This is a genomic window from Pseudomonas sp. GW823-FHT03E05 (assembly GCF_058796855.1).
The window spans coordinates 799454-857124 of sequence record NZ_JBXAJB010000002.1; the positions used below are offsets into that span (position 1 = coordinate 799454).

A 57671-nucleotide genomic window follows, 5' to 3' on the forward strand; every position below is an offset into this window, starting at 1 on the left:
CAACAGCCACTACCTGCAAGCCAAGAAAGACAAGAAGCACCACCTCATCGATCTCATCAAATAGAAGAGCCTGCCTCCCCCGGAGCCCGCGGGCCGGGGGACGGCTGCCCGTCATCCGCCAACGCATTATTAAGGACAATAATCATGAGACATTTCGGGCCCATCAGCGGCATCGCCACGTTCAAGGACACCTACGTCGCCACCGCCGGCTACGACAACCAGGTGATCCTCTGGGATGCCAGGACCCGGACCCCGATCCAGCGGGTCCTTCACGATCACCTGGCCAACCAGTGCGCATTCAACGCCGCCGGCACGCTGCTGGTAAGCGCCAGCAGCGACTACACCGCGCGGGTCTGGGAAGTGCCGTCCCTGCGCCTGAAGACCGTGCTCATCGGCCATGACGACGACATCGAGATGGCCGCCTTCTCCCCGCACGGCCAGACCATCGCCACCTGCTCCCGGGACCACAGCATCCGCCTGTTCAACCTCAGCGGCCAGACCCTGCGGATCCTCCACGGCCACACCGCCGACGTGATCTCGGTGTGCTGGTCGGCCGACGGCCAGACCCTGGTGTCGAGCAGCGATGACGGTTCGATCCGGCGCTGGGATGCCAATACCGGGCAACAGCTGGAAACCATCGACCTGGGCGGCGTGGAAACCGACACCGTGGCCCTGTCCCGCGAGGGCATCATTTTCGCCGGCGACGACGAAGGCAAGATCTCCATCATCAGCCCCCGCGGCACCCTGCTGCAGCCCGCCCACAGCGCCGGGATCAAGCGCATCATCTGGGACGACAGCCAGCGCCTGCTGATCAGCCTCAGCTACGACCGCTCGGTCATGCTCTGGCACCTCAAGCAGGACGGCACCCTGGTCAAGACCGCGGAAACCTCCCTGCCGAGCATCATCTGGCCACGCAGTTGCGCGCTGCTGGGCAGCCATCGCATCGCCTTCGTCACCTTCGGCTCACGCTATGCCACCTGGGATTTCGCCACCCAGACCTGGGACCTCAGCGGCATCGAACCGGCGGTCAGCCTCAACGCCGTGGCGGTGGTCGGCGAAGACGTCTACAGCATCGGCGACGCCGGCATCCTGCACATCAACGGCCAACCCAGCATCAAGGCCGGCAGCCTGTGCAACTTCCTCCTGCCCTTTGGCGACAGTGTGTTGACCGGCGGCCAGATGGGCACGGTGTTCGACGCCCGCACCGGCGCCACCCTGTACCAGCACCGCTCGCCCCTGAACTGCGGCACCACCTTCATCAAGGACGGTGCCTTGCACGCAGCTATCGGCACCTACACCGGCGAAGCGCTGATCTTCTGCCTGGACCAGCAGCAGCCGCGCTTCGTCACCCAGGTGCGCATGCATGAGAACGCCATCAAAGGCATCGCCGCCGATGAAACCTACATTTTCAGCGTGTGCGCCACCGCAGCCGCGGCCTTCTTCCGGATTGCCGACTTCGGCCTGGAAACCTACCTGGACAAGGCCCACGAGCGGATCTCCAACGGCTGCACGCAGATCCAGGGCGGCTTCGCCAGCATCGGTCGCGACCTGAAACTGCGCCTGTGGCGCGATGGCGCCAGCGAGGTGTTCGACACGCCCCACAGCCACTCGATCAAGTGCATCGCCATCTCCCGCGACCGCTCGATGATCGCCACCGGCAGCTACGGCGGCACCGTGGCCGTCTTCGATCTGAAAAAGCGCGTCTGGGCCAGTGTGGAGAAACCCACCGCCAGCGGCATTTCCTGCCTGATCCATGACGCCAGCGGCGAAGGTTTCCTGGCCAGCGCCTACGACGGCCGGATCTACCCGATCACGCCCCCGGCCGCTGTCCAGTCGGCGCGCCCATGACCTACTTCAGCGAAGTCGACTTCCAGCACATGCAGCACGCCCTGTCCCTGGCAGAACGGGGCAGCCACTCCACCTGGCCCAATCCGCGGGTGGGTTGCGTGATCGCCCATGGCTCACAAGTGGTCGGCGAAGGCTGGCATCGGCGGGCCGGCGGGCCCCACGCCGAGGTGTTCGCCCTGCGCCAGGCCGGTGGCCTGGCGCGGGGGGCCACCGCCTACGTGACCATGGAACCCTGCAGCCATGTCGGACGCACCGGTGCCTGCCATCAGGCCCTGATCGATAGCGGCGTGCACAGCGTGGTGGTGGCCCATCAGGACCCGTTCGAACAGGTCAACGGCCAGGGCATCGCCCAACTGCGCAACGCCGGAATCGAGGTGCGGGTCGGCCTGCTGGAATCGGCGGCCCAGGAGTTGAACCGGGGCTTTCTGTCCACAGTGCGGCGCCAGCGGCCCTGGGTGCAACTGAAAATGGGCATGAGCCTGGACGGGCGCACGGCCCTGGACAATGGGCGCTCGAAGTGGATCACCAGCACCCGGGCCCGGGCCGACGTGCAGTATTGGCGGGCCCGCAGCTCGGCGATCCTCACCGGCAGCGGTACCGTCCTGGCGGACGACCCACTGCTCACGGTACGCCAGCTGTCCTCCCCGGAGGCCCTGGCGCCAGTACGTGTGGTGCTCGACAGCCAGGGCCGGGTGCCCGCCACGGCGCGGGTGTTCAACGACCAGGCGCCGAGCCTGCACGTGGTGCACCGGGAGTGCCCGCTGGCCAGCAGCGACAGCGAGCAGGTCATGGCGCTGCCCGGGGACGACCAGGGCCTGCACCTTGAGCAGTTGCTGCACAACCTCAGCCAGCGCGGCCTGCACGACCTGCTGGTGGAAGCCGGCCCGACACTGGCCGGCAACCTGCTCAAGGCGCATCTGGTGGATGAGTTGCTGTTGTACGTGGCTCCGCGCCTGCTGGGGGATCTGGCCCGGCCGCTGGTGCACCTGCCGTGCTTCGACCGCCTGGAGGAGGCCCTGGACTTTGCCCTGTATGACGTCAGCCAGCTGGGGCCGGACCTGCGTCTGCGCCTGCGGCCGGCTCAGCCGCCGAGCGCGCTATGAGCGACCACCTGCTTGACCTGCTCACGCAACCAGACATGGGCCGGTTCATTGTCGAAACGCTGATGCCAGATCTGCACGAAGGGAAACGGCGGAATCGGCAACGGCGGTCGCAGCTGGATCAGGTCCTGGTTAAGCAGCGCTTCGTCCAGGGTGCGAGTGGCCACCGTGAGAATCAGGTCGGTGTTGTGAATCATGCTGGGGGCAGTGCGCCAATGGGGCACGCTCACGGCTATCCGCCGCTGCAGCCCTTCGTCGCGCAGCAGGCTGTCCACCTCGCCGTTGGCGCTGCCATCCATCGACACCAGGATGTGTGGCCGGGCCAGGTAGCTGTCCAGGTCCAGCGTGCCGTCGGCCGGCAACGTGCGTCGGTCGAGGAGGCAGGAGAAGGTTTCCTCGAACAGTACCTCGGTGGAAATGTCGCCGGACAGGTTGGGAAACACCCCCAGGGCCAGGTCGATCTTGCCCTGGGAAACCTGCTCGAACATTCCGTGCCGGGTGTCCTGGGTCACCACCAAGGTGGTGTTCGGCGCATCGCGGCGCAAACGCACCATCAGGTTGGGCAGCACCAGCGCGGCGCCGTAGTCGGACATCGCCAGGGTGAAGATGCGCTGGGAACTGGCCGGGTCGAAGTCGATGGACTTGCCGAACAGGGTTTCGATCTGGCCGAGGATTTCCCGCAGCGGCTGCTGGATGTTCTGGGCCAGGGAACTGAGCACCAGTTCGCTGCCCCGGCGAATCAGGATCGGGTCATCCAGCAACCCGCGCAACTTGCTCAACGAGTGGCTGATGGCCGGCTGGCTCAAGTGCAGGCGCAAGGCCGTGCGGGTGACATGTTTTTCTGTCAGCAGGGCATCAAGCACCACCAGCAGGTTCAAATCGATATTGCGCAGTAAGACCGTGACCATCCTGTCATTTCCAACTCAGGGAGCAAGGTCCCAAAAGGAGCAACACATGCTGCAACTCAAACGAATTATTGAAACAGCCCTTTATGTGAACGATCTCGACATCGCGAAAGAATTCTACGCAAAAACCTTCCAGCTGGAAGTCATGGTCGAGAGTGATGTCCTCGTGGCGCTGAACATCGGCGGCCAGAATACCCTGTTGCTCTTCAAGCGGGGCGCCTCGCTGCACACCAAATACCTCAGCGGCGGCGAGATCCCGCCCCACGATGCCAGCGGGCGGATCCATGTGTGCTTTGCCATCGACAAACAGGACCTGCCCGGCTGGAAGGAACGCCTGGCCCGCTCCGGCATTCCCCTGGAAGGTCGTACCGAATGGCCCAAGGGCGGCTCCAGCATCTATTTCCGCGACCCGGATGAAAACCTCGTCGAGCTGCTCACCCCCGGTTGCTGGCCGATCTACTGAAACTGCAACTGACGTCAAGGAGTGAATGTCATGGTGTCCGTCGGTGTAACCAAGCCCCCCTCCCTGCGCGCATGGCTGGCGCTGATCGCGGCGCTGCTGACCGTCGGCCTGCTGGCCGGGTGGCTGTGGCACGGGGCCCGGCCCGGCCCACAGGCCTATGCACAGGCACCGGTCAAGGTCGCCGTGGCCACGGCCAGTACCCTGCCCTTCCCGAACTACCTGGAAGCCATCGGCGAACTGGAGGCGATCCAGCAAGTCAGCGTGCCGGCGGAAATCGGCGGGCGCATCGTCAACCTGCCGATCCAGTCAGGGCAGCGGGTCGAACGCGGCCAGGTCCTGGTCCAGCTCAACGACGCGCCCCAGCGCGGCAACCTGGTGCGCCTGCAAGGGGAAATGGAAAACGCCCGGATCCGCCTCGAACGCTCGCGGCGCCTGGTGTCGGTCAACGCCACCTCCAGGGAAGCCTTCGACAATGCCCAGACCGAGCTGTCCACCGCCAAGGGCGCCTTGCAGGCGCTGACCGCGGAAATCGAGCAGCGCACCATTCGCGCGCCCTTTGCCGGCACCCTGGGCATTCGCAAGGTGCACCTGGGGCAATACGTGAACCCCGGGGACGTACTGATCAACCTGATTGGCGACAAGGGCCTGTACGTCAACTTCAGCGTGCCCGAGCAGGCGCTGGCCCAGGTCACGCCAGGGGCGACCCTGGAAGTGCTTCTCGACGCCCTGCCCGGGCAGGTGCTCAGCGCCAAAGTGAGCGCTGTCGATCCGTTTCTCGATCGCACCCGCACCCTGAGCATCCAGGCGCGCCTGCAAGACCCGCCAGCCAGCGCCCTGCCCCATATGTTCGCTCGTGTGCGGCTGGCCCAGCCGCTGCCCAGCGGCACCTTGAGCGTGCCGGAAACCGCGGTGACCTATAACGCCTACGGCGAAGAGTTGTTCGTGGTCCAGCCGGCCAAGGATGCCCAGGGCGCGCCGACGGTGCAGCGGGTATCGGTGAAAACCGGCGCGCGGCATGCCGGCCGGGTGGTGATCGACAGCGGCCTGGCGCCGGGCGCGCAAGTGGTGACGTCCGGGCAGATCAAGCTCAGTGACGGCGCCCCGATCGAACCGCAGCAGCACAGCGTGCTCAGCGATGCCGGCGGCAGTGCGACGACCCTGGCCGCAGGAGAAGAGCCGTGAAGTTCACCGATCTGTTTGTCCGCCGCCCGGTGCTGGCGCTGGTGGTCAGCCTGCTGATCCTGCTGGCGGGGCTCAAGGCCTACAGCAACCTGCCGGTGCGCCAGTACCCGTTGCTGGAAAGCTCGGTGATCAGCGTCACCACCGACTACCCCGGGGCGCCGGCTGAGCTGATGCAGGGCTTTGTCACCCAGCCGATCAACCAGTCCCTGGCCTCGGTGGAAGGGGTGGACTACGTCAGCTCGTCCTCGGTCCAGGGGCGCAGCCTGATCACCCTGCGCATGGCCCTCAACCAGGATTCGTCGAAGACCCTGAGCGAGGTGATCGCCAAGGTCAACCAGGTCAAGTACCGCCTTCCCGAGCAGGCCTACGACCCGGTGATCGAGCGTTCCGCCGGGGACGCCACCGCCGTGGCCTATGTCGGTTTCGCCAGCCGCTCGCTGTCCGCCTCGGCGCTGAGCGACTACCTCAGCCGGGTGGTACAGCCGCTGTTTTCCAGCATCGAGGGCGTGGCCAAGGTCGAGACCTTCGGCGGCCAGCGCCTGGCCATGCGCCTGTGGCTGGACCCGCAGCGCATGGCCGGCCACGGCGTCAGCGCGGCCCAGGTGGAACAGGCGATCCGCGCCAACAACTTCCAGGCCGCCCCCGGGCAGATCAAGGGCCAGTACGTGATCTCGTCGATCCAGGTCAACACCGACCTGAGCAACCTCGACGAGTTTCGCGACATGGTCATCAGCAACCGTGGCGACCACCTCCTGCGCCTGCGGGACATCGCCCGGGTCGAGCTGGGCTCGGCGTCCTATGAAACCAGTGCGCTGATGGACGGCAAGCCGGCGGTGCACCTGGGCCTGTATGCCACGCCCAAGGGCAACCCGCTGCTGATCGTCGCCGACATCAAGCGCCTGCTGCCGGAGATCCAGAAGACCCTGCCGCCGGGAGTGGAGGTGGCCCTGGCGTTCGAGACCGCCCACTTCATCCAGGCCTCGATCATCGAGGTTATCGAAACCCTGATCGAAGCCATCCTGATCGTGGTGGCGATCATCTACCTGTGCCTGGGCTCGGCCCGCAGCGTGCTGATCCCGGTGGTCAGCATTCCGCTGTCGATGGTCGGCGCACTGGCGCTGATGCACCTGTTCGGCTTCAGCATCAACCTCCTGACTCTGCTGGCCATGGTCCTGGCCATCGGCCTGGTGGTGGACGATGCCATCGTGGTCATGGAGAACATCCACCGCCACCTCAAGGAGGGTCGCACGCCGTTGCAGGCGGCCTTTGTCGGGGCGCGGGAAATCGCCTCGCCGGTGATCGCCATGACCATCACCCTGGCTGCGGTGTACATGCCCATCGGCCTGATGAGCGGGCTGACCGGCGCGCTGTTCAAGGAGTTCGCCCTGACCCTGGCCGGCGCGGTGCTGATCTCCGGGGTAGTGGCCCTGACCCTGACCCCGGTGATGTGCGCCAAGCTGCTGCCGGCGGGGCAGCAGGAAGGCCGCATGAGCCGCTGGGCCGAGCAGTTCTTCCACTGGCTGGCACGTCTCTACCAGCACGGCCTGGTGCGTTCCCTGCGCTGGCGCGGCGCGGTCCTGGCGTTTGCCGCCCTGGTGCTGCTCAGCCTGCCGTGGCTCTACGGCCACGCCAGCAAGGAGCTGGCGCCCAACGAAGACCAGGGCAACCTGCTGCTGGCGATCAAGTCGCCGCAGCACGCCAACCTGGACTATGTCGAGCGCTATGCCTACCAGCTGGACGCGATCCTCCAGGGCCTGCCGGAAACCGTCAGCACCTGGATCATCAATGGCAGCGACGGCGTGGCCGCCAGTTTCGCCGGGGTCAACTTCAGCGAGTGGTCGCAACGCCAGCGCAGCGCGGCCAGCATCCAGCAGCAGTTGCAGCAGGAGGTCGATGCGGTCGAGGGCAACTCGATCTTCGTCTTCCAGTTGCCGCCGCTGCCGGCCTCCACCGGCGGCCTGCCGGTGCAACTGGTGATCCGCAGCACCGAGGACTACCGCTCGCTGTTCCAGGCCATGGAGGAGATCAAGCAGCAGGCCCGGGCCAGCGGCCTGTTCGCGGTGGTGGACAGCGACCTGGAGTTCAACAACCCGGTGACCGAGGTGCGCATCGATCGCAGCAAGGCCAACAGCCTGGGCATCCGCATGCAGGACATCGGCACCACCCTGGCGGTGCTGATCGGCGAGAACTACACCAACCGCTTCGCCCTGCAAGGCCGCTCCTACGACGTGATTCCCCAGAGCGCCGCAGCCCAGCGCCTGACGCCCCAGGCCCTCAACGGCTTCTACGTGGAGACCGACAGCGGCACCCAGGTGCCGTTGTCCACCGTGGTCAGCCTGCATGACAGCATCCAGCCCAACAAGCTCAAGCAGTTCAACCAGCAGAATGCCGCGACCTTCCAGGGCATCCCCGCCCCGGGGGTCAGCCTGGGCCAGGCGGTGGCCTTCCTGCAGCAGCAAAGCCAGGCCCTGCCCGCCAGTTTCAGCCATGACTGGCAGGCCGATTCGCGGCAGTTCATCCACGAAGGCAATGCCCTGCTGCTGACTTTCCTGTTCGCCCTCATCGTGATCTACATGGTGCTGGCCGCGCAGTACGAAAGCCTGAGCGACCCGCTGATCATCCTGATCACCGTGCCGCTGTCGATCTGTGGCGCGCTGATTCCCCTGGCGCTGGGGCTGGCGACCATCAATATCTACACGCAGATCGGCCTGGTGACCCTGATCGGCCTCATCAGCAAGCACGGCATCCTGATGGTGGAGTTCGCCAATGAACTGCGCGCCGCCCTGGGCTGCACTGCGGCCCAGGCGATTATCCGCGCGGCACGGATCCGCCTGCGGCCGATCCTCATGACCACCGCCGCCATGGTGGTGGGGCTGGTGCCGCTGCTGTTTTCTTCCGGCGCCGGCGCCAGCAGCCGTTTCGGCCTGGGGCTGGTGATCGTCATCGGCATGCTGGTGGGCACCCTGTTCACCCTGTTCGTGCTGCCGTCGATCTACAGCCTGATGGCACGCGCCCACAGTCGCTCCAGCGAGCTGGAGGAACTGCAGCAACTGGCCTGAGCCTGCGCCAGAAGTGCAACGGGCGGCCCAAGGGCCGCCCGTTGTGTTCCAGGGTGAGGTTACAAGTGGCTTTCGGCGTATTCCGCCAGGATCGAGCGCGGCACCCCTTGCAGGGTGATGTGCACGCCGTTGGGGAAGTCCTTGAAACGTTCGGTGAGGTAGGTCAGGCCAGAACTGGTGGCCGACAGGTAGGGGGTATCGATCTGTGCCAGGTTGCCCAGGCACACCACTTTGGAACCGGCGCCGGCACGGGTGATGATGGTCTTCATCTGGTGCGGGGTGAGGTTCTGGCATTCGTCGATCAGGATCAGGCTCTGCTGGAAGCTGCGGCCGCGGATGTAGTTCAGGGATTTGAACTGCAACGGCACCTTGCTGAGGATGTAGTCGACGCTGCCGTGGGTGTTCTCGTCATCCATGTGCAGGGCTTCGAGGTTGTCGGTGATGGCGCCCAGCCAAGGTTCCATCTTCTCCGCCTCGGTGCCGGGCAGGAAGCCGATCTCCTGGTCCAGCCCCTGCACGCTGCGGGTGGCGATGATGCGCCGGTAGCGCTTGCTGACCATGGTCTGCTCGATAGCGGCGGCCAGGGCCAGGATGGTCTTGCCCGAGCCCGCGGCGCCGGACAGGTTGACCAGGTGGATATCCGGATCGAGCAGCGCGTACAGCGCCAGGCCCTGGTAGATGTCCCGCGGTTTCAGGCCCCAGGCTTCCTGGTGCAACAGGGGTTCCTGATGCAGGTCGAGGATCAGCAGCACATCGGCGCGGATTTCCTTGATCCAGCCGACAAAGCCCTGTTCGTCGATGATGAATTCATTGATGTGCACCGCCGGCAGGTTGTCGATCAACTGCACCTGGTGCCAGGTACGGCCATGGTCCTGGCGGGTTTCCACCTTGCTTACGCGGTCCCAGAACGAGCCGCTCATGTTGTGGAAACCATTGGGCAGCAGGGAAACATCGTCCACCAGTTGGTCGGTGCTGTAGTCCTCGGCGGCGATCCCGCAGGCCCGCGCCTTGAGGCGCATGTTGATGTCTTTGGTCACCAGCACCACGGGCAGGTCCTTGTTGCGCGCGTGCAGGTCGATCAGCTGGTTGATGATGATGTTGTCGTTGAGGTTGTCCGGCAACAGGCTGGTGGGCTCGTTGCGCTTGCTCATGAGGATCGACAGCAAGCCCTTGGGCCCGCTCTTGCCACGCTGGATCGGTACGCCCAGCTCGACGTCCTCGGGTGAGGCTTCACCCAGGGTCTTGTCGATCAGGCGGATGGCCTGGCGGCATTCGGCGGCCACGCTGTGATGCCCGCTCTTGAGCTTGTCCAGCTCTTCGAGGACGGTCATGGGGATGGCGACGTGGTGTTCTTCGAAATTCAGTAAGGCGTTTGGATCGTGAATCAATACATTGGTATCGAGTACATAAAGGATTGGCTGGTTGGAAGAAGAGCTACGTCCGTGGTCATCCATACTCGGTCACCTTATGTGGGAGCCAGTCGACGCAATACCATGGGGTATCGCGCCTCGAAGGGCCACCGAATTCACCCGCGGGGGTTCAGGTGACCTGCACACACAAGGAGTCTTGGGAGACGCCACCTGTGTCGCAGGTTTCGGCGGTCTGAGTTCGTAATACTCCAAAAACCGTGACAGGAAAAAGCACTTTGACGCTTTTTTGATGTTTATTTTGCAGAGTGACGAATAGCCCTTGGCGAGTGGCCCGGGCACCGTTAAAGTCGGAAGTCCGCCTGCCTCGAAATCCCGCTATTTTTCCCCTCTTCAGCCGCCATTTCTCCCTGTTTGCGCAGGCTGTTTCGTTTCAGCGAAATGCATCCTGGCAGTCTTCCCAACCGATGCCGCTCTGCGCGGTCTGGGCCAGCAACCAGGGCAGGCTGCTCTTGACCCCATCCTGCTTGGCATTGAAGGCGATCACCCCGCGTCGCCACAGCAGCATCAAGGTCAACACTCTTTGCCCGCTGTCCTCGGCCTTGAGCTTGCCGGCGCCGTCCTGGGCGTCGATGTCCCATAGCGCCACCTGCATGCCCTGGGCATTGAAGAAGCCCTGGGCGTCGGCGCGACGCTGGCCATAGGGCGGGCGGAACAGCGGTACGTAGTTTTCCGGCAGCTTGCTTTTCACCAGGTCGGCGCTGCGCTGGATCGAGTACTGCCAGTCCTGCCAATGGCTGTGGGAACGGAATTCCCACCCCTGGACCCCAACGCACTGCCGGGAATACAGGGATTGCAGGCTGGCCACCGAAGCCTTGTCGAGACGGTTCTGGATATCGTTGCCAAGAACGAAGAAGGTGCCGCTGAGGTTGGCCTTGCGCAGGTAGTTGGTGAGCCAGGGCGTGTTGTCCGGCGCCAGGTTGGCGGCGCTGTCGAAGGTCAGCAGAAACAGCCGGTCATTGAGCTCGTCGCCATTGCGCTCGTAGTCGCCAAAGCGCAGCACTTCGCTGCTGGTCTGCGGTGACAGCGCGGCCTTGCGCAGCAATTCGTCCAGGTACTGCTCGTGGAAGGTCCGGCTCGGCTCGCCCCAGCGCGCGTAGTAGGAGTCCTGCGCCAGATGGAACTTGCCGGCCTGCTTGCGCAACTGCTGCATGTTTTCCACCAGGTAACAGAAGGACGCGTCCTGGTCGCAGCTCTGCTGGGCGAAGTTGTAGTTATCCAGCAGGCGCTGCCACAGATGTTCGCGCAGCTCAGAGATCGCCTCCATGTTGATCATCCGCAGGCCCAGGCGCTGCTTCATCGAGGCCTCGTCCCAGGCTTCGCTGATCAGCAAGGCGCGAGCGAAGGAGAGGATCTCGGCCCGCGAGGCGACGTCGAACAGGGTCGGATTGTCGAGCCTTTCCGGCCAGGTGCTGCGGTCCAGGGTCGCCACATCATTGGGCGCTGCCAGCACGCTGAAACTCAGAAGCCAGGCCGAGAAGAGAAACGCGATACGCAAAAGGGATGCCTCCAGAACAAAACCCGCGCCGCACTATAGCCGATCTGTGCCAGGAATCAGGGCCCCTTCGCCGGCAAGCCGGCTCCTACAGGCTCGTGCGGGAGCCGGCTTGCCGGCGAACCGCGATCAGCGGTCATGACTATCGCCATCATAGGTGGAGTCCGGGCGCCCGAGCCCCTAGAATCCCCCGACGCCAAAAGGAGACGACCCCATGCTGATGGTGATTTCACCCGCCAAGACCCTCGATTACGAAACACCGCCGGTTACCCAGCGCTTCACCCAGCCGCAATACCTCGACCACTCCCAGGAACTGATCCAGCAACTGCGGGAACTGACCCCGGCGCAGATCAGCGAGCTGATGCACGTATCCGACAAGATCGGCGGGCTCAACGCCGCGCGCTTCGGTAGCTGGACCCCGGCCTTCACTCCAGACAACGCCAAGCAGGCGCTGCTGGCGTTCAAGGGCGACGTCTATACCGGGCTCAACGCCGAAACCCTCAGCGAGGCGGATTTCGACTACGCCCAGCAGCACCTGCGCATGCTTTCCGGCCTGTACGGCCTGCTGCGCCCCCTGGACCTGATGCAGCCCTATCGCCTGGAAATGGGCACCAAGCTGGCCAACGCCCGGGGCAAGGACCTGTACGCCTTCTGGGGCACCCGTATCAGCGAATGGCTGAACGAGGCCCTGGCCGAGCAAGGTGACGACCTGCTGCTGAACCTGGCTTCCAACGAGTACTTCTCGGCGGTCAAGCGCACGGCCCTGAACGCGCGGATCATCAATACCGAGTTCAAGGACCTGAAGAACGGCCAGTACAAGATCATCAGTTTCTATGCCAAGAAAGCCCGTGGCCTGATGAGCCGCTTCGTCATCCAGGAGCGCATCAACGACCCCGCTCAGCTCAAGCAATTCGACGTCCAGGGCTACCGCTTCAGCGCGGAGCAGTCCAAAGCCGACAACCTGGTATTCCTGCGCGACCACGCACCGGAATAAAGCGTTCCCCTGCCGCGCTCGCTTCCAACCGGCGAGCGCGCCAGAATGTGATCATCCGCACATTCCCCGCCTTTAATAAGCCAATTTTCTGGCGCCATAGAACTTTCAGCGTTTTGCCTAACTTTTATTTCACTCGACAGCCCTGATTTTTTTCAGTAGTGGCACCACTTTTTTTATTCGGTAGTGGCACAAAAATATCCCCTCGCTTCAACTCCCCATAACTAAAGGCTCAAACCGTTAGTGCTATCAGTTTGAGAGCAGTGCCATCTTTCTCAATATTTCAAGAAATTTCGAAAAACAGGATGAGCGGGCAGGAACTATGCCTTCAGACACCGCTCATACCACCGGTAACGATTCTCAACGAGGTTGTAGGAGATGACTTACACGTACTCATGAGGAACTAATCAAGTTGCAACATTGATTTGACCAACGAGTCACAAACTTGAACTAAAGGGTAAACAAACGGAGATAAGGCACCTCAACTATCCCCTAACGAGCCAAGGAACAGCTGGCCTTCAAGGCCCCCGAAAACAACTGGAGAGCCCGTACTACGTGGCATCCAGCCATCCACAGGAACGCGGATGGTTTTTCTCGAGGGACCTGCAGCAGGAGCCGCCGGCAACATTCAAGGGCAAGTCAAAACAACATGGATCGGTTGCGCACAACTTGAGTGCATTTATTTAGTCACTCGGAACTTAGTCTGCCTGCACACGGTACTACAGCGTACTTCGCTGGACTTCCGAGTGCGCAACAACAGCTGGCAAACATTAACTCCGGCCATCTAATGGCGTGAATAACACAGAGGTAAATGCGATGCGCATCAGCATATTTGGTTTGGGTTACGTCGGTGCAGTATGTGCCGGTTGCCTGTCCGCACGGGGCCATGAAGTGGTTGGCGTAGATATCTCCAAAGACAAGATCGACCTGATCAACGCCGGCAAGTCGCCGATCGTCGAACCGGGCCTGGGCGAACTTCTGGCGCAAGGAATCCAGACCGCTCGTCTGCGTGGCACCACCAACTTCGCCGAGGCCATTCGCGATACCGACCTGTCGATGATCTGCGTCGGTACCCCGAGCAAGAAGAACGGCGACCTGGAACTGGACTACATCGAATCGGTGTGCCGCGAGATCGGTTTCGTCCTGCGCGACAAGGCCACCCGCCACACCATCGTGGTGCGCAGCACCGTGCTGCCGGGCACCGTGAAGAACGTGGTGATCCCGATCCTCGAAGACTGCTCGGGCAAGAAGGCCGGGGTGGATTTCGGCGTCGCGGTGAACCCCGAGTTCCTGCGTGAAAGCACCGCGATCAAGGACTACGACTTCCCGCCCATGACCGTGATCGGCCAGTTCGACCAGGCCTCCGGTGATGTGCTGCAAGCGCTGTACGAAGAGCTCGATGCACCGATCATCCGCAAGGACATCGAAGTCGCCGAGATGATCAAGTACACCTGCAACGTCTGGCACGCCACCAAGGTCACCTTTGCCAACGAGATCGGCAACATCGCCAAGGCGGTGGGCGTGGACGGCCGTGAAGTGATGGACGTGGTCTGCCAGGACAAGACCCTCAACCTGTCCCAGTACTACATGCGCCCGGGCTTCGCCTTCGGCGGCTCGTGCCTGCCCAAGGACGTGCGCGCCCTGACCTACCGCGCCGGCTCCCTGGACATTGAGGCGCCCCTGCTCAACTCGCTGATGCGCAGCAATGAATCCCAGGTGCAGAACGCCTTCGACATCGTTTCCAGCCATGACAAGCGCAAGGTCGCCCTGCTGGGCCTGAGCTTCAAGGCCGGCACCGACGACCTGCGCGAGAGCCCGCTGGTGGAACTGGCGGAAATGCTCATCGGCAAGGGCTTCGACCTGAGCATCTACGACAGCAACGTCGAGTACGCCCGGGTTCACGGCGCCAACAAGGACTACATCGAGTCGAAGATCCCCCACGTTTCGTCCCTGCTCAACTCGGACTTCGACGCGGTAATCGGCAACTCCGACGTGATCATTCTCGGCAACCGCGACGAGAAGTTCCGCGCCCTGGCCGAAGACGTGCCCCACGGCAAGCAGGTCATCGACCTGGTGGGCTTCATGTCCAAGGCTACCTGCAGCAAAGGCCGTACCGAAGGGATCTGCTGGTAAGGGTTCGCCAGCCAGCCGGCTCCTACCCCATCCCCGTAGGAGCTGGCTGGCCAGCGATCTGGCCCTCCCAGATCTCCATGCCTGCCTTAACCCCCCTCGGGCCACCCCACAGGCTCGCCCGAGACCTTGATGGACGCAGATTATGCACAGGCTAAAGCACGGCCTGCTTCAGGCCGCCGGTTGGCTGTTCTACTTGAGTTTGCTGATGGGCATGGCCTTGTTGCTGCCCGCCTCGACCTTCGACTCACAGTCCAAGGACTTCATTTTCCTGATTGGCGCCGTGGGCATCTGGCGCTACTCGATGGGTGCCACGCACTTCGTGCGCGGCATGCTGTTTCTCTACGTGGTCTACCCGCACCTGCGGCGCAAGGTGCGCAAGCTCGGCAGCGCGGCGGACCCGTCCCATGTGTACCTGATGGTCACCAGCTTCCGGATCGACGCGCTGACCACCGCCCAGGTCTACGGCTCGGTCATCCGTGAAGCCATCGACTGCGGCTTCCCCACCACCGTGGTCTGCTCGATCGTGGAAATGTCCGACGAGCTGTTGGTGAAAAGCCTGTGGGCGCGGATGAACCCGCCGGAGCGGGTCAAGCTGGACTTCGTGCGCATCCCCGGCACCGGCAAGCGTGATGGCCTGGCCTTCGGCTTTCGTGCCATCTCCCGCCACCTGCCGGACAGCCGCGCCGTGGTAGCGGTGATCGACGGTGACACCGTGCTCGGCGAAGGCGTGGTACGCAAGACCGTGCCCTGGTTCCAGCTGTTCGGCAATGTCGGCGGCCTGACCACCAACGAATTCTGCGAAGTGCGCGGCGGCTACATCATGAGCGAATGGCACAAGCTGCGCTTCGCCCAGCGCCACATCAACATGTGCTCCATGGCCCTGTCCAAGCGCGTGCTGACCATGACCGGGCGCATGTCGGTGTTTCGCGCCACCGTGGTCACCGACCCGGACTTCATCGCCGACGTGGAAAGCGACTCCCTGCAGCACTGGCGCCTGGGCCGCTTCAAGTTCCTTACCGGCGACGACAAGTCCAGCTGGTTCAGCCTGATGCGCCTGGGCTACGACACCTTCTACGTACCTGACGCGGCAATCAACACCGTGGAGCACCCGCCGGAGAAGAGCTTCATCAAGGCCAGCCGCAAGCTGATGTTCCGCTGGTACGGCAACAACCTGCGGCAGAACTCCCGGGCCCTCGGCCTGGGCATGAAACGCCTGGGGCTGTTCACCAGCGTGGTGCTGTTCGACCAGCGCGTGTCGATGTGGACCTCGCTGCTGGGCCTGACCGTGGCGATCATCGCCAGCTTCAAGTACGGCACCGCCTTCATCCTGGCCTACCTGCTGTGGATCGGCATTACCCGCCTGATCCTGACCCTGCTGCTGTCCTGCTCGGGGCACCGCATCGGCCCGGCCTACCCCTTGATTCTCTATTACAACCAGATCGTCGGCGCGCTGGTGAAGATCTACGTGTTCTTCCGCCTCGACCAGCAATCCTGGACCCGCCAGGACACCAAGCTGACCCGCGACCTGGCCAGTTTTCAACGTTGGTTCAACACCTGGTCGTCTCGGACCATGACCTTCTCGGCCGGCAGCGTGTTCGTCGCTGTCCTGCTGCTGATGGTCTGAACCGCCTTGCCTGAATTAACTAGGAAATCGACTCTATGAACACCGCCGTGAACGTCAATGTAGTGCATGAATCCGAAGCCCAACGCCAGCACGCCCGGGTCAAGATCCCGGCCAAGCTGCGCTTCTTCGGAACCGAGGCCAAGCCTCTTGAAGTGCGGGTCCACGACCTCTCCGCCGGCGGCCTGAGCTTCAACGCCGGGCAGCAGATGCTGACCGTGGGCGAAGTGCACAAGGGCCGCCTGCAATTTGTCATCGACAACCTCGGCCTGGCCATGGACGTCGAGCTGCAGGTCCGCTCCTTCGATCGCCAGAGCGGCCGGGTCGGTTGCCAGTTCCAGAACCTTGAACCCCAGGACATCTCCACCCTGCGCCACCTGATCACCTCGCACCTGGCCGGCGACATCGTCAGCATGGGCGACGTGCTCGCCACCCTGCAGCGGGACAACTTCACCAAGGCGCGCAAGAACAAGGACAGCGGCAGCGGCATGACTCCGCTGGGGCGCCTGCGGGCGGTGACCTTCAGCGCCGGGATCTTCATCGTCGGCCTTGCCGCCTTCGGTTTCATCCTCAAGTCGGTGTACGGCATGTACTTCGTCAGCCACGCCGAGGCCGGCCTGGTCAACGTTCCGGGGATGAACGTCACCATGCCGCGCGACGGCACCGTGCAGAGCCTGGTGCAGACCGATGGCAGCGTCGCCAAAGGCGCGCCCCTGGCCAGCTTCAGCACCAGCATGCTGGACGTGCTCAAGGGCCACCTGGACGAGAACCAGCTGCAACCGGCCAAGGTCGAGGAACTGTTCGGCAAGCAGATGACCGGCACCCTGACCTCCCCCTGCGACTGCACCGTGGCCCAGCAACTGGTGGCCGACGGGCAGTACGCCAGCAAGGGCGACGTGATCTTCCAGCTGGTGCCGCGCAATAGCCTGGCCAATGTCGAGGCGCGGTTCTCCTACCGCCAGTTCGGCGACGTGCGCCCGGGCACCAAGGTCAACTTCCAGATCGCCGGCGAGGATGAAGTGCGCACCGGCACCATCGTCAGCAGCGCCAGCCTCAACAGCAACGACCTGTCCTCCGACATCCGCGTACAGATCAAGCCCGACGCGCCCCTGAGCAGCGCCTTCGCCGGCCGCCCGGTGGAAGTCAGCAGCGACCGCGGCCCGTCGATGAACTGGCTGATCGACAAAGCCATGGCTGCGGGTCTGTAACCATGAGAGTGCCTACCCAGCTCCCTGTAGCCGCTGCCGCAGGCTGCGCCCGGCCGCGCAGCGGACGCCATCCGGCCGACTCGATGCTCCCCGACAACCAGCACGAGCGCTTCGCGCTCGATCGCAGCCTGCGGCAGCGGCTACAGGGTTCGGTGTTGCCTTTGGTCGCGGCGCTGGCCCTGGCCGGTTGCGCCGGCCTGCCGGACCAGCGCCTGGCCAACGAGGCCCTGAAGCGCGGCGACACCGCCCTGGCCCAGCAGAACTACCGCCAACTGGCAGACCTGGGCTACAGCGAAGCGCAAGTGGGCCTGGCCGACATTCAGGTGGAAAGCCGCGACCCGGCGCAGATCAAGCAGGCCGAGGCCACCTACCGCGCCGCGGCCGACACCTCGCCCCGTGCCCAGGCGCGCCTGGGGCGCCTGCTGGTGGCCAAGCCCGGCTCCAGCGAGGCCGAGCAGCACGAAGCCGAAGGCCTGCTGAAGAAAGCCTTTGCCAATGGCGAAGGCAACACCCTGATCCCCCTGGCGATGCTGTACCTGCAATACCCCCACAGCTTCCCCAACGTCGACGCCCAGCAGCAGATCAGCCAATGGCGCGCCGCCGGCTATCCGGAAGCCGGTCTGGCCCAGGTCCTGCTGTACCGCACCCAGGGCACCTACGACCAGCACCTGGACCAGGTGGAAAGCATCTGCAAGGCCGCCCTCGACAGCACCGACATCTGCTACGTCGAGCTGGCCACCGTCTACCAGAAACGCGGCCAGCCAGAACAGCAGGCCGAGCTGATCAAGCGACTGCAGGCCGGCTACAGCCGTGGCAGCGTCAGTGCCCAGCGGGTCGACAGCGTGGCCCGGGTACTGGGCGATGCCAGTCTTGGCAAGCCGGACGAAAAGACCGCCCAGGCCCTGCTGGAGCAGGTCGCCCCCGGCTACCCGGCCTCCTGGGTCAGCCTGGCGCAACTGCTCTACGACTTCCCCGAGCTGGGTGACGTCGACAAGATGATGGAATACCTGGAGAACGGCCGCGCCGCCGACCAGCCCCGGGCCGAACTGCTGCTGGGCAAGCTCTACTACGAAGGCAAGTGGGTGCCGGCGGACGCCAAGGTGGCCGAGGCGCACTTCCAGAAAGCCGTGGGCCGCGAAGTCGCCGCCGACTACTACCTGGGGCAGATCTACCGCCGTGGCTACCTGGGCCAGGTGTACCCGCAAAAAGCCCTGGACCACCTGCTGACGGCTGCCCGCAACGGCCAGAACAGCGCCGACTTCGCCATTGCCCAGCTGTTTTCCCAGGGCCGCGGCACCGCGCCCAACCCGGTCAACGCCTACGTCTTCAGCCAGTTGGCCAAGGCCCAGGACACCCCACAGGCCAACGAACTGGCCCAGCAGCTGGATCAACAACTGCCCCCCGGCCAGCGCGCCGAAGCCCAGCGCCTGCTGCAACAGGAGCAGGCGGCGCGCGGTGCCCTGACCCAGAACACGCTGCAACTGCACGCGCTGCAGGAAGAAGACGGCGAGGAATCCCTATGAAGTCCATCCCATTCAACACCGCCCCTGTAGCCGCTACCGCAGGCTGCGACCAAGCGCGAAGCGCTCGCCACGCCTGCCCTCGCGAATCGCGGCCGCTGCGCGAACGGGCACACCCCGCCGCCACAACCACAGGCAAGCGCTTGTGCCTGTCGAAACTGGGCATGGCCCTGGGTTTTGCCATGATCTGGTCCAACCCGACCCTGGCGGCCATCACCGACACCAAGAACTTCGGCCTGGAAGTGAAGATCACCGGCCAGTCCGAGGACGATCGCGACCTGGGCACCCAGGGCGGTGGCGACGTCAACGGCATCGGCCTCGACCTGCGGCCCTGGGTCTATGGCGAAAGCGGCAACTGGAGCGCCTACGCCATGGGCCAGGCAGTGACCGCAAGCGACGTGATCGAAACCGACACCCTGCAACAGTCCGGCGACGACGCCAGCCAGCAGTCCAGCAACGATGACCGCAAGACCAAGAAGAACTACCTGGCCATGCGCGAGTTCTGGGTCGGCTACAGCGGCTTCACCGCCTACCCTGGCGAGCAGTTGAAGTTCGGCCGCCAGCGCCTGCGCAACGATGACGGGCAATGGCGCGACACCAACATCGAGGCGCTGAACTGGACCTTCGACACCACCCTGCTGCGGGCCAACCTGGGGGCCGCCGAGCGCTTCAGTGAATACCGCACCGACCTCAAGGAGCTGGCGCCCAAGGACAAGGACCGCCTGCACCTGTACGCCGACGCCGCCTACCAGTGGACGCCCGGCCAGTGGGTGGGCATCCGCGCCCACCATACCCAAGACGACGGCAAGCTCGACTATGCCCAGCCCGGCGTGGCCAGCGACCCGCTGGACAAGAAGGAAAACGGCGACCTGACCTGGCTCGGCCTGGAAGCCAACAGCGACGCCTTTAACTGGCGCAACACCAATACCGTCAACTACTGGGCCAGCCTCACCGGCATGCGCGGCGACCGCGATACGGTCAACCCGCTGAACGCCGATGGCAGCCGCCCGACCCAAGCCAAGCGCGGGGACAACCTCAACGGCTGGGCCACCGACCTGGGCGTGCGCCTGCGCCTTGACCCGAACTGGCAAGTGGGCGCGGCCTATGCCCGGGCCAGCGCCGAGTACGAACAGAACGGCCTGCAAAGCAACCGCTCCAACTACACCGGTACTCGCTCCCGGGTGCACCGCTTCGGCGAAGCCTTCCGGGGCGAAATGAACAACACCCAGAGCGCCACCCTGTTCGGTTCCTGGCAACTGCGCGAGGACTACGACGCCAGCCTGGTCTACCACAAGTTCTGGCGTGTGGACGGCAACAAACCGGTGGGCAGCAACGGCATCAACGCAGTGGACAACAACTACGACGACACCACCGGCGCCCTGCTCAGCAGCACCTCGCTGCCGCTCATGGATGGCAAGAAGGACCTCGGCCAGGAGATGGACCTGGTGGTCACCAAGTACTTCAAGCAAGGCCTGTTGCCCGCGGCCCTGAGCCAGTCGATCGATGAACCTTCGGCCCTGGTGCGTTTGCGCGGTGGCGTGTTCAAGCCCGGCGACGCCTACGGCAAAGAGGTCGACTCCTACATGCACCGCGCCTTTATCGACGTGATCTGGCGCTTCTGATGCAAGCCGCTAAAGGAGTGCCCGACATGCCTACTCAAACTCTCCAGAGCCCGTTGTCCAGAGGCTCCCTGAGCCTCCTGGCCGGCGCCCTGCTGCTGGCCAGCAGCAGCGCCTTCGCCACTGCCGAGACGGCCAAGGCGCCGATCATCGCCAAGGAGCTGCAACAGGCCAAGACCTACACCGTCAGCAGTGCTCCCACCGAGCCCCTGGCCCTGGCCAAGCCGACCCTGCCCGACCTCTCCGGCTACACCGCCGAGGCGGCCGCGGCGAAGATCGTGCGCAGCAAGCCGGGCAAGATCAGCGTGCGCCGGATGATGCAGGAAGACGCCCTGAAGGACTTTATCGGCGGTGACAACAAGATGGCCGAATGGGTGGTGCGCCAGCACGGCATACCCCAGGCGATCTTCATCGACGACGGCTACGTCAACCTCAAGGAACTGGTGGGCAAGCTGCCCAAGCAGTACATCAGCGAAACCGCGCCCGGGGTCTACCTCGCCCGCCTGCCCATCGTCGTCGGCCGCCACGGCATCCTGGAAATCGACAAACAGACCCAGGAGCTGCGCCTGTCCCAGGAAAGCGGCTCGTTCCTGGTCAACGATGGCCAGCTGTTCGTGCGTGACACCAAGGTCACGGGCTGGCGCGAAAAGGACAACGGCCCGGCGACCTTCCGCTCGCCCAAGGAATTCCGCCCGTTCCTGCTGGCCTGGGGCGGCACCGAGACTTACATCGTCAACAGCACGATGGCCAGCTTCGGCTACGCCAACTCCAAGTCCTACGGGGTGAGTATTTCCCAGTACACGCCGAACATGGCCAAGGTGCTCAAGCGCCCCGAGCCCACCGGCTGGATCGTCGGCTCGACGTTCTCGGACATGTGGTACGGCTTCTACTGCTACGAGACCCGGGACTTCGTGCTCAAGGGCAACACCTACAAGGACAACATCGTCTACGGCATCGACCCCCACGACCGTTCCCATGGCCTGATCATTGCCGACAACACCGTCCACGGCACCAAGAAGAAGCACGGCATCATCATTTCCCGGGAAGTGAACGACAGCTTCATCTTCAACAACCGCAGCTACGACAACCACCTCTCCGGGCTGGTGATCGACCGTAACAGCGTCAACAACCTGATCGCCTACAACGAGATCTACCGCAACCACACCGACGGCATCACCCTCTACGAGAGTGCCGACAACCTGATCTACGGCAACAAGGTGATCAGCAACCGCCGCCACGGCATCCGCATTCGCAACAGCGTGAACATCCGCCTGTACGAAAACATCGCCATGGCCAACGGCCTGACCGGGGTCTACGGCCACATCAAGGACCTTTCCGACACCGACCGCGACATCAAGCTCGACCCGTTCGACGCCCAGGTCTCGCTGATCGTGGTCGGCGGCGAGCTGGCCGCCAACGGCAGCGGGCCGATGTCCATCGACTCCCCCTTGAGCGTGGAGCTGTACCGGGTCTCCATGCTGGCGCCGACCAAAAGCAGCGGCATCAGCTTCTCCGGGGTCCTGGGCGACCGCCAGGATGAAATTCTCGACCTGCTGGTGCGCCAGCAGAAAGCCGTGTTGATCGACCCCGTCGAACGCCAGACCGAATTGCGGGATTGAGGATGACTTTCATGCACCCACACTGGATCAAACTCCTGGGCCTGTCGGCCCTGACCGCGGGGATTCTCGCCGCCAGCGCCGGCGCCCGTGCCGACGAAACCAGCGCCACGAGCGCCGCGCCGAACTTCAAGGCCGAGCCGTGCTGCAACCTGTGCCCGGCCGCCCACGACGCAAAGAACTACGTGACCCGCTACCAGCAGAACTTCACCACCCTGGTGCAAGCCCAGGGCGACTGGCTGTTCCGTACCCAGGAAGATTTGCGCACCGAGTTCAACACCACTCCCGAAGGCTACCGCCGCCTCAAGCAGTTGCACGAAGCCTTCAAGAGCAAGGGCGTGGAACTGGTGGTGGTCTATCAGCCGACCCGCGGCCTGGTGAACCGCAACAAGCTCAACCCGGCGGAGAAAGCCCGTTTCGACTATGACAAGGCGCTGAGCAACTACAAGGCCATGCTCGGGCGCTTCGCGCAGATGGGCTACGTGGTGCCGGACCTCTCGCCGCTGACCAACGAACAACTGCCCGATACCCTGCCGGCCCACGACTTCTACTTCCGCGGCGACCAGCACTGGACCCCTTATGGCGCCCAGCGCACGGCGAAGATCGTCGCCGACAAGGTCAAGCAGTTGCCGGCCTTTGCCGACATTCCACGGCGTGAATTCGAAACCCACAAGTCCGGGCGCATGGGCAAGACCGGCACCCTGCACAACATGGCCGGCCAGTTGTGCGGCACCAGCTACGCCATCCAGTACATGGACCAGTTCACCACCGAGCCCAAGGGCGAGGCTGGCGACGGCGACCTGTTCGGCGACTCCGGCAACCCGCAGATCACCCTCGTGGGCACCAGCCACAGTGGCAAGAACTACAACTTCGCCGGCTTCCTGGAAGAGGCCATCGGTGCCGACATCCTCAACGTCGCCTTCCCCGGCGGCGGCCTGGAAGGCTCGATGCTGCAGTACCTGGGCAGCGACGAGTTCCAGAAGAGCCCGCCGAAGATCCTCATCTGGGAATTCTCGCCGTTGTACCGCCTGGACCAGGAAACCATCTACCGGCAGATGATGGCCCTGTTGGACAACGGCTGCGAGGGCAAGGACGCGCAGATGACCGGCAGCACCACCCTCAAGCCCGGCAAGAACGAATTGCTGGTCAACAGCAAGAACATGGACCTGCGCAACAGCGGTCATCAGGTCGACATCCGCTTCGCCGACACCTCGGTGAAAACCCTGCAAGCCACCCTCTGGTACATGAACGGGCGCCACGAGGACATCAAGATCGAAAAACCGGAAACGTCCGACACCGACGGGCGCTTCGCCTTCGAACTGCGCACCGACGAAGACTGGGCCTCGCAGAACCTGCTGGCGGTCGAGATCCAGGGCCCGGAAGCGGGCACTGCGGGGCAGAAGGTCGAAGCGAAAATTTGCAAACGCAACGTATTCCCGAGCGCCGAGCAACGCACCGCGCAGATCGGGCAATGAGGTTACCTATGCAAAGCACAGACTTGAAACGCTTGTTGATACCCAGCCTGCTGGGGCTGGCCATCGTCACCGGCAGCGCCCAGGCCGCCGCGCCGCTGCGCCCGCCCCAGGGCTATTACGCCCCGGTGGACAAGTTCAAGAGCGGCGACAACAGCGAGGGCTGCGACGCCATGCCGGCGCCCTACACCGGCGCCCTGCAGTTTCGCAGCAAGTACGAAGGCTCGGACAAGGCCCGGGCGACCCTCAACGTGCAGTCCGAACAGGCCTTTCGTGACACCACCGCGGACATCACCAAGATCGAGCGCGGTACCAGCAAGCGGGTCATGCAGTTCATGCGCGACGGCCGCCCTGAACAGCTGGACTGCACCCTCGCCTGGCTCAGCGCCTGGGCCCAGGCCGATGCGCTGATGTCCAAGGACTTCAACCACACCGGCAAGTCCATGCGCAAATGGGCCCTGGGCAGCATGGCCTCGGCCTACCTGCGGCTGAAGTTCTCCGACTCCCACCCCCTGGCCACCCACCAGGAACAGGCACAGAAGATCGAGGCCTGGTTCAGCAAGATGGCCGACCAGGTGGTCAGCGACTGGGACAACCTGCCCCTGGACAAGACCAACAACCACTCCTACTGGGCCGCCTGGTCGGTGATGGCCACCGCCGTGGCCACCAACCGCCGCGACCTGTTCGACTGGGCGGTCAAGGAATACAAGGTCGGCGCCAACCAGGTCGATGCCGACGGCTTCTTGCCCAACGAACTCAAGCGCCAGCAGCGGGCCCTGGCCTACCACAACTACGCCCTGCCGCCGCTGGCAATGATCGCCAGCTTCGCCCAGGTCAACGGCGTCGACCTGCGCCAGGAGAACAACAGCGCCCTCAAGCGCCTGGGCGAGCGGGTGCTGGCCGGGGTCAAGAACCCGGACACCTTCGAGAAGAAAAACGGCAAGCAGCAGGACATGACCGACCTCAAGGTCGACTCGAAATTCGCCTGGCTGGAACCCTACTGCAGCCTCTACACCTGCGCCCCGGAGACATTGGAGCGCAAGCACAAGATGCAGCCGTTCAAGACTTTCCGCCTGGGTGGCGACCTGACCAAGGTCTACGACCCGGCCCATGAAAAGGGCAGCACAAACCCGTAGCACCTGAACCTGTAGCCGCTGCCGAGGTACGAGGCTGCGACGCGGTCCGCAGGACCGCCCCCAGGGGCCGCTTCGCAGCCCATCGCAGCCTCGTGCCTCGGCAGCGGCTACAGAGAGCGTCATGAATGCAGTACGCCTCCCACGTTTTTTCAGTGGGGGGTTTGGGGGGGCTCCGGCCTCTGACTATTGGTTAAACATGGAGAGATCGGGATGGTTTTCTCATCCAATGTGTTCCTGTTCCTGTTCCTGCCGATCTTTCTCGGCTTGTACTACTTGAGCGGGCAACGCTATCGCAACTTGCTGCTGCTGATCGCCAGCTATGTGTTCTATGCCTGGTGGCGCGTGGACTTCCTGGCGCTGTTCGCCGGGGTCACCCTGTGGAACTACTGGATCGGCCTGAAAGTCGGCGCCGCCGGTGTCAGGACCAAACCCGCCCAGCGCTGGCTGCTGCTGGGGGTGGCGGTGGACCTGTGCATCCTCGGCTACTTCAAGTACGCCAACTTCGGCGTCGACAGCATCAACGCCATCATGACCTCCATGGGGCTTGAGCCGTTCATCCTGACCCACGTGCTGCTGCCGATCGGCATCTCGTTCTACATCTTCGAGTCCATCAGCTACATCATCGACGTCTACCGCGGCGACACCCCGGCCACCCGCAACCTGATCGACTTCGCGGCGTTCGTGGCGATCTTCCCGCACCTGATCGCCGGCCCCGTGCTGCGCTTTCGTGACCTGGCGGACCAGTTCAACAACCGCACCCACACCCTGGACAAGTTCTCCGAAGGCTGCACGCGGTTCATGCAGGGCTTCATCAAGAAAGTGTTCATCGCCGACACCCTGGCGGTGGTCGCCGACCACTGCTTCGCCCTGCACAACCCCACCACGGGCGATGCCTGGCTCGGCGCCCTGGCCTACACCGCGCAGCTGTACTTCGACTTCTCCGGCTACAGCGACATGGCCATCGGCCTGGGCTTGATGATGGGTTTTCGCTTCATGGAAAACTTCAAGCAGCCCTACATCAGCCAGTCGATCACCGAGTTCTGGCGGCGCTGGCACATCAGCCTCTCTACCTGGCTGCGCGACTACCTGTACATCACCCTGGGCGGCAACCGCAAAGGCACCCTGATCACCTACCGCAACCTGTTCCTGACCATGCTCCTGGGCGGCCTGTGGCACGGCGCCAACTTCACCTACATCGTCTGGGGCGCCTGGCACGGCATGTGGCTGGCCATCGAAAAGGCCCTGGGCATCAATACCACGCCGCGCAGCCTGAACCCGGTGCGCTGGGCCCTGACCTTCCTGCTGGTGGTGATGGGCTGGGTGATCTTCCGCGCCGAGAACCTGCACGTAGCAGGCCGCATGTACGGCGCGATGTTCAGCTTTGGCGACTGGTCGCTGTCGGAACTCAACCGCGCCAGCCTCACCGGCCTGCAAGTGGCGACCCTGATCCTGGCCTACGCCACCCTGGCGTTCTTCGGCCTGCGTGACCTGTACCGCAACCCGGCGCCGGTCAAGGCCAAGCCCGAGGTCACTACCGCCGCCGACGGCCCGGCCAGCGCCCAGCCCGGCCTGATCAAGGCGGTGCCCGGGGACAACCCCGGCAGCATTCACCAGCCGGGCTACATCGTCGGCACCGAGGCCCAGGTACAGCCGGCCTACTGGACTGCCGACTGGTCGCGCTACGCCATGCGCGCCCTGGTGCTGCTGCTGTTCATTGCCTCGATTCTCAAACTCTCGGCGCAAAGCTTCTCGCCGTTCCTTTACTTCCAGTTCTGAGGGATCTGCCCATGACCCGCTCATTACGTGTGTTCTACATCGCCCTGTTCCTGCTGACCCTGCTGGTGCTGGGGGTGTGGTCGGCGCGCAGCTTCTTCGGTTTCAGTACCAACAACGACGCCACCGTGCTCAACGGGCGCTGGGCCAAGGCGGTGGAAACCCACTACGACGACCAGTTCCCGATCAAGCGCCTGGGCACCAACCTCTGGGCCGCCCTGGACTTCAAGCTGTTCAACGAAGGGCGCCCGGGGGTGGTGCTGGGCCGTGACCAGTGGCTGTACAGCGATGAAGAGTTCAACCCCGTGGTCAACGAGGAGCTCAATCTGCAGGGCAACTACGCCCTGGTGGAAGGCGTGCGCCAGACCCTCAAGGAGCACGGGGTGAAACTGGTGATGGCGATCGTTCCGGCCAAGGTGCGCCTGTACCCGGAACACATGGACGAAGTGCGCCCGGCGCGCATCCACGCCAACCTCTACCAGGACTTCCACGCCCGGGTCGCTGCCGACAAGATCCTTGCCCCCGACCTGCTTGGCCCCCTGCAACAGGCCAAGCAACAGGGCCAGCAAGTGTTCCTGCGCACCGACACCCACTGGACCCCCGCCGGCGCCGAGATCGTCGCCCGGCAACTGGCCCTGACCATCGCCGCCAAGACCCCGCTCAGCGGTCAGCCACAGCGCTTCGTCACCGAGACCGAAGAGACCGTGGAACACAAGGGCGACCTGCGCCGCTTCCTGCCCCTGGACCCGCTGTTCGAAAACCTGATGCCGGCCGAAGAGCCCCTGCAAAAGCGCGTGACCCGGGCCAGCGATGAACAGCCGGCCGCCGACGACGCGCTGTTCGCCGACCGCGAAGTGCCGGTGACCCTGGTGGGCACCAGCTACAGCGCCAACCCCAGCTGGAACTTCGTCGGCGCCCTGAAACAGGCCCTGCACAGCGACGTGCTGAGCTACGCCGAAGACGGCCACGGCCCGATCCTGCCGATGCTCAGCTACCTGAAAAGCGACGACTTCAAGAACAACCCGCCCCAGGTGCTGATCTGGGAATTCCCTGAACGCTATCTGCCTGTGAACAACGAAATCGGCGACGCCGACCCGCAGTGGGTCGCAGAGCTCAAGCAAGCCGGTGCTCGCCAACAGAACGTAGCTGCACTCAACAAATCCGAGACGCCCGACCGGGCGCAAAACTGAAAAGAGGTAACACTCATGACTTTCACTACTACTCCTCGTCGTCTCGCTGCCAAATCCCTGAAAGCTGCCGTATTGGCCGCGGGCCTGGGCTTGCTATCAGCTCCGGTATTCGCCGGTGGCGATGCCGCCCTGTACGGCCCCACCGCGCCCAAGGGCTCGACCTTCGTGCGCCTGTACAACGCCAGCAACAGCGAAGTCAGCGCCACGGTGGGCAGCACCAACGTCAATGACGTCGCGCCCCTGGCCAGCAGCGACTTCAGCTTCATGCCCGGCGGCGACTACACCGCCAAGGTGGGCAGCCAGAGCGTGCCGGTGAAACTGGCCGCCGATCACTATTACACCCTGGTCAACAACGCCAGCGGCCAGCCGCAACTGATCGAAGAACCGCCGTTCAAGAACAAGCAGAAATCCCTGGTGCGGGTGCAGAACCTCAGCGACCAGGCCTTGACCCTGAAGACCGCCGACGGCAAGACCGATGTGGTCAAGGCCGTGGCCGCCAAGGGCCGCGGCGAGCGCGAAATCAACCCGGTGAAGGTCAGCTTCGCCCTGTATGACGGCGAGAAAAAGGTCAGCGACCTCAAGCCCGTGGCCCTGGAGCGCGGCGAAGCAGCGGTGCTCTACGTCACCGGCAACGGCAGCAACCTGTCGCCGGTCTGGGTCAAGCGCCCGGTTTCCACCCGCTAATGAATTTCCGGAAGGCTGCTCCCCGCCTCTCGTAGGAGCTGGCTTGCCAGCGAAGGCGTCCTCACGGGCCCCTTCGCCGGCAAGCCGGCTCCTACAGAAGGTGGGCAGCGCATCCGGTCACGCAACAAAAACAAGAGTGAAACGACAGAACGCAGTAGCTCTAACCCATACGATGTTTGAAGGAGTAACAACATGATTCCGGTGATCTTGTCAGGTGGTAGCGGCTCACGTCTTTGGCCGCTTTCGCGCAAGCAATTCCCCAAGCAGTTCCTCGCCCTGACCGGCGAACACACTTTGTTCCAGCAGACCCTGGAGCGCCTGGTGTTCGAAGGCATGGATACCCCCATCGTGGTCTGCAACAAGGACCACCGCTTTATCGTCAACGAGCAACTGGCGGCGCGTAAGCTCGAATCCCAACGCATCCTCATGGAGCCCTTCGGCCGCAACACCGCCCCGGCCGTGGCCCTGACCGCGATGATGCTGGTCAACGAAGGCCGCGACGAGCTGATGCTGGTACTGCCCGCCGACCACGTCCTGGACGACCAGAAAGCCCTGCAACGCGCCCTGGCCCTGGCCACCGTGGCCGCCGAGCGTGGCGAAATGGTGCTGTTCGGGGTCCCGGCAACCAAGCCGGAAACCGGCTACGGCTACATCAAGTCCACCAACGATGCGCTGCTCCCGGAGGGGGTCAGCCGGGTATCGCACTTCGTCGAAAAACCCGACGAAAAACGCGCCACCGAGTTTGTCCAGGCCGGCGGCTATTTCTGGAACAGCGGCATGTTCCTGTTCCGCGCCAGCCGCTTCCTCGAAGAGCTGAAGAAACACGACCCGGACATCTACGACACCTGCCTCTTGACCCTGGAGCGCAGCCAGCAGGACCCGGACACCGTGACCATCGACGAAGCCACCTTCGCCTGCTGCCCGGACAACTCCATCGACTACGCGGTGATGGAGAAGACCCAGCGCGCCTGCGTGGTGCCCCTGACCGCTGGCTGGAGCGATGTCGGCTGCTGGTCGTCGCTGTGGGACGTGCATGAAAAAGACGCCAACGGCAACGTCAGCAAGGGCGATGTGGTGATCCAGGACAGCCGCAACTGCATGATCCACGGCAACGGCAAGCTGGTGTCGGTGATCGGCCTTGAAAACATCGTCGTGGTGGAAACCAAGGACGCCATGATGATCGCCCACAAGGACAAGGTCCAAGGGGTGAAACAGATGGTCAACACCCTCAACGAACAGGGCCGCAGCGAGACCCAGAACCACTGCGAGGTCTACCGTCCGTGGGGCTCCTACGACTCGGTGGACATGGGCGGGCGTTTCCAGGTCAAGCACATCTCGGTCAAGCCGGGGGCCTGCCTGTCGCTACAGATGCACCACCACCGCGCCGAACACTGGATCGTGGTCAGCGGCACCGCCGAAGTCACCTGTGACGAGAACGTGTTCCTGCTCACCGAGAACCAGTCCACCTACATCCCGATTGCCTCGGTGCACCGCCTGCGCAACCCGGGCAAGATCCCGCTGGAGATCATCGAAGTGCAATCGGGCAGCTACCTGGGCGAAGACGATATCGAGCGGTTTGAAGATATCTACGGCCGCTCCACCCCGGTGGAACGTGGCGTCTCGGTGAAGACCATCGCCCAGTAACAGCGACAGGCTTCAAGCGGCAAGCTGCGAGCAAAGGCAGAGCGCCGTTATCAGCGAGTCCTTTCAACCCCCTTCCAGGCGCCTGCGTCCCCTATCCGCAGGCGGTTGGACAGGGGGATTTTTTTTGTAGCCGCTGCCGCAGGCTGCGAAAAGGGCCGAAGGACCTTCAGCGGTCTTGAGCCCCCTGCGTCCGCTGCGCGGTCGTTCGCAGCCTGCGGCAGCGGCTACAAGAAGCTGACCTGTGTATCGTTGCTAGATCCATTTCAGCCCTGGTCGCGGCGCTAAAGATTGGCATGAACATCTTCAAGCGTTTCAAAGATCTCCTGCCCATCGGCCTGCAGAATACCCAGTTCGGCAAACAGCGTTTTCCAATTGCCCAGCGCCTCCAGCGTCTGGTCGATGTAGTCATCCGGTTTGAGAAACTTGTAGTCCGCACACAAGCGCCTTATTGCCTTGCGGGACGGACGCCCCTGGCCGTCGAACGCGGTGGTGTGCTCGCCCATGCCGGTGGAGAAGGTCAGGTCATAGGCGGGTGCGAGAACCCACTGCCCCTCCAGGCCGCCCTGCCCCTCTTCGTAGAGAAAAGCGAAGTTCTTCGCGTGATCGTCGTAGTTGTGCGCCAGGCCGTTGAACACCATGAGCCGGGCCATTTTCTCCACTTCCTTGGCACTCTTGGTCAGCGCAAAGGTCAGGCGCAGCAAGTCCTTGTAGTCCAGGCCTGGAACTCTGAAGTCCGCATGCAGAATCCCGGCAGCGGTCATCATGTGGACTTTCTCGTTGTGCTGGCGATCAAAGCGCCGGGAGGCAAAGAAGCGCTCGTTCCATCCCTGCTCCGAGGGCACGGTGATCAGCTCGCAATGGGCCATATCGACCCCGGCGGCACGGGCCATGCGGGCGTAGGCATATTCAATCGCGCCCATGGACCAGGGTTCCTGCAGGGCCCTGAATTTCACGATCCAGTGCGCGTAGCCCTCCGGCAAGGGTTCAAAGGCCGAAACCACATGGGACAGGTCCGGCGAAAGGGCAACGGCTGCCTTGGGCCTGGCGCCACCTGGCGAGCCACCGGCAATCCGCAGTGCCTTCAGGACTTCAACCGTTTCCCCCACCTGGACCTGGACCGAAGCCTGGTACAGCAGTGAAAGGCTGATGGGTTCGCGCTCCACTTTTTCCGCCATGGGGTAGTACTCCAAGGCGCCCATCCCACGGTTGCCAATGTAGGCAAGCCGATCGAGTTGAGTCAGGCCATTGGCGACCCGCGCCCCATACTCCGCCGTGAAAAAACGCTTCATCAGCAGCAAGCCCCAACCATCGGGAAGGGAATCGGCGAAGGCTCCATGAATGCCCAGGAACACTTGGCTATCGGGTTGCTGCGGCTTCTCGTCGAAGGTCAGTTGCGGCGACAGATTGAAGCCCCGGCTCAACCAGTCCCTGGCGTAGGTGAAGTAGCAGCCCTGGCGATTCCAGCTCAGCACCCCCACCTGCCGCCCATGCATGAAGACGCCCAATTCCTCGATCGGCTGGTATTTCCTCGTGCCTCGTCCAGTCATCGGGTGCCCCTCTGGCGTTTTGAGTTTTGCAGCTCAAACAGCGTGTTTGGCGCAGGTGGCTTGAACAACTTGAGCAACGGATCGAGTTCATCCAAAGCCGCCGCAATCAGCACCATCGACTCAAGGGAGATGGCCCCCTGCAGCTCGAAACGCTTGATGGTCGAGGCAGGCACCCCGGATTTTTCGGCCAGGGTTTTGCGCGACAGGTTTTTTGACAACCTGAGGGCCTGTGCGTTTTTTCCGATCTGCGCCGTGATCTCGGACGGGGTGTACATGAAACGAGTAAGGGACATGACGCTGCGTCTGCCTCCGGCCTGTTGATTACTTCGTCAAACTATGGACAACATATGATCCATTATAGTTAAAAAATGCCAATAACAGACCTTATATTGCCCACAATAATTTTGCGTCCAGAACATTGGGCTAAAACACGCCCTGGACACCCTCCATCGCCAACCCCACCTACGCTTAGGTAGGATGTCCCCTCCTTTTCCCCGAGGCTCGCGTCATGTTCATCGGCGTTCTGCTGGTCATCACCTGGCTGGTCCTGCTTCTGCGCTACCCCGCCAAAGCCCTTCCCGTGTCCCTGGCTGCCGCTTTCGGCCTAGCCCTGGTGGCCTGCTGGGTGGTCTGGCTGGACAACCGCGAAGCCCAGCAACTGGCGCGCCTGGAGTTGCGCCTGAGCTACGCGCCGGAGCACTGCCCCGCCGACCGTCCATTGCAGGTCAAGCTGAACAACGGCAACAAGGTGCCCCTGGTGGAATTGCGCTGGCGGGTCGCCGCCTATGCCCCGGGGGATACGGTCAACCTCGCCGACAACCAGTACAGTGCCCCGCGCTACCGTGGCCCCGGCGAGTTGCAGGCCGGCGCCAACTGGCAGGACTGCTTGCCCCTGCCGCCGCTGCGCCCCGGCTATCGCCCGCAAACCCTGGAGTTTCGCGCCGAGCGTTTACAGGGTAGTTTCTCCGACTGATTCACCCCCTCCCTCACCCAGCACAAGGACCGCGCCATGCCCGTAGCGTTGATCACCGGTTGTTCCAGCGGCATCGGCCGCGCCCTGGCGGACACCTTCAAGGGCGCCGGTTTCACCGTGCTCGCCACCGCCCGCAAGGCCGAGGACGTCTCTGCCCTGCAAGCGGCCGGTTTCAAGGCCGTGCAACTGGACGTCAATGACGGCCCGGCCCTGGGCGCCCTGGGCGAGGAGATCAACCAGCAGTACGGCGGCCTCGATGTGCTGATCAACAACGCCGGCTACGGCGCCATGGGCCCGCTGCTGGACGGCGGCGTGGAAGCGATGCAACGCCAGTTCGAAACCAATGTGTTCTCGGTGGTCGGGGTGACTCGGGCGATGTTCCCGGTGCTGCGCCGCAGCCGCGGCCTGGTGGTGAACATCGGCAGTGTGTCCGGGGTGCTGGTGACGCCTTTTGCCGGTGCCTACTGCGCCTCGAAAGCCGCAGTGCACGCCTTGAGCGATGCCCTGCGCATGGAACTGTCGCCGTTCGGCATCCGCGTCATGGAAGTGCAGCCCGGGGCCATTGCTTCGAGCTTCGCCAAGAATGCCGGGCATGAAGCCGAACAGCTGCTCAACGAACAATCGCCCTGGTGGCCGCTGCGCGAGGGCATCCGCTCCCGGGCCAAGGCCTCCCAGGACAAGCCGACCCCGGCCAGCGAATTTGCCGCCGGCTTGCTCAAGGCCGTGCAGCAGGACAATCCGCCACGCCTGGTACGGCTGGGCAATGGCAGCCGCGCCCTGCCGCTGCTGGCCAACCTGCTGCCCAAGGGTCTGCTGGAGAAGGGACTGATGAAGCGCTTCGGCCTGAGCGCCAGGCTCTGATCCCCACGCACGCAAGCCATCCAGGGTGTACCGCGTGCCTCCCGTAGGAGCCGGCTTGCCGGCGAAGAGGCCCGCGAGCCGAGTGCAAATCTTGCGACCACCTTCGCTGGCAAGCCCGCTCCTACCGCGGTGGCGCAGTGCACCTTTGTTCATTCGCCAATCAAGGATCTGCCCCATTGAAATATCGTAGTGCGCTGACGTTGACCCTGTTCGCCTTGCTGCTGGGCTGCCATGCCTCGTCACCGGACGAAAAACTCAATGCCACCCTGCCGGAGCTGAGCCTGGAACAGATCCTGCCCAAGGTCGAGGCCAACCCGTACTGCTCGCCGGAGATGGACAGCGAACGGCTGGTCGGCCTCGGCATCCGCCTGATGAATGAGGACGAGGTGCTGCATGGCGCAAGCCGTACCTTGCTGGCGAGCAAGGCCATACAAATGGCCCGCGGCTGCCTGATCATGGCCGCCCCCCGCGATACCATGAGCCTGTGCATCCTGGGCGGGATTGTCGGCTCCAGGCAGAAGGACTATGACAAAAGCGAAGCCTTCAACTACATCGCCTACGCCGCCCAGCACAATGAATCCTGCGCGGAAGCGGGCCTGTACGACATCTACAACCTTGGCAAGTTGGACCAGCCGGCGAACAAGGCATTGGCCATGGCCTGGCTGGAACGCGCCGCTCGGCACGGCGACGAGGACTCGCAACAAGAGATGCTGCGCAGCAGCGAACAGGACAATTTCCCGCTGGCCTACGCCTGGGCCCGAACCCTCGATGACGCCCAAAGGCTCGAAGCGCTGAAACGCAAGATGAGCCCTCAGCAGATGGCCGAAGGCGAGCAGCACTACACCCGGCTGCTCAGCCAGCTCCCCTCCAAACAGGATCTTGAGCAGGCGCTGCGCCAGAACGTCATCCTCCTGGGCACAGGGGATATCTACTACGACTACCCGGAGGTGTTCGCGGGCATGTCCGCTGAGCAACAGCATGCTTTCGTCGCCCAGCTGGTGGACATGCAGGACCGCTACCCGAAGTTCCACACCCGCGGCCAGCTGGTGGCCTACGCCTTGATTTCCCGCCTGGTGCAAAGCACCGGGCCGGCCGTGGACCTGTGGCAAGACCCGGCGCTGCAGGCCGTGCTGGAGGACGATGACCTGAGCGTGGAAGACAGCGTGGCCAAGGCCAAAACCCTCCTGGCCAAGCGCACGCCATAACTGGAGCGGCAGGCGCAACTGCTTTTGCAGCCGCAGCCAGACAGCTGCTGCGGTTTCGGTTGTGCGTCCTCTCAAACCCAGTAGAATCCGCGGTCTTGAGCGCCCGCGCTCAAGCAGCATGGAATCGCTGGCGCCGACACCCAAGCACGGAACTGCTCACGCTCCCCTCCTCTGCCGTCCCTGCCTGATTTCATGCGCGTCTTTTTTCATTCGCCGATCAGGGAATATCCATTGAAATTGTTCAACGCGCTGCCACTGGCATTGGCTGTCTTGCTGGCGGCTTGCGCCTCCACGCCTGCGCAAAACACCGAACCGAAACGCCCCGAACTCAATGACACCCTGCCCAAGCTGACGCTGGACAGCGTCTTGCCCAAGGTCAGCGCCAACGAGTACTGCAACCCGGCCATGGATGCGGATGTGCTGTACGGCGCCGGTTACAAGCTGAACGAGATCGAGGACTACAAGAACGCCAAGAGCTGCTTCGCCATGGCCGCGCCGCACTACACCCGGGCCTTCTGCTATCTGTCCACCACCACCGATCAGGAAACGGACAAGCCCAAGGCTGAGCGCGACCGCGAGTCCTTCAACTACATCGCCTACTCGGCGTCACAGAACGATTGGTGCGCCGAGTACGGCATGTACGCCACCTACTGGTTCGGCGACAAGGACATTCCCAAGGACCGGGACCTGGCCCTGCGCTGGCTGGAACGCTCGGCACTGCACGGCAACCCGGAACCGCAGCAGAGCCTGGCCGACGCCGCCGAAGAGTCCGGCGACCTGGTGAAGGCCTACGCCTGGCTGAAGGTCATCGACAACACCGAGGACACCAGCCAGCTGGATGCCCTTAAAGGCAAGATGAGCCCAGAGCAACTGGCCGCAGGCGAACAGCACTTTGGCGAGCTGAAGGCGCGGGTGACCAGCAAGCAGGTGATGTACGACGAGGCGCGGGATGAAGAAGTGGCGATTTTCTCGGCCGAGATCCATTTCGATCTCCCCGACCTGTTCAAGGGCATGACCACGGCCGAGCGCCAGGCCTTCGTCAAGGCGGCCATCGCCAAGGCCCGGGACAGCGGCCAGTTCAAGCTGCATTACGCAGTGACCCAGTACATCATCGTCTCGCGCCGGGCCCAGCAGCGTTACCCCGGTGTCGACGTGCTGCAGAACCCGAAGCTGGTGGCCACCATCAACAACGTCAACGACGGCCTGGAAGCTGCGGCGAAGAAGTCCCAGGCGATCATGGACAAAAGCTACAAATAACCGCCCCCTGTAGGAGCCGGCTTGCCGGCGAAGAGGCCCGCGAGCCTTGCATCGCCCCTGCCGACGCCTTCGCTGGCAAGCCAGCTCCTACAGCCAATGCCTCCCTCGTAGGAGCCGGCTTGCCGGCGAAGAGGCCCGCGAGCCTTGCATCGCCCATGCCGGCGCTTTCGCTGGCAAGCCAGCTCCTACAACCAATGCCTCCCTCGTAGGAGCCGGCTTGCCGGCGAAGAGGCCCGCGAGCCTTGCATCGCCCCTGCCGACGCCTTCGCTGGCAAGCCAGCGCCTACAAAGGCTCGGGGTTGACGATGACGGTGCAGGTGATGCCGGCCGCCAGCAGGACGCCTTCGGGCACTTCATCGATGTGGATGCGCACCGGCACGCGCTGGGCCAGGCGCACCCAGTTGAAGGTCGGGTTGACGTCGGCGATCAGTTCGCGGCTTTCCGGGTTGTCGCGGTCGTAGATGCCCCGGGAAATGCTTTCCACATGGCCCTTGAGCACTTCGCCGCTCATCAGTTGCATGTCGGCCTTATCCCCGACGCGCACGTGGGGCAGCTTGGTTTCCTCGAAGAAGCCGTAGACCCAGAACGAGTTCATGTCGACCACCGCCATCTTCGCCTCGCCGATGCGTGCGTAGTCGCCACGGTGCACGTTGAGGTTGGTGACATAGCCATCCACCGCCGCCCGCACCTGGGTGCGTGCAAGGTTGAGTTGCGCCGCTTCCAGCTGGGCCTGGGCGTGCTGGTAGTCGGCCAGGGCCGAGTCGGCGATGTTGCCGGCGTCGTCGCGGTTTTCCTTGGAGATCACCAGGTTGTCCATGTCGGCGCGGCGCCGGGCGTTGACCTTGCGCATCTCCCAGGTGGCCTTCTTCGACGCCACCAGCGCTTGCGCCTGCTTGACCGCGATCTGGTAGTGCTCGGGGTCGATCTGCATCAGCAGATCGCCCTTGCGCACCAGCTGGTTGTCCTTGACCGGCACGTCCACCACTTCGCCGGTGACATCGGCGGCGACGTTGATGATGTCCGCGCGCACCCGGCCGTCACGGGTCCAGGGGGTGTACATGTAGTGCTCCCACAGGGTACGGCCGATCCACAGGGCCAGGGCCAGCACGAGCAGGGTGGCGAGCAGGCTGAAAAACTTTTTCATTGCGGGGGTCTCAACGGTAGACAGTGAGCGCCATGGCGCCGAACAGACAGCAGAACAGGCTCAGGCGCAGCAGCGCCGGGTGCCAGAAGAAGCGATACAGGTCATAGCCGGAAATGAACCGGTCCAGGGCCCAGGCCAGGGCCGCGGCGATGAAGAACATCAGGGTCATGGTGGGCATGTAAACGCCGTGGAAGGCGATTTCACGAGGCATGGTCAAGTCCTTGGGGTGCAGGCGCCGTTGGCTTGGCCACGGCATAGGCCGCCAGCGGCGATTGCGGGTCGAGCAGTGAAGTACGGATGAAGTGCAGGTAACTCTTGACCCGGCGCAGAGCCGAGGTGTCGAAGTGCGGGGCAAAGGGCTCGTCGGTGGCCTGGACCCGGCTGATGGCGTGGTCCACGGCGATCAGGCCGCGCTCCAGGTTGCTCTGGCTGGGCTGCAGGAACAGCCGCACCAGGGAGCGGCCCATGACCCGGATCGCCTGGCGCCAGGGCTGGGATTCGGCATAGGCCGGGTGCACCGGGAGGATCGCCTGCTCCTTGCGCAGCTCGATGATGGCGTGGCCGACTTCCAGCACCACGAACATCCAGCGCAGCAGCTCGCTCTGTACCTTGGGCTGGCCCACCGCCAGGCCATAGGCCTGGTGCAGCAGGTCGCGGGTACGGCTCTCGAAGCTGGACGCCAGGCCCTTGAGCTTGCCGCTGATGGCGTACACCACCTGGCCGCGCAGGTCCTGCTCCAGGCGCCGCCACAGCCAGCGGCTGTTGGGCGGCAGGATGATCGCCCCGGCCGCGGCGCAGACCAGCATGCCCATGACCATGGCGATGTAGTCATTGATGAAGGTGTAGGGGTTGTAGATGGTCAGGTTGTCCGGCACCGAACCGGTGCTGAAGAAGATCAGCAAGCCCAGGCCGACCCCGGCGTACTTGGGCCTGGACGCGAGGAACGAACCGAGCACGATCACCGGCGCCAGCATCAGGCACAGCAGCGGGAAGCCGTCGATCCAGGGGAACACGAAGAACATTTCGACGAAGCCCACCAGGGCACCGATGAAAGTCCCGCAGGCCATCTGGAACGCCATGCGCTTGGGGTTCGGCGTAGCCGCCGAGAGGCCGATGGTGGCGGCGGCGATCAGGGTCATGGTGGCGCCGCTGGGCCAGGCCGTGGCCACCCAGTAGCTGCCCAGCACCACCAGCACGAAGGCCGCGCGGATGCCCGAGGCGGCGCAGGCCAGCCAGTTGGTCTGCGGGGTGTAGGGCTCGTCCCAGCGCTCGCGCTCGTGGCTGTGGTCGGCCAGGGACGCGTGGGTCTGGGCGTAGCTGTGCATCTCGTCGACAAAGCGGTAGAGCAGCTCGTAGGCGGTGTGGAAATCCAGCTGCTCGGCGTCGCTCGGGCCGCTCTCCTGGAAGGCCGTGCGCAGGCTGCGCACCCGCGCCGGCAGCTCGGCCTTGTAGGCCGCCAGGGCCGTGGCCAGGCGCGCCGCATCGGGGCTGGTCAGGGCACGGCCGGAGAAGCCGTCCAGCAGTTCCGCCAGGTCCTGCAGGCCGGGCTTGATCGCCGCCACCACGTGATCGGCGCCGCTGCTGCGCAGGCGTTCGAGCAACTGGTGCAGGGCGTTGAAGCGCGTGGTGATGCCCATGAACTCGCTGTTCAGGCGGCTCAGGCGGCCGTTGCGCCGACGCATGTGCGGGTCTTCGAACACGGTGACGCTGCGCAGCCCTTCCAGGCCCACGGCCTCGGCGATGAAGCGCACGTTGCTGCTTTCGAAGCTATCGCGCTGGCTGCGCCCGCGCAGGCCGTCGGTGACGAACAGGGCGAACACCCCGAAGCGCTGGTACAGGGCGTTGCGCATGGCGGCGCTGGCGGTCTGGGGCAGGATCGCGGCGCTGACCAGGGTCGAGCAGAGAATCCCCAGGGAGATCTCCAGCACCCGCCACACCGCCGCCATGAAGGCCCCTTCGGGGTGAGCCAGGGCCGGCAGGCCAACCATGGCCGCGGTGTAGCCGGCGAGGACGAAACCGTAGGCGCGAAAGTTGCGGTAGCGCGCGGCACCGGCCGAGCAGATGCCAACCCAGATCGCCAGCGAGCCGAGGAACAGCTCGGTGTTCTGGGCGAACAGGGCGATCAGCGCCACCATCACCGCCGAGCCGGCCAGGGTGCCGAGAAAGCGGTAGAAGCTCTTGGCGAACACCTGGCCGCTCTGCGGCTGCATGACGATGAACACGGTGATCATCGCCGTGCGCGGTTGCGGCAACTCCAGGCGCATGGCCAGCCACAGGGTGAGGAACGCGGCGGCCAGGACCTTGAAGATATAGACCCAGGTCACGCCGTCGCTGCGCGCCCAGTCGAAGAAACCCCGGCGCCATTCAAGGGAGTACAGCCAGCGCAAAGGTGCGGGCAAGGAAGTCATGGGTGCCTGCTTCAATGGTCGAACACGGCCAGGGCCGCGGGGGTCTTGGGTGCCTCAAGGCGGTCTTGCGCGGGAACGTCGCGGCCGGCTTCAAGCCCGCCGCCCAGGGCCGTGACCAGGTCCGCCTGGACCGTCAGGCGTGCGGCCTGCACCTGCTGCTGCACCTGTTGCTGATGGAACAGCAGGCTCTGGGCGTTGAGCACATTCAGGTAGTCGGTCAGGCCGCGCTGGAAGGCCACGGTGGCGATGTCGTAGGTCTTCTGCGCAGCGGCCACCGACTCGGCGGCGAAGGCTTGCTGCTTGTCCATGGACTCGCGGCGGATCAACTGGTCGGAGATGCTTTTCAGTGCATCCACCAGGGTCTGGTTGTACCTGGCCACGGCCATGTCGTAGCCGGCCGAGGCTTCACCCAGTTCCGAGCGCAGGCGCCCGCCGTCGAAGATCGGCAGGCTGATGGCCGGGCCGACGTTGTAGTTGAGCTTCTTGCCGGTGAGGAACTCCAGGGCCCCACCGCCGGTGGCCATGAAGCCGATGCTGCCCACCAGGTCGACGTTGGGGTAGAAGCCGGCGTGAGCCACATCGATACCGCGAGCCTGGGCCGCCACTTGCCAGCGGCTGGCGACCACGTCCGGGCGCTGCCCCAGCAGTTCGGCGGGCAGGGCCGAGGGCAGTTTCAGCGCGGCGCCCAGGGACAGGCTTGGCCGCTGCAGTTGCGCACCCTCCCCCGGGCCCTTGCCGGCCAGGGCCGCCAATTGGTTGCGGGTCAGGGCGATTTCTTCGTCCAGGGCGTCCAGCTGGCGATGGGTTTCCGGCAGCGGCGCCTCGGCCTGGCTGACTTCGAAATGGGTGCCGATGCCGCCGTCCAGGCGCCGTTGCGCCAGTTCGAGGATCTGTTGCTGCTGCTTGAGGGTGGCCGCGACGATATCGCGCTGGGCGAAGTGCAGGGACAGCTGGATATAGCTGCGCACCACATTGTTCACCAGTTCCAGCTGGGCCTGACGGGCTTCGGCCACGCTCATGTGGGCCAGGTCCACGGCACGCTCGGTGCTGTTGCTTTCCCGGCCCCAGAGGTCCAGGGCATAACTGAAACCCAGGGCGGCGTTGTTGTCCCAGGTGGTGCTGTTGGACAGGGCGCCGGGGCCGTAGAACTGATCGGTGGGCCAGTTGTGGCGCTTGAGGGTGGCGTCACCCTTGATCTGCAGCGACTCGGCCGACTCGGCGATGCCGGCCAGGGCCTTGGCCTGGCGCACCCGGGCGGCGGCCATGGCCAGGCTCGGGCTGCCTTGCAGCGCAAGGCTGATCCAGCGGTCCAGTTGCGGGTCGCCATAGGCCTGCCACCACTGGGCGCTGGGCCAGTGGGCGTCCTGCGCGGCGCTCTTTATCGCCTCATCCGTGGCCAATGTATTAGCGGGAAGTGTCTTGCCCTGTGGGGCAATGCCTCCGGTTCCGATGCAGCCGCTGATTGCTAACGATAAAGCCCAAACACTGAGGGTCTTGAACCCTCTGCTGATGCGACGCGGCACTGCTGCGAATTCCTGAGATCGGGGGGGAGTATTTCTCTCGTAGGAGCTGGCTTGCCGGCGCAGCGATACGCCTGCTACACCGCGTTGCGCGGATCGCCGGCCTGCCGGCTCCTAGGGATCGGCGCAATTCTAGGGGGCGGTCGTTGTGGCGATAAGCTGGGATTCCTGTGAATCTTTGTTACCGTAAACGCGATAATCCCTTGGTCGTATCCCTGTACGCCTGTAAAAACAGAAACTTCGTGTCACAATTTGCAATCTCCCTTGAGAGCACCCCATGGACACCTTGCAAAACATGCGCGCCTTCAGTTGTGTTGCCGAAGCCGGTAGTTTCACGGCCGCCGCGGTGCAGCTGGACACCACCACCGCCAACGTCTCGCGCGCCGTCTCCAATCTAGAGGCGCACCTGCAAACCCGCCTGCTCAACCGCACGACTCGCCGCATCGCCCTGACCGAGGCCGGCAAGCGCTACCTGCTGCGCTGCGAGCAGATCCTGGCCTATGTCGAAGAAGCCGAGGCCGAGGCCAGCGACGCCCACGCCCGCCCCGCCGGGCAGTTGAAAGTGCACACCATGACCGGCATCGGCCAGCACTTCGTGATCGACGCCATCGCCCGCTACCGCAAGACCCACCCGGACGTGACCTTCGACCTGACCATGGCCAACCGTGTGCCGGACCTCCTGGACGAGGGCTACGACGTGTCCATCGTCCTGGCCCGGGAGCTGCCGGATTCGGGGTTCGTCTCCCAGCGCCTGGGGATGACCTACAGCATCGTCTGCGCCTCGCCGGCCTATGTGAAAGCCAACGGCTGCCCGCAAAAGCCCAGCGATCTGCTGAACCATGCCTGCCTGCGCCTGGTGAGCCCGGTGATTCCCCTGGAGAAGTGGACTTTCGACGGCCCGGAAGGCCAGGAAATGGTCACCATCAACAGCTCGCCGTTCCTGGTGAACTCCGCCGATGCCATGAAGACTGCGATCATCAGCGGCATGGGGGTCGGGGTGTTGCCGGTATACGCGGCTATAGAGGGTTTGCGCACCGGCACCCTGGTGCGGGTGATGCCCAAGTACCGCTCCCAGGAGCTGAACCTGTACGCCATCTACCCGTCGCGCCAGTACCTGGACGCCAAGATCAAGACCTGGGTCGAATACCTGCGCGGCTCTCTGCCGGAGATCCTCACCGCGCACCAGACTGAACTGGCGGCCTATGAACTGAGCGGCAGCCTGACCGGCGCACGCCTGGCCACCTGACCACGGGGCTCCCCGCCCAGACCACCGCCCCACCTGTAGGAGCCGGCTTGCCGGCGAAGAAGCCCGCACGTCCTGTGCAAACCTGGATGCAGCCTTCGCTGGCAAGCCAGCTCCTACACGGTGTACGCCCCTCCCCCAAACGCCGGCCCATCCCCCGTAGGAGCCGGCTTGCCGGCGAAGAGGCCCGCACGTCCTGTGCAAACCTGGATGCCGCCTTCGCTGGCAAGCCAGCTCCTACACATGCAGGCTCGTGGCGGGGTGCTTTGGTGGCGGCGGCAAAAATGTTAGCTTGCTTGGCATTCTCCCCGCCTGACGAGCCTTCGCGCGATGAAAAAGACTGTACTTGCCTTCAGCCGCATCACCCCCGAGATGACCGAACGCCTGCAACAGGATTTCGAGGTCATAGTGCCCAACCCCAAGCACGGGGACATCGCCGCGCAATTCAATGAAGCCCTGCCCCAGGCCCACGGCCTGATCGGTGTCGGCCGCAAGCTGGGCCGTGCGCAGCTGGAAAACGCCGCGCGCCTGGAAGTGGTGTCGAGCATCTCGGTGGGCTACGACAACTACGACCTGGCCTACTTCAACGAACGCGGGCTGATGCTCACCAACACCCCGGACGTGCTCACCGAAAGCACCGCCGACCTGGCCTTCGCCCTGCTCATGAGCAGCGCCCGCCGAGTGGCCGAGCTGGACGCCTGGACCAAGGCCGGGCAATGGCAGGCCAGCGTCGGCCCGGCGCTGTTCGGCTGCGACGTGCACGGCAAGACCCTGGGCATCGTCGGCATGGGCAACATTGGCGCGGCCATAGCCCGCCGTGGGCGCCTGGGCTTCGGCATGCCGATCCTCTACAGCGGCAACAGCCGCAAGGCGGCCCTGGAGCAGGAGCTGGGGGCGCAGTTTCGCAGCCTGGAGCAACTGCTGGCGGAGGCGGATTTCGTCTGCCTGGTGGTGCCGTTGAGCGAAAAGACCAAGCACCTGATCAGCCACCGCGAACTGGCGCTGATGAAGCCCAGTGCAATCCTGGTGAACATTTCCCGCGGGCCGGTGGTGGATGAACCGGCGCTGATCGAAGCCTTGCAGAAGGGCCAGATCCGTGGCGCCGGCCTGGATGTGTACGAGAAGGAACCGCTGGCGGAGTCGCCGCTGTTCCAGCTGAAGAACGCAGTGACCTTGCCGCACATTGGCTCGGCCACCCATGAAACCCGCGACGCCATGGCCGCGCGCGCCATGAGCAACCTGCGCAGTGCCCTGCTGGGTGAGCGGCCGCAGGACCTGGTCAACCCGCAGGTGTGGAAGGGCTGACCACCCCCGGCCTATCCCCCCTGTAGCCGCTGCCAAGCCTGCGAGGCTGCGAAAAGGTCCGCAGGTCCTTCAGCGATAGCCCGGCAGAATCAGGTCGCCCGGTTTTGCGACGGCTGCGCCGCCGTTCGCAGCCTCGCAAGCTCGGCAGCGGCTACAGAGGCAGGCACAGCCTTGGGTTTGCGGAACACCAGGACGTTGCCCAGCATCACCAGCACCAGCCCGGCCAGGGCCGGGGCGGTCCATTGGTAGCCTTCGACAAAGGCCGAGACGTTCAACGCCACTACCGGGAACAGCACGGTGCAGTAAGCCGCGCGCTCCGGGCCCATGCGCCCCACCAGGGTCAGGTAGGCGGTAAAGCCGATGACCGAGCCCGGAATCACCAGGTACAGCAATGAGCCGATGTAGCGGGTGCTCCACTCCACATCGAAGGCGATGCCCTGGAACAGGCAATACACCGCCAGCATCGTCGCGCCGTAGGCCATGCCCCAGGCATTGGTGGTCAACGGCTTGAGCCCGGCTTTTTGCTGCAGGCTGGACAGCATGTTGCCCGCCGAGAAGCACAAGGTGCCCAGCAGGGCCAAGCCCAGGCCCAGCAGGGTTTGCGGGCTGGCGCTGTGGCCCACCAGCTCCGGCCAGAACAGCAGCCCCAGCCCCAGCAGCCCCAGGCCGCCGCCCAGCAGCACGTTGCGAGCGATCTTCTGGCCGAAGAACACCCGCGCATTCAGGGCGTTCCACAGGGTCGCGGTGGAAAACACCACCGCTACCAGGCCACTGGGAATCCACTGGCTGGCGTGCAAAAAGCACATGAAGTTGATGCAGAACAGGCACAGGCCCTGGGCCAGGCAGATCAGGTGACCACGACGGTTCATCGGCTGCAGCTTGCGGCTGAGCAGCAACAGGACGAACAGCACCAGGGCCGCCAGGGCGAAGCGATAGACGATGGACACCGGAATCGCCACCACCCCCAGTTGCAGTTTCAGGGCGATCCAGGTGGTGCCCCAGATCAGCACGGTCAACAGGTACAGCGATAGGTTCATGGCGCGACTCCTTTGTCAGGAGTGCAGTGTCACGCCCCGCCGGCCTTGCGCGCTTGCACAAACTTGCGCTTTTTATCCGCCCGGGGCTGGCAGCACACGGGCTACGGAGTAGCATGCAGAATACCGGCAGCCGCACCCATGTTGACGCCCCACCATGCACGCACTGGATACCCTGCAAGTCTTCCAAGCCCTGAACCGCTCGCCCAATGCTCGCCTGGAGCACAGCGCCGAGCTCGGTGACGGCTTGTCCGCAGCCTTGTGGAGCAACCATCACGACGCCCAGGAGTACGAGGCCCCCAGCCATCACACCCTGTCCTGCTACCTGGCCGGCGGCACCGGGACCTTCCGCCGCGACCAGCCGGGCAGCAAGGGCGGCCCGGGCAAGTTGTGCATCCTGCCCGCCGAGCACCAGTCGGCCTGGGTGATCAACGGTGATATTCGCCTGGCCCATCTGTACTTCAGCCCGGAGCAGTTCGCCCTGGGCTGCGTCACCCTGCTGGATCGCGAGCCCCGGGAACTGCAACTGCGCGAAAGCACCTTTCTCGACGACCCCGAGCAGACCCAGCGCTTTGCGCAGTTGGTCCGCCTGAACTGGGACGAACCCGGCGAGCGCCTGCTGACCAGCAGCCTGGCCCACGAGATGCTCAGCCATGCCCTGCTCAATCAAGTGGGCCAGCGCCAGGGGGCCCGGCTCAAGGGCGGGCTGGCCGCATACCAGCGACGGCTGCTGGTGGACTACATCGACAGCCAGCTGGACGCGCCCCTGAGCCTGGGCCAACTGGCGGGGTTGTGCGCCCTCTCCGAATACCACTTCGCCCGCATGTTCCGTGCAAGCTTCGGCCTGCCGCCCCACCAATACCTGCTAGCCCGACGCCTGAGCCGGGCCCGGCACCTGCTGCGCACCACCGCCCAGCCCCTGGGCGAGATTGCACTGGCCTGTGGTTTTGCCAGTGCCAGCCACTTCAGCAATCGCTTCCGGCACGCCCTGGGGGGCACGCCGGGAGACTACCGCCTGGCGTTCCTGCGCTGAGGCCAGGGTTACCCAAAACCCGCCTCTGCATGCTCCTTCTTATGCCAAAGCCCAGGCTGACACGCCTGAGTCAGTGAACGGTTAAAGTTCCTTACTTAAATAAGACAATTCTTATAAGCCAATTAAAAACCCCCTACATATCTCTCTCAGAAAGATCACGCCCGGCAAGTTCTTATATGACACTCAAGAACATAATCAGGTAATTATTTTAATATTTTATTTACCACTTCATTCATGGAGCTGATGGTTATTGTTTAAGCCCAGTTTCAACTTAGTCTTCGGACCTTGAGTGCCAGGCATTCCATAAAACCCCCCCCCTTACAGGAGCCAATTACCTGAAGTACTCGGCAGATTTTTGCCCACAACAATTGATACACAACTTTCACCACACCCCTGAGGCAATCCAACCTTCAACCATTGAATCCTTGAACAAACCTGCAACAACTCAGCCGTTAATCGCCTTACTCCAAAACAACAAAAACAGAGGACGATGAAATGCTTTCACAAAGTTTGCCACGGCAATGGGTCAGACACTCGCCCCTGCTGTGTGCCTCGATACTGGCCATTCCGGTAAAAGCCGAACTGCTCGAGGACAGCAGCGCACGCCTGGAACTGCGCAACTACTACTTCAATCGGGACTACCGCGAAGGCACTGCCCCTACCCGTGAAGAATGGGCGCAAGGTTTCCTCTTGCACCTGGATTCGGGGTTCACCGAAGGCCGCCTCGGCGTCGGTGCCGACGCCATCGGCATGCTCGGGATCAAGCTGGATTCCGCTCCTGGCCGGACCGGCACCGGGCTGTTGAAGGTGGCACGCAATGGCCGGGCAGAGGATGACTATTCGAAACTGGCCCTGGCCGGCAAGCTCAAGACCAGCAAGACCCTGTTCAAGTTCGGAACCCTGGTACCGCCGGTACTGCCGACACTGAGACCCAATGACGGCCGCCTGTTTGCGCAGATGTTCGAAGGCGGGCTGCTGACCTCCAATGAAATCGAAGACCTGGAGTTTACCGCCGGGCGTCTGAGCCGGGTCCTGCAGCGCAACGCCACGCAGTACACACCGCTGACCCTGAGCCCCTTGAACCGGCGCTTCGAGAAGCTGGGGGCCACCGCGGAACACTTCGACATGGCGGGCCTCGACTATCGGTTCCACAAGCAATGGCTGGCTCGCGTGCATGTCGCCCAGCTGCAGGATATCTACCGCCAGCAGGTCTTCACCCTGGTCAACAAGAGCCCCTGGGGAGCGGGGACGTTCAGCAGCGATCTGCGCTTGAGCCTGATGAACGACTATGGCAATGCCAAAGGCGGCAAGATCGACAACCGCGCCCTGCAGGGGTTGCTCGGCTATGCCTATAAAGGCCACAGCCTTGGCCTGACTTATCAGCGAATGTTGGGGGACACCGGTTATGCCAACATCCTGGGTACCGATGCCAACTTGATCAACTTATCCGTACTGGGTGACTTCGCCAATGCCAAGGAGCGCTCCTGGGCACTTCGTTATGGCTATGACTTTGCCAACCTGGGCTTGCCGGGCCTGACTATCAATAGCCGCTATATATCCGGCAGCCATGCCGAGATAACCGGCAGCCAAAGAATTGGCAAGTCATGGGAGCTGGATAATGAATTGCGTTATGTCGTGCAACAAGGCCCGCTGAAGAACTTAAGTGTACGCCTGCGCAGTGCGCTCTATCGCTCCAACTACGCCAAGAACTTCATTCGCGACACTGATGATACGCGACTGATGTTCAACTACACCTGGAATATCAAGTAAGCAGACCACCAGAACCGATGTAACGGATCAAATGCCTAGAGGTACTATCTCCATGCAACGTCTATTATCGAAAAGTTTGGCCAGCCTGTTGTTTTTAAGCCTGTTCAACCCGGTCGCGGCGAAACAGCCCCTGCAAGCGCAAAGTGTCCCGGAGTTCCGACCGGGTTACTTGATCGGTTATCTGAAACAGCAGGATCTGCCCGACAGTCTGTCGCTGTTGCCGCCCCCTCCTGCGGTGGGGACCCCAGCCTTCGCTCTGGACCAGAGCATGGCCGAGAAAAACCAGGCCTTGCGGGGCAGCAAACGCTGGGAGTTGGCCGTCAGCGATGCCAACCTGAAGTTCCCTGCCGCCGCGCAGACATTCTCCTGTGCCCTGAATGCCCCGATCAGCGAACAGCTGACACCTACGCTGTACAGAGTCCTGCGGCGGACCCTGGCCGACGCCGGGCTGGCCACCTACAGCGCAAAGAAGCGCTACCAGCGCACCCGGCCCTTCGTCTACAACCAGCAACCCAGCTGCACCCCGGAAGACGAGGCGAAACTGGCCGCAGATGGTTCCTACCCATCGGGCCACAGCGCAATCGGCTGGGCCTGGGCGCTGTTGCTGAGCGAACTGTCCCCCGAGCACGGCAATGCGCTCTGGGCCCGCGGCCGGGCCTACTCGCAAAGCCGCATGGTGTGCAACGTGCACTGGTACAGCGATATCCGTGAAGGCCGTGAAATAGGCGCGACCACCGTGGCACGCTTGCACGCCGACCCGACCTTCCAGGCCGATTTCGCCGTCGCCCGGCAAGAGTTGCTGGCCGTTCGGGCCCAGGGCCTGACCGCCGGCGCTGACTGTGCAGCGCAAGCGCAGGCCCTGGCACTTGACGCCGACTAGGGTGCCAGGGTGAGGACCTTGAAGGTATTGGCATGAAACAGCGGGTCCGGCTTGGGTTCGGCCGGGCTCGCCGCCGGTTGGGTGAAGTCCATTGCCGCCAGGTAGACCCGCCGGGTACGCGGGTCGAACGCCATGTTGTAGGCCATGGGCTGGGTGCTGACGCTACCCAGGAGCTGGTAGCGGTCGGCATCGAGCTGGGCGACAACGCTGAGGTTGGCGTCCACCCCGCTGGCGATCAGCAAGCGCTGGGCCTGCGGGTCGTAGGCCAGGGCGTTGACGTCCCGGGTGATCGGCAGGCTGGCCTTCAGCGCACCGTTGTCGCGGTCGAGCACCAGCAGCACTGGCCGCTCACCACGGCAAGCGACGAACAACCGCCCCCGTTGTTCATCCTGGGCCAGGGCACTGGGCCGCGGACAGTCGGGATACTGCCAGCGGTCCAGGACCTTGAAACTGCTGGAGGACAACCGCGCGACGATGCCCTCATCGCGCATCGGCAGGAAGAAACTGCCATCGCCCTTGAGCAGCAACGGGTCGATCTTCTTCACCGCCAGCTCATGGGCGGCGGTGATGCGCTCTTCTTTGGGATCGAAGACGAACAGGGTCGAACGATCGGCCCGGCGCCCGCTGACAATGATCACCTGCCCGGTGCGCGGCTCGTACACCGCGCTGTTGAGGTTGCTCTGGGTCACGGTGATGCGCTTGAGCGGCTTGAATGTGGATAACTCCACCACCCCCAGGCTGCCGTCGGTGTTGAGCACCAGCAGGCGGTCCAGCTCCGGTACCAACACCACACCATTGGCGCCCCGGGACTGTTCGAGGGTGCGCACCGGGCGCTGCTTGTCCACATCGAACACGCTCAGGCCGTTTTCCCGACGGGCCAGGAACAGGTAGGGCCGGGTCGGGTCCAGGGCGATGAAGCCCCAACTGCTGCCGGAGCCCGGCAGCTGCACTTGCTGTTCGCGGTGGTACAGGCGCTCATCCGCCGGCGCAGCCGCCTGGGCCACGCCACAGAACGCCAGGAGCACACTCAGGGCCAGGACTTTCATCAGAACTCCAGGGTGCTGGAGAGCGACACTTGGCGAGCATCCCCCAGAGACACGAAGTACTTGCTCACCGAGGAGGTGTAGTAGGTCTTGTCGAACAGGTTCTTCACGTTGAGCTGAAACTTGACCTTCTGCCCTTCGACCTTGGTGTCGTAGGTGGCGAAGGCATCGGCCACGGTGTAGCCCGGCAGGTCGAAGCTGTTGGGCGCATCCCCGGCGCGCTCACCGACATAACGGGCACCGGCGCCGACCCGCAGGCGGTCGCCGCCGATCAGGCTGCCGAAGTCGTAGACCGCCGACAGCGAGCCGGTGTTCTTGGCCACGTTCTGCAGTTGCTTGCCCTTGTACTGGGTGTCCTTGGTCACTTCGGCGTCGGTGTAGGCGTAGCTGCCGATCAGACTCCACTGGTCGGTGAGCTGCCCGGTCAGGTCCAACTCCAGGCCCTGGGAATGCACTTCACCGGCCACGCTGGTGACAGTCTCGGAGGCCGTGGCGGTGGTCACCAGCACGTTGCGCTTGGTGATGTCGAACAACGCCGCACTGGCGGTGATGCGCCCTGGAATGTCGAGCTTGGCCCCCAGTTCCCAGGACTTGGCTTCTTCCGGTGCGATGGAGCCGTCCAGCACCACGCTGCCGCCGGCCAGCTGGGCAATGCTGGAGTTGGGTTTGAACGACTCGGTGTAGCTGCCGTAGAACGACAGCTGGTCGGTGTAGCGGTACACCAGGCCGGCGCGGGGCACGAACTTCTGCCCGTTGCTGTCGGTATTGGCGTGGAACGGCCGGCCCTTGCCCGCGTACTGGTCGTATTCCTGGAAACGCCCGCCGCCCACCAGGATCCACTGGTCGGTGAGGTGGATGGCATCCTGGAAGAACAGCGAGTCACTGCGCAGCAGGTCGGTCTGGTCGCTGTCCGGGGCGCTGACGTTGGTTCCCGCCACTTGCTGGCCATACACCGGGTTGAGGTAGTTGAAACTGGTGTTCTTGCCGCGGATCAGGTCGGCGCGGTAGATCTTGCGGTACTCGTCGTCCAGGCCGAACACCAGGTCATGCTGCATGCCGCCCAGTTGCACCTTGCCTTCCAGGCTGACGGTGGCATAGCGGTCGGTGGTCAGGGCATTCTTGGTGCCGTCCATGGTCCGGGTCAGGGTGCCGTTGGCGTTCACCGCGGTCAGGCGCACCTGGCTGGCGTCGTAGGTTTCACGGTTCCAGCTGTAGCCGAAGTGGGCCTTCCAGTCGTCGCTGAGCTCGTGATCGACCTCGAAACGATACAGGTCCGAACGCCCTTCCATGTTGTTGAACGGCTCGTCCAGGCGCCGGGTGGCCGGGATGTCCAGCGGGTGGTTGGTCTTGGGGTCGATGGCCGTGCCGCGGTCGAACGGGGTCAGGAATTCGCGATGCTCATAGGCCAGCAGCACCTTGGTGCGCTCGCCGTACCAGGCCAGGGACGGCGCCACCAGGGATTCGCGGTGGGTGCCGAAGTTGCGCCAGTAGTCTTCGTCTTCGTGGTCCACGACCAGCCGGTAGGCCAGCCCGGAATCCCCCAGCGGCCCGGTGGTGTCCAGGCTGCCGCCGCTGCCGTTCTTGCCCGAGCCGTAGGTCGAGCCGCGCACGGTCAGGGCCGTGGACTGCTGCAACTCGGGTTTCTTGCTGACGATATTGATCACCCCGCCCGGGTCCTGGATGCCATAGAGCAGGGACGACGGGCCCTTGATCACTTCCACGCGCTCGGCCGTGGCGTTCAGGGCACGGCCCTGCACCACCGGCATGCTGTCGCGCATGATCGAGCCGTTGCGGTTGTCGCCGAAGCCGCGCAGCAGCACCGCGTCCTGAGTGCCGCCCAGGGTGTTGGTCTGGGTGATGCCACTGACGTTCTTCAGGGCGTCATCCAGGTTGCGCGGGGTCTGGTCGCGCAGCACCTGGGCCGGGATCACGTTGATGATCTGCGGGATTTCCTGGTTCAGCGCCTGGGAGCGGGCCACCGAGGTGGTGGCCGGCGGCTGGTAGCTGGTGCTTTCATCGACGCCCTGGGTGGTGATGCTGGAAGTCCCCAGGTTCAGCCCGGCACCTTGGGGCAGGGGTTCGAGAACCAGGGTATGGGCGTCGCTGCGGCGATAGGTGAAACCGGAATTGCCCAAGAGACGCTGCAAGGCCTGCTCGGCACTGAGCTGGCCGGTGACGGCCGGGGCCTTGAGGTTGTAGGGCGCCTCGTCGGTGTAGACCACGCTGATCCCGGTGACCCGGGTGAAATCGCTCAGGGCCTGGGGTAGCGGCTTGGCCGCGATGGCGAAGTTGAACAGCGCACTGTGCTGCTCGCTGCCGGCCTGGGCCGCCAATGCCACGCTCAGGGGCAGCAGGGCCAACCCCGAAACCACCAGCGCCGAAGCGCCGAACCACCGTTTGACCGAACCGTTTACCGCCGAATTTGCCCTGGACTTCATGCTGGAGACTCGTGTGTAAAAGCACCGTGAATGCGAATTAGTCGCACTTTCAAGCACTACACGTATGTCGCAGGCAAAGACCTCAGCATTTTTTTGAAAATATTTTCAGGGCGGCGAAAACGCCCCCGCCCGATGCATCCCCTGTAGCCAGTGCCGCAGGCTGCGATCGGGCTGGGCGGCACTCCGACGAAGATCGAGGCGCTCGTGAGGCCGCAGGAGGTTTGACGGGAGACCGTCAAGCAAGGTCCTGCGGACCTTTTCGCAGCCTCGCAGGCTCGGCAGCGGCTACAGCGCTCGTTACAGGGATCGCTGGATGCGCCCGGCACTGGTGCTGGAGCCCACGGGCTTGCCCTGCTGGTCCATGTCCTTGAGGTAGTGCAGCATCGCCTCCAGGTCGCTGACCCCCAGGTCGCTGCGGTTCAGGCCGCTCTTGAACAGGCTGAAGCGGTCGCCGCCATCGGCCAGGAAGCCGTTCATCACCAGCCGGTAGTTCGCGCCGGCCTGCAGCGGCTTGCCGTTGAGGCGCACGCTGCCGGGGACGACACGGCTGTCCGGCGGGCGCTTGGGGTCCCAGCGATAGGTGAAGCCCCGGGACACTTGCAGGATGTTGGCATCGTCCGCGCCCTTCCATTGCTGGTTGAGCACCTGTTCGATCTGCCGGCCCGTGAGGTCGAAAGCGATCAGGTTGTTGTTGAACGGCTGCAAGGTCGCCAGTTGCCCGTAGTTGACCCGGGTCTGCCCGGGCTCCAGGGCCAGGTCGCTGCGAATGCCGCCGGTGTTCATGAAGGCGATCTGTGCGCCGTTGGCCCGGCCGCCGGCCAGATGCGCGTCGGCAATCAGGTCACCGATGGGCATTTCCCCGGCCGCGTCGGCACGCCGGGCAATCGGCGAGGCGGCAATCGCCCCCACCGGCTTGAGCAGCACCTGGTTGCTACGGGCCTCGACCTCCTGTTGCAACTGCGCCAGGGCCGGGTCCTGTGGATAACGGGCCGGATCGGCCAGCAGGTTGAGGGCCTGGATGCTCGCCACCCGGTGCTGGCCCGGGGTCACTTGCAGGGTCAGGTGAGTCAGCAGGTGGCCGTAGGAATTGCCCTGGGTCACCAGCAGCGGCCCGACCTTGCACAGGTAGCCCTGGTGCGAGTGGGCGCTGATCAGCACGTCCACCGCCGGGTCCAGGCGCTTGGCCACGTCGACGATATCGCCGCCGAGCTGCGAGCAGTCCTGCTTGTCGAACGGCTCCGGGGTCGAGCCGCCCTGGTGCACCACGGCGACGATGGCGTTGACACCCTGGGCATTGAGTTCGGGGATCAGCTTGTTGATGGATTCGGCTTCGTCGGCCACCTGCAAACCGCGCATGCCCTTGGCGCTGACCACCGAGGCCACGTCCCGCAGCACCGCACCGACAAAGGCCACCTTGACCCCGCGCACCTCTTCGATGCGGTAGGCCGGCAGCAACGGCTTGCCGGTGTCGCTGTCCAGCAGGTTGGCCGCCAGGTAGGGGAAGCCGCTGCCGGGGTAGTTCGGGCGGAACTGGCAGGCCTTGTCCGGCCGCGACGACTGGCAGCCGCCATTGAGCTGGCGCAGGAACTCGGCCTTGCCGTTGTCCAGTTCGTGATTGCCGATGGCGCTGAGTTTCATGCCCATCTGGCGCAGGGCGTCCAGGGTCGGTTCGTCGGCCCACATGGCCGACAGCGGCGGGCTGCCGCCCACCAGGTCGCCGGCGCCGATGAACAGCAGTTGCGGGTCCTGCTGGCGCAGTTGGGCAAGCATGCCGCCCAGGGTAGCGATGCCGCCGGCCGCAAGCTTGCGCACGCCGCCCGGGGCCTGGGGGTCCTTGTAGCTGAAGGGGTTGGCTTGCAGGTAGCCGTGCAGATCATTGATGGCGACGATGTTCACCGCCACCGGTTGCGGCGGTTCAGACAGCGAGCTGCAACCGGCCAGGGTGACCAGGGCCAGGGTCAGTGCCCCCAGCATCCGGGGCATGGGACGAAGACGGGACATGAAAGAAATCCTTGGTAGATCAGCGAAAAAAAAGCCGCTGGCGCAGGCCGATCAGGCAGAGAACAGCGCTGGGAACAGCGCCGGCTTCGCCGTCGATCGCAACCCGTGCCCGCGGCAGCGGCTACAGGTCAGGTCATCAGGCAGGTTGCAGGCTGCCGTGGACCACCTGGGGTGCCGGCGGGGCCTTCAGCGCGGTGCCCATACCGGCGCGCAGCAGCAGGATCTTCAGGTGGTCGGTGATGCGCTCGACCCGGTCCTGGAAGTGGTTGTGGAAGATCATGCTGCCCAGGGCAATGGCGATCCCCAGGGCCGTGGCATACAGCGCGGTGCCGATACCCTTGGACACTTCGCCCGGGTCGCTGACGCCGGTCTCGGCCAGGGCCTTGAAGGTGTCGATGATCCCCAGGATGGTGCCCAAGAGGCCCAGCAAGGGCGCAGCGGTAACCACGGTTTCCAGCAGCCACAGGCCATGCATCAGCTTGCTGCGGGTGGCGATGTAGATCGACTCGCTGAGGTCTTCCAGGTCCTTGTGGCTGGCCAGCCCCTGCTTGTGGGCAAACAGCTCGGCGACCATTTCCAGGGGCAGGCTGTTGCGCTCGCGTAGCGGGGCCGGCAGATCGTCGACGCTGTGCATCTTCGGGTTGAGCACGGTCTCCAGTTTCTTCGCCTGGCGCAGGCTGAAGCTGAAGTAGATGCCCCGCTCCACCGCGATGAAGGCGGCAATCGCGGCAGCGCCGTACATGGTGTAGAAGGTGATGTCGTGCAGCAGATTCATGTCCATCGTCATTTCCTCTTGTGCCTGAATCGAATCAGAACGCAGCTTCCAGGGAGACCATCGCGGTGCGTTCTTCACCCACGTTGTAATAGGCGGTGCTTGGCGCCAGGCCATTGGTCCTTACCGAGTTGAAAGACACGGTGCGTACCGACGCCAGGTATTCCTTGTCGAACACGTTGAGCATCGAGAAGCGCAGGGTCGCGGACTTCAGCACCTTCTTGTCCACCGGCAGGTGGATACCGGCATTGAGGTCGAACACGGTGCGTCCGGAGATCTTCTCGTCGTTGGTCAGGTCGCCGTAGAAGGCGCCGACGTACTTGCCCACCACGTTGCCGTAGTAGAGCGAATCGTCGTAGCCCAGGCTCAGGTTGAACATGTTTTCCGGAACGTTGGTCAGCTGTTTGCCGGACGTCGGCAGCAGCACGTTCTTGTTGGTCAGGTCATCCATCTGCTCGGACTTGGTGTAGGTGTACGAGGCGTAGTAGTTGAAGTTGTGTGGCAAGCGGCCGCTCCACTCCAGCTCCAGGCCACGGTTCTTCACTTCGCCGACGTTGGCCACGACGTAGTCGCCATTGAGGTCGGTGGTGGAGATCTGCCGGTCCTTGAAGGTGATGTAGAACAGGGTCGCGCTCAGGGCCATGTTCTCCTCGCTGTAGCGCCAGCCCAGTTCCTGGTTCCAGCTCAGCTCGGGTTTCAGGCTGATGGAATCACCCTTGTTGTAGAGCACGTAGTTGGGCGGCGTGCGCATGTTGCGGGTGACGTTGTAGAACGCCTGGTTGTTCGGGTCCACCTGGTACTTGGCGTTGAAGCTGGGCAGGAACTCGTGGTACTTGGCGTCGCGTTTTTCCGGCTTGTCGGTGAGGCTGCCCAGGTTGTTGCCATCACGCTCCACGTACTGGTAGGCCAGGGCCCCGGTAAGGGTCAGGTCCGGGGTCGCCTGCCAGGTGTCCTGCACCCAGAGTTTCTGCGCCGGGGTCACGGTGTACTGGTGGCGGCCCTGGACCGTCGCGCCATTGCGGTCCACCAGTTGGTCGGAGCCGTTGTAGTCGCCCCAGACGTTTTCCGGAGCGCCGTTGCCCTTGATGCCGATGAAGGGCTGGGTCTGGCGCTGGCGGGCGCGCTCGTACCAGTAGCCGACGTCCAGGCTGTGCTCTTCGTTGAGGTCCCACTTGAGCTTGGTGGTCATGCCGGGGCGCCAGGTCTCGGTCCACGAAGGCCGGTAGTAGGTGCCGCTGGGCAGCCCGCTCAGGTCATAGTTGCCGGCCCGGCTGGAGGTGCTGGACAAGGTGGTGGCGGTCTGGCCGCTGAAGCTGCCGCCGTTGGACCAGACGTAGTACGGGTTGAAGGTCAGGCTCAGGTCGTCGCGCAGCTGGAAGCGCTGGGTCACCGAAGCGGTCACGCTTTCGAAGGGGTTGCGGTTGAGCTTGTAGGACTGGGACACGCTGCCGTTCTTGAACACGGTGCTTTCCGAGTAGTCCAGGCGCCGGCCCTGGGTCTGGAACTGGGACTTGCTGACGCTGTTGTAGTTGTAGTTTTCCTGCAGGTTGTATTTGACGATGGCGTTGGTGGAGTTGCCGTTGCCGTCTTCGAACAGGGTGTTCCACTCGATCTTGTCGGCCCGCAGGGTGCCCTTGCCCTTCCACTTGTCACCTTCGGTATGGGACGCCGAGACCCAGGTCTTGAAGCCCCCAAGCTCGCCGGTGTTGAGGCGGGCAAAGGATTTGCGCAGGTTGTTGGAACCCACAGACTGCTTGACGAACACCCCGAAATCCTTGGTCGGGCGCACAGTCACCAGGCCGATGTTGCCACCGCTGGAACCGATGTGCGGGCCGTCGGCTTCGGACGAACCCTGGGTGACGAAGACTTCACTGAAGTTCTCCGGGTCGCCCATCAGGTTCGGGTAGATGCTGTAGTCCCCCGAGTCGTTGATCGGGAAACCGTCGGCGGAGAGCCCGACCTGGTCGGAGTTCATCCCGCGCATGGTGAAGTTGGTGCCGCTCAGGCCCGAGGCGTCGGTGCTGGAAACGTTGATCCCCGGGGTGTACTTGAGCTTGTCCACGGCGTTGGCGGTGGGGGCCATCTGATCCATGGCCTCCTTGGTCACGGTGGAGCGGCCCTTGGCGCTTTCTTCCTTGATCATGTGGCCGTTGCCCAGGGTCTGCTTACCGGCAACGTTCACCGAACCTACGTCCACGGTATCGTCGGCCAAAACCAGTGGCGCAAAACTGCCCAGGCCCGATGCCAGAAGCAGGGCATAAAGTTTATTGATCTTCACGGGTCAATCCCTTGCTTACAACTTTCGTTAATAGGTGATGGGTTTATTCCACGTTGTAACTAAAGGTCGCGGTAAAACGTTGCTTGTTCTTGCCGGAGAACGCGTCCGAGGGAAACGGCGAAACTTTCTCCACGCGGCGCAAACTGGTTTGCGCCGCGCGATTGAGCAACATGTTCGGCGCCTTGTTTTCGATGCCACTGTCGAGCACGTTGCCGGCCCGATCGACTTCCAGCCAGATCACCACATCGCCCTGGGGACGTTGCAGCGAGGCCTCGCGGCCGCTGGGGTATTGCTTGTGCTTTTCCAGTTCCTTGCGCAAAGCGGCGGTGTACAGACTTTCCTTGATTGCACTGCTGGGCGCCGCGGGCGCGGTGGCCGGAGCAGGTACGGGAGCCGGTGCGGCCACCGGTTTCGGCGCGGCGGCCACTGCGGGCTGCGGCGCGGTGGGGGCGTTCTGGACCACGGCCGGGGCCGGCTTGGGTGGCGCAGGCTTGGCCACCATGGGCTTGGGCACCGGCGGCTTGGGCTTGACCACCGGCTTGGGTTTCGGCGGCTCGATCACCAGCGGTTCTTCCTCCGGCACCACCTGCGGCGGCTCGGGCTCGATGGGCAACGGCTCAGGCGGTGGCGGTGGTGGCTCGGCCGCCGCCAGCAGTTCGGCGGCATCGACCAGGGCGATTTCCACGGTGCTTTCGTCATACACCGGCTTGATCTGCAACTGCTGCAACTGGCTGGTATAGATCACCAGCAGCAACAGGCCAGCCGGCAGCAGGCACGCAAGCAACTTGCGAGTTCTATAGAGACTGAACATGGCGTCAGGACTTGCGTGTAGCGATGGAGACGGAAGAGAAGCCATTGCCCTTGAGCAAGTCC

The 57671-nt window shown here is 63.9% G+C and carries 45 protein-coding genes (2 of these 45 running past the window's edge); 28 read left to right on the forward strand and 17 right to left on the reverse strand.

The genetic code is table 11. The features are described 5' to 3' along the window. The 3 genes from AC1RCO_RS11415 to ribD form a co-directional block, all read left to right on the forward strand. Positions 1-64: the final stretch of a GTP cyclohydrolase II gene (locus AC1RCO_RS11415; RefSeq protein WP_011059387.1), read on the forward strand. It extends 536 nt beyond the left edge of the window; the window shows 64 of its 600 coding nt (coding positions 537-600); the start codon falls outside the window, past its left edge; the stop codon is at positions 62-64. Positions 65-144: 80 nt separating this feature from the next. Beyond that, complete coding sequence (locus AC1RCO_RS11420; RefSeq protein ID WP_492617709.1) at positions 145-1848, forward strand: WD40 repeat domain-containing protein; 1704 nt, start codon at positions 145-147, stop codon at positions 1846-1848. After that, the gene (gene ribD, locus AC1RCO_RS11425; protein WP_011059385.1) at positions 1845-2951 is read left to right on the forward strand and encodes a bifunctional diaminohydroxyphosphoribosylaminopyrimidine deaminase/5-amino-6-(5-phosphoribosylamino)uracil reductase RibD; all 1107 of its coding nucleotides are present in this window, start codon (positions 1845-1847) and stop codon (positions 2949-2951) included. The genes AC1RCO_RS11420 and ribD overlap by 4 nt, the downstream gene beginning before the upstream one ends. Here the strand turns inward: ribD and AC1RCO_RS11430 are convergent. After that, a complete protein-coding gene (locus tag AC1RCO_RS11430; protein WP_011059384.1) occupies positions 2930-3856 on the reverse strand; it encodes a LysR family transcriptional regulator in 927 nt (308 codons plus the stop codon). The two genes, ribD and AC1RCO_RS11430, sit on opposite strands and share 22 nt — an antisense overlap. A gap of 46 nt (positions 3857-3902) precedes the next feature. On the opposite strand from AC1RCO_RS11430, the gene AC1RCO_RS11435 reads away from it, so the two are divergent. From AC1RCO_RS11435 to AC1RCO_RS11445, 3 genes are read left to right on the forward strand one after another with little or no spacing between them, the layout of a single operon-like run. After that, a complete protein-coding gene (locus AC1RCO_RS11435; protein ID WP_011059383.1) occupies positions 3903-4316 on the forward strand; it encodes a VOC family protein in 414 nt (137 codons plus the stop codon). Positions 4317-4346: 30 nt separating this feature from the next. Then, positions 4347-5498, forward strand: coding sequence for an efflux RND transporter periplasmic adaptor subunit (locus AC1RCO_RS11440; RefSeq protein WP_015634242.1), 1152 nt, complete (start codon positions 4347-4349; stop codon positions 5496-5498). Continuing rightward, complete coding sequence (locus AC1RCO_RS11445; RefSeq protein ID WP_072443060.1) at positions 5495-8557, forward strand: MexW/MexI family multidrug efflux RND transporter permease subunit; 3063 nt, start codon at positions 5495-5497, stop codon at positions 8555-8557. The genes AC1RCO_RS11440 and AC1RCO_RS11445 overlap by 4 nt, the downstream gene beginning before the upstream one ends. A gap of 59 nt (positions 8558-8616) precedes the next feature. Here AC1RCO_RS11445 and AC1RCO_RS11450 read toward each other — a convergent pair whose 3' ends face one another. Together AC1RCO_RS11450 and AC1RCO_RS11455 are read right to left on the reverse strand one after the other, a co-directional pair. Further along, positions 8617-10011 carry a PhoH family protein gene (locus AC1RCO_RS11450; protein ID WP_011059380.1) on the reverse strand — a complete coding sequence of 465 codons (1395 nt, stop codon included), beginning with the start codon at positions 10009-10011 and terminating at the stop codon, positions 8617-8619. A 346-nt stretch (positions 10012-10357) separates the two neighbouring features. Further along, positions 10358-11482: a polysaccharide deacetylase family protein gene (locus AC1RCO_RS11455; protein WP_011059379.1), complete on the reverse strand. Its 1125-nt coding sequence runs from the start codon at positions 11480-11482 to the stop codon at positions 10358-10360. Between the two features lie 211 nt (positions 11483-11693). Here AC1RCO_RS11455 and yaaA point away from each other — a divergent pair, with 211 nt between their 5' ends. The 13 genes from yaaA (at position 11694) to AC1RCO_RS11520 (ending at position 30086) form a co-directional block, all read left to right on the forward strand. Then, positions 11694-12473 (forward strand): peroxide stress protein YaaA, encoded by a 780-nt coding sequence (yaaA, locus tag AC1RCO_RS11460; protein ID WP_011059378.1) that lies wholly within the window; start codon positions 11694-11696, stop codon positions 12471-12473. A gap of 813 nt (positions 12474-13286) precedes the next feature. Next, positions 13287-14603, forward strand: a complete 1317-nt coding sequence (locus AC1RCO_RS11465; protein ID WP_011059377.1) for a nucleotide sugar dehydrogenase — start codon at positions 13287-13289, stop codon at positions 14601-14603. A 142-nt stretch (positions 14604-14745) separates the two neighbouring features. Continuing rightward, complete coding sequence (gene alg8, locus AC1RCO_RS11470) at positions 14746-16227, forward strand: mannuronan synthase (protein ID WP_072451220.1); 1482 nt, start codon at positions 14746-14748, stop codon at positions 16225-16227. Between the two features lie 35 nt (positions 16228-16262). Continuing rightward, positions 16263-17432, forward strand: a complete 1170-nt coding sequence (locus tag AC1RCO_RS11475; RefSeq protein ID WP_011059375.1) for an alginate biosynthesis protein Alg44 — start codon at positions 16263-16265, stop codon at positions 17430-17432. 83 nt (positions 17433-17515) lie between these two features. After that, positions 17516-18955 carry an alginate biosynthesis TPR repeat lipoprotein AlgK gene (algK, locus tag AC1RCO_RS11480; RefSeq protein WP_011059374.1) on the forward strand — a complete coding sequence of 480 codons (1440 nt, stop codon included), beginning with the start codon at positions 17516-17518 and terminating at the stop codon, positions 18953-18955. A 161-nt stretch (positions 18956-19116) separates the two neighbouring features. Further along, positions 19117-20574: an alginate export family protein gene (locus AC1RCO_RS11485; RefSeq protein WP_492617770.1), complete on the forward strand. Its 1458-nt coding sequence runs from the start codon at positions 19117-19119 to the stop codon at positions 20572-20574. Positions 20575-20600: 26 nt separating this feature from the next. Continuing rightward, the gene (gene algG, locus AC1RCO_RS11490) at positions 20601-22190 is read left to right on the forward strand and encodes a mannuronan 5-epimerase AlgG (protein WP_169892757.1); all 1590 of its coding nucleotides are present in this window, start codon (positions 20601-20603) and stop codon (positions 22188-22190) included. An 11-nt stretch (positions 22191-22201) separates the two neighbouring features. Continuing rightward, the gene (locus AC1RCO_RS11495) at positions 22202-23662 is read left to right on the forward strand and encodes an alginate O-acetyltransferase (protein WP_011059371.1); all 1461 of its coding nucleotides are present in this window, start codon (positions 22202-22204) and stop codon (positions 23660-23662) included. 8 nt (positions 23663-23670) lie between these two features. Beyond that, entirely contained in the window at positions 23671-24795 is a 1125-nt protein-coding gene (locus AC1RCO_RS11500) for a mannuronate-specific alginate lyase (RefSeq protein ID WP_492617710.1), read from the forward strand. A gap of 210 nt (positions 24796-25005) precedes the next feature. Beyond that, entirely contained in the window at positions 25006-26571 is a 1566-nt protein-coding gene (locus tag AC1RCO_RS11505) for an MBOAT family O-acyltransferase (protein ID WP_053149125.1), read from the forward strand. A gap of 11 nt (positions 26572-26582) precedes the next feature. Then, positions 26583-27758 carry an alginate O-acetyltransferase gene (locus tag AC1RCO_RS11510; RefSeq protein WP_220223729.1) on the forward strand — a complete coding sequence of 392 codons (1176 nt, stop codon included), beginning with the start codon at positions 26583-26585 and terminating at the stop codon, positions 27756-27758. A 15-nt stretch (positions 27759-27773) separates the two neighbouring features. After that, the gene (locus tag AC1RCO_RS11515; protein WP_011059367.1) at positions 27774-28442 is read left to right on the forward strand and encodes an alginate O-acetyltransferase AlgF; all 669 of its coding nucleotides are present in this window, start codon (positions 27774-27776) and stop codon (positions 28440-28442) included. A gap of 192 nt (positions 28443-28634) precedes the next feature. Further along, on the forward strand, positions 28635-30086 hold the full coding sequence (locus AC1RCO_RS11520) for a mannose-1-phosphate guanylyltransferase/mannose-6-phosphate isomerase (protein ID WP_015634232.1): 1452 nt from the start codon (positions 28635-28637) through the stop codon (positions 30084-30086). 281 nt (positions 30087-30367) lie between these two features. Here the strand turns inward: AC1RCO_RS11520 and AC1RCO_RS11525 are convergent, their stop codons facing one another. Further along, positions 30368-31633: a type II toxin-antitoxin system HipA family toxin gene (locus AC1RCO_RS11525; protein ID WP_053149117.1), complete on the reverse strand. Its 1266-nt coding sequence runs from the start codon at positions 31631-31633 to the stop codon at positions 30368-30370. Further along, complete coding sequence (locus AC1RCO_RS11530; protein WP_492617711.1) at positions 31630-31926, reverse strand: helix-turn-helix domain-containing protein; 297 nt, start codon at positions 31924-31926, stop codon at positions 31630-31632. Before AC1RCO_RS11530 ends, AC1RCO_RS11525 begins: the two co-directional genes overlap by 4 nt. A gap of 215 nt (positions 31927-32141) precedes the next feature. On the opposite strand from AC1RCO_RS11530, the gene AC1RCO_RS11535 reads away from it, so the two are divergent. The 4 genes from AC1RCO_RS11535 to AC1RCO_RS11550 all read left to right on the forward strand — a co-directional run bounded on the left by AC1RCO_RS11535 (position 32142) and on the right by AC1RCO_RS11550 (position 35929). Next, positions 32142-32606 (forward strand): multidrug transporter, encoded by a 465-nt coding sequence (locus tag AC1RCO_RS11535; RefSeq protein WP_492617712.1) that lies wholly within the window; start codon positions 32142-32144, stop codon positions 32604-32606. Between the two features lie 36 nt (positions 32607-32642). Beyond that, positions 32643-33467 carry an SDR family oxidoreductase gene (locus AC1RCO_RS11540; RefSeq protein ID WP_015634228.1) on the forward strand — a complete coding sequence of 275 codons (825 nt, stop codon included), beginning with the start codon at positions 32643-32645 and terminating at the stop codon, positions 33465-33467. A gap of 176 nt (positions 33468-33643) precedes the next feature. Further along, positions 33644-34672 (forward strand): sel1 repeat family protein, encoded by a 1029-nt coding sequence (locus AC1RCO_RS11545; RefSeq protein WP_492617713.1) that lies wholly within the window; start codon positions 33644-33646, stop codon positions 34670-34672. A gap of 231 nt (positions 34673-34903) precedes the next feature. Next, positions 34904-35929, forward strand: coding sequence for an SEL1-like repeat protein (locus tag AC1RCO_RS11550; protein WP_492617714.1), 1026 nt, complete (start codon positions 34904-34906; stop codon positions 35927-35929). Positions 35930-36212: 283 nt separating this feature from the next. Here AC1RCO_RS11550 and AC1RCO_RS11555 read toward each other — a convergent pair whose 3' ends face one another. The 4 genes from AC1RCO_RS11555 to AC1RCO_RS11570 are packed head-to-tail and all read right to left on the reverse strand — an operon-like array spanning position 36213 to position 41004. After that, positions 36213-37073: an efflux RND transporter periplasmic adaptor subunit gene (locus tag AC1RCO_RS11555; RefSeq protein WP_011059359.1), complete on the reverse strand. Its 861-nt coding sequence runs from the start codon at positions 37071-37073 to the stop codon at positions 36213-36215. Between the two features lie 10 nt (positions 37074-37083). Further along, positions 37084-37284: a DUF1656 domain-containing protein gene (locus tag AC1RCO_RS11560; protein WP_007930063.1), complete on the reverse strand. Its 201-nt coding sequence runs from the start codon at positions 37282-37284 to the stop codon at positions 37084-37086. Further along, positions 37274-39481, reverse strand: a complete 2208-nt coding sequence (locus tag AC1RCO_RS11565) for an FUSC family protein (RefSeq protein WP_019094736.1) — start codon at positions 39479-39481, stop codon at positions 37274-37276. The genes AC1RCO_RS11560 and AC1RCO_RS11565 overlap by 11 nt, the downstream gene beginning before the upstream one ends. 11 nt (positions 39482-39492) lie before the next feature. Beyond that, entirely contained in the window at positions 39493-41004 is a 1512-nt protein-coding gene (locus AC1RCO_RS11570; protein WP_011059357.1) for an efflux transporter outer membrane subunit, read from the reverse strand. A gap of 274 nt (positions 41005-41278) precedes the next feature. On the opposite strand from AC1RCO_RS11570, the gene AC1RCO_RS11575 reads away from it, so the two are divergent. Together AC1RCO_RS11575 and AC1RCO_RS11580 are read left to right on the forward strand one after the other, a co-directional pair. Then, entirely contained in the window at positions 41279-42247 is a 969-nt protein-coding gene (locus AC1RCO_RS11575; RefSeq protein WP_011059356.1) for a LysR family transcriptional regulator, read from the forward strand. 327 nt (positions 42248-42574) lie between these two features. Then, a complete protein-coding gene (locus tag AC1RCO_RS11580; protein ID WP_011059355.1) occupies positions 42575-43549 on the forward strand; it encodes a 2-hydroxyacid dehydrogenase in 975 nt (324 codons plus the stop codon). Positions 43550-43638: 89 nt separating this feature from the next. Here AC1RCO_RS11580 and AC1RCO_RS11585 read toward each other — a convergent pair whose 3' ends face one another. Beyond that, positions 43639-44586 (reverse strand): DMT family transporter, encoded by a 948-nt coding sequence (locus AC1RCO_RS11585; RefSeq protein WP_015634221.1) that lies wholly within the window; start codon positions 44584-44586, stop codon positions 43639-43641. A 154-nt stretch (positions 44587-44740) separates the two neighbouring features. Here AC1RCO_RS11585 and AC1RCO_RS11590 point away from each other — a divergent pair, with 154 nt between their 5' ends. The 3 genes from AC1RCO_RS11590 to AC1RCO_RS11600 all read left to right on the forward strand — a co-directional run bounded on the left by AC1RCO_RS11590 (position 44741) and on the right by AC1RCO_RS11600 (position 48266). Beyond that, positions 44741-45616, forward strand: a complete 876-nt coding sequence (locus AC1RCO_RS11590; RefSeq protein ID WP_072451241.1) for an AraC family transcriptional regulator — start codon at positions 44741-44743, stop codon at positions 45614-45616. 495 nt (positions 45617-46111) lie between these two features. Further along, complete coding sequence (locus AC1RCO_RS11595) at positions 46112-47386, forward strand: OprD family porin (protein ID WP_368995009.1); 1275 nt, start codon at positions 46112-46114, stop codon at positions 47384-47386. 52 nt (positions 47387-47438) lie between these two features. Next, positions 47439-48266, forward strand: coding sequence for an acid phosphatase (locus AC1RCO_RS11600; RefSeq protein WP_019093376.1), 828 nt, complete (start codon positions 47439-47441; stop codon positions 48264-48266). Here the strand turns inward: AC1RCO_RS11600 and AC1RCO_RS11605 are convergent. The 7 genes from AC1RCO_RS11605 to AC1RCO_RS11635 form a co-directional block, all read right to left on the reverse strand. After that, positions 48263-49312 (reverse strand): YncE family protein, encoded by a 1050-nt coding sequence (locus AC1RCO_RS11605; protein WP_492617715.1) that lies wholly within the window; start codon positions 49310-49312, stop codon positions 48263-48265. The two genes, AC1RCO_RS11600 and AC1RCO_RS11605, sit on opposite strands and share 4 nt — an antisense overlap. Further along, positions 49312-51747 carry a TonB-dependent siderophore receptor gene (locus AC1RCO_RS11610; protein WP_015634217.1) on the reverse strand — a complete coding sequence of 812 codons (2436 nt, stop codon included), beginning with the start codon at positions 51745-51747 and terminating at the stop codon, positions 49312-49314. Before AC1RCO_RS11610 ends, AC1RCO_RS11605 begins: the two co-directional genes overlap by 1 nt. 297 nt (positions 51748-52044) lie before the next feature. Then, a complete protein-coding gene (locus tag AC1RCO_RS11615) occupies positions 52045-53748 on the reverse strand; it encodes a bifunctional metallophosphatase/5'-nucleotidase (protein WP_492617716.1) in 1704 nt (567 codons plus the stop codon). Positions 53749-53884: 136 nt separating this feature from the next. Continuing rightward, a complete protein-coding gene (locus tag AC1RCO_RS11620) occupies positions 53885-54529 on the reverse strand; it encodes a MotA/TolQ/ExbB proton channel family protein (RefSeq protein WP_011059347.1) in 645 nt (214 codons plus the stop codon). A 28-nt stretch (positions 54530-54557) separates the two neighbouring features. Continuing rightward, positions 54558-56798: a TonB-dependent receptor family protein gene (locus AC1RCO_RS11625; RefSeq protein ID WP_019093373.1), complete on the reverse strand. Its 2241-nt coding sequence runs from the start codon at positions 56796-56798 to the stop codon at positions 54558-54560. 43 nt (positions 56799-56841) lie between these two features. Further along, a complete protein-coding gene (locus AC1RCO_RS11630) occupies positions 56842-57609 on the reverse strand; it encodes an energy transducer TonB family protein (RefSeq protein WP_492617717.1) in 768 nt (255 codons plus the stop codon). Positions 57610-57613: 4 nt separating this feature from the next. Then, on the reverse strand, positions 57614-57671 hold the final stretch of the coding sequence (locus AC1RCO_RS11635) for an ExbD/TolR family protein (RefSeq protein ID WP_011059344.1). 350 nt of this gene lie beyond the right edge of the window; only the last 58 of its 408 coding nucleotides appear in the window; the start codon falls outside the window, past its right edge; its stop codon occupies positions 57614-57616.

Coding starts and splice junctions, on each gene's coding strand:
- AC1RCO_RS11420 (WP_492617709.1), top strand. CDS start 145: ATGAGACATTTCGGGCCCATCAGCGGCATCGCCACGTTCAAGGACACC.
- ribD (WP_011059385.1), top strand. CDS start 1,845: ATGACCTACTTCAGCGAAGTCGACTTCCAGCACATGCAGCACGCCCTG.
- AC1RCO_RS11430 (WP_011059384.1), bottom strand. CDS start 3,856: ATGGTCACGGTCTTACTGCGCAATATCGATTTGAACCTGCTGGTGGTG.
- AC1RCO_RS11435 (WP_011059383.1), top strand. CDS start 3,903: ATGCTGCAACTCAAACGAATTATTGAAACAGCCCTTTATGTGAACGAT.
- AC1RCO_RS11440 (WP_015634242.1), top strand. CDS start 4,347: ATGGTGTCCGTCGGTGTAACCAAGCCCCCCTCCCTGCGCGCATGGCTG.
- AC1RCO_RS11450 (WP_011059380.1), bottom strand. CDS start 10,011: ATGGATGACCACGGACGTAGCTCTTCTTCCAACCAGCCAATCCTTTAT.
- yaaA (WP_011059378.1), top strand. CDS start 11,694: ATGCTGATGGTGATTTCACCCGCCAAGACCCTCGATTACGAAACACCG.
- AC1RCO_RS11465 (WP_011059377.1), top strand. CDS start 13,287: ATGCGCATCAGCATATTTGGTTTGGGTTACGTCGGTGCAGTATGTGCC.
- alg8 (WP_072451220.1), top strand. CDS start 14,746: ATGCACAGGCTAAAGCACGGCCTGCTTCAGGCCGCCGGTTGGCTGTTC.
- AC1RCO_RS11475 (WP_011059375.1), top strand. CDS start 16,263: ATGAACACCGCCGTGAACGTCAATGTAGTGCATGAATCCGAAGCCCAA.
- algK (WP_011059374.1), top strand. CDS start 17,516: ATGCTCCCCGACAACCAGCACGAGCGCTTCGCGCTCGATCGCAGCCTG.
- AC1RCO_RS11485 (WP_492617770.1), top strand. CDS start 19,117: ATGGCCCTGGGTTTTGCCATGATCTGGTCCAACCCGACCCTGGCGGCC.
- algG (WP_169892757.1), top strand. CDS start 20,601: ATGCCTACTCAAACTCTCCAGAGCCCGTTGTCCAGAGGCTCCCTGAGC.
- AC1RCO_RS11495 (WP_011059371.1), top strand. CDS start 22,202: ATGCACCCACACTGGATCAAACTCCTGGGCCTGTCGGCCCTGACCGCG.
- AC1RCO_RS11500 (WP_492617710.1), top strand. CDS start 23,671: ATGCAAAGCACAGACTTGAAACGCTTGTTGATACCCAGCCTGCTGGGG.
- AC1RCO_RS11505 (WP_053149125.1), top strand. CDS start 25,006: ATGGTTTTCTCATCCAATGTGTTCCTGTTCCTGTTCCTGCCGATCTTT.
- AC1RCO_RS11510 (WP_220223729.1), top strand. CDS start 26,583: ATGACCCGCTCATTACGTGTGTTCTACATCGCCCTGTTCCTGCTGACC.
- AC1RCO_RS11515 (WP_011059367.1), top strand. CDS start 27,774: ATGACTTTCACTACTACTCCTCGTCGTCTCGCTGCCAAATCCCTGAAA.
- AC1RCO_RS11520 (WP_015634232.1), top strand. CDS start 28,635: ATGATTCCGGTGATCTTGTCAGGTGGTAGCGGCTCACGTCTTTGGCCG.
- AC1RCO_RS11525 (WP_053149117.1), bottom strand. CDS start 31,633: ATGACTGGACGAGGCACGAGGAAATACCAGCCGATCGAGGAATTGGGC.
- AC1RCO_RS11530 (WP_492617711.1), bottom strand. CDS start 31,926: ATGTCCCTTACTCGTTTCATGTACACCCCGTCCGAGATCACGGCGCAG.
- AC1RCO_RS11535 (WP_492617712.1), top strand. CDS start 32,142: ATGTTCATCGGCGTTCTGCTGGTCATCACCTGGCTGGTCCTGCTTCTG.
- AC1RCO_RS11540 (WP_015634228.1), top strand. CDS start 32,643: ATGCCCGTAGCGTTGATCACCGGTTGTTCCAGCGGCATCGGCCGCGCC.
- AC1RCO_RS11555 (WP_011059359.1), bottom strand. CDS start 37,073: ATGAAAAAGTTTTTCAGCCTGCTCGCCACCCTGCTCGTGCTGGCCCTG.
- AC1RCO_RS11560 (WP_007930063.1), bottom strand. CDS start 37,284: ATGCCTCGTGAAATCGCCTTCCACGGCGTTTACATGCCCACCATGACC.
- AC1RCO_RS11565 (WP_019094736.1), bottom strand. CDS start 39,481: ATGACTTCCTTGCCCGCACCTTTGCGCTGGCTGTACTCCCTTGAATGG.
- AC1RCO_RS11575 (WP_011059356.1), top strand. CDS start 41,279: ATGGACACCTTGCAAAACATGCGCGCCTTCAGTTGTGTTGCCGAAGCC.
- AC1RCO_RS11580 (WP_011059355.1), top strand. CDS start 42,575: ATGAAAAAGACTGTACTTGCCTTCAGCCGCATCACCCCCGAGATGACC.
- AC1RCO_RS11585 (WP_015634221.1), bottom strand. CDS start 44,586: ATGAACCTATCGCTGTACCTGTTGACCGTGCTGATCTGGGGCACCACC.
- AC1RCO_RS11590 (WP_072451241.1), top strand. CDS start 44,741: ATGCACGCACTGGATACCCTGCAAGTCTTCCAAGCCCTGAACCGCTCG.
- AC1RCO_RS11595 (WP_368995009.1), top strand. CDS start 46,112: ATGCTTTCACAAAGTTTGCCACGGCAATGGGTCAGACACTCGCCCCTG.
- AC1RCO_RS11600 (WP_019093376.1), top strand. CDS start 47,439: ATGCAACGTCTATTATCGAAAAGTTTGGCCAGCCTGTTGTTTTTAAGC.
- AC1RCO_RS11605 (WP_492617715.1), bottom strand. CDS start 49,312: ATGAAAGTCCTGGCCCTGAGTGTGCTCCTGGCGTTCTGTGGCGTGGCC.
- AC1RCO_RS11610 (WP_015634217.1), bottom strand. CDS start 51,747: ATGAAGTCCAGGGCAAATTCGGCGGTAAACGGTTCGGTCAAACGGTGG.
- AC1RCO_RS11615 (WP_492617716.1), bottom strand. CDS start 53,748: ATGTCCCGTCTTCGTCCCATGCCCCGGATGCTGGGGGCACTGACCCTG.
- AC1RCO_RS11620 (WP_011059347.1), bottom strand. CDS start 54,529: ATGGACATGAATCTGCTGCACGACATCACCTTCTACACCATGTACGGC.
- AC1RCO_RS11630 (WP_492617717.1), bottom strand. CDS start 57,609: ATGTTCAGTCTCTATAGAACTCGCAAGTTGCTTGCGTGCCTGCTGCCG.